The 57,511-nt window shown below is 34.8% G+C and carries 72 protein-coding genes (2 of these 72 cut by a window edge); 38 read left to right on the top strand and 34 right to left on the bottom strand.

Features of this window, described 5'->3' with window-relative positions; translation table 11 throughout:
- From CHB72_RS08075 to CHB72_RS26455, 34 genes are all read left to right on the top strand, one after another.
- Nucleotides 1–506, top strand: partial view of a hypothetical protein gene (locus CHB72_RS08075; RefSeq protein ID WP_089282376.1) — the 3' end only. Its footprint begins 523 nt before the window's first position; 506 of the gene's 1,029 nt are visible here — the last part of the coding sequence; its start codon lies beyond the left edge, outside the window; its stop codon occupies nt 504–506.
- Nucleotides 507–569: 63 nt separating this feature from the next.
- Nucleotides 570–1,034 carry a hypothetical protein gene (locus CHB72_RS08080; protein WP_141131366.1) on the top strand — a complete coding sequence of 155 codons (465 nt, stop codon included), beginning with the start codon at nt 570–572 and terminating at the stop codon, nt 1,032–1,034.
- The gene (locus CHB72_RS08085) at nt 1,027–1,311 is read left to right on the top strand and encodes a hypothetical protein (RefSeq protein ID WP_089282378.1); all 285 of its coding nucleotides are present in this window, start codon (nt 1,027–1,029) and stop codon (nt 1,309–1,311) included. The genes CHB72_RS08080 and CHB72_RS08085 overlap by 8 nt, the downstream gene beginning before the upstream one ends.
- 14 nt (nt 1,312–1,325) lie before the next feature.
- Complete coding sequence (locus CHB72_RS26435; RefSeq protein ID WP_176431271.1) at nt 1,326–1,475, top strand: hypothetical protein; 150 nt, start codon at nt 1,326–1,328, stop codon at nt 1,473–1,475.
- A complete protein-coding gene (locus tag CHB72_RS08090; protein WP_089282379.1) occupies nt 1,472–2,407 on the top strand; it encodes a hypothetical protein in 936 nt (311 codons plus the stop codon). Before CHB72_RS26435 ends, CHB72_RS08090 begins: the two co-directional genes overlap by 4 nt.
- A 33-nt stretch (nt 2,408–2,440) precedes the next feature.
- The gene (locus CHB72_RS26440) at nt 2,441–2,599 is read left to right on the top strand and encodes a hypothetical protein (protein WP_176431272.1); all 159 of its coding nucleotides are present in this window, start codon (nt 2,441–2,443) and stop codon (nt 2,597–2,599) included.
- Nucleotides 2,589–3,068, top strand: coding sequence for a hypothetical protein (locus tag CHB72_RS08095; RefSeq protein ID WP_089282380.1), 480 nt, complete (start codon nt 2,589–2,591; stop codon nt 3,066–3,068). The genes CHB72_RS26440 and CHB72_RS08095 overlap by 11 nt, the downstream gene beginning before the upstream one ends.
- The gene (locus CHB72_RS08100) at nt 3,061–3,351 is read left to right on the top strand and encodes a hypothetical protein (protein WP_089282381.1); all 291 of its coding nucleotides are present in this window, start codon (nt 3,061–3,063) and stop codon (nt 3,349–3,351) included. The genes CHB72_RS08095 and CHB72_RS08100 overlap by 8 nt, the downstream gene beginning before the upstream one ends.
- A 4-nt stretch (nt 3,352–3,355) precedes the next feature.
- A complete protein-coding gene (locus tag CHB72_RS08105) occupies nt 3,356–3,559 on the top strand; it encodes a hypothetical protein (protein ID WP_089282382.1) in 204 nt (67 codons plus the stop codon).
- A 29-nt stretch (nt 3,560–3,588) separates the two neighbouring features.
- On the top strand, nt 3,589–3,909 hold the full coding sequence (locus tag CHB72_RS08110; protein ID WP_089282383.1) for a hypothetical protein: 321 nt from the start codon (nt 3,589–3,591) through the stop codon (nt 3,907–3,909).
- Nucleotides 3,910–3,936: 27 nt separating this feature from the next.
- Nucleotides 3,937–4,161, top strand: coding sequence for a hypothetical protein (locus CHB72_RS08115; protein WP_089282384.1), 225 nt, complete (start codon nt 3,937–3,939; stop codon nt 4,159–4,161).
- Nucleotides 4,162–4,274: 113 nt separating this feature from the next.
- On the top strand, nt 4,275–4,499 hold the full coding sequence (locus CHB72_RS08120) for a hypothetical protein (RefSeq protein ID WP_089282385.1): 225 nt from the start codon (nt 4,275–4,277) through the stop codon (nt 4,497–4,499).
- Nucleotides 4,496–4,756, top strand: a complete 261-nt coding sequence (locus CHB72_RS28455) for an AbrB/MazE/SpoVT family DNA-binding domain-containing protein (protein ID WP_089282386.1) — start codon at nt 4,496–4,498, stop codon at nt 4,754–4,756. Before CHB72_RS08120 ends, CHB72_RS28455 begins: the two co-directional genes overlap by 4 nt.
- A gap of 1 nt (nt 4,757) precedes the next feature.
- Entirely contained in the window at nt 4,758–4,934 is a 177-nt protein-coding gene (locus tag CHB72_RS26445; protein ID WP_176431249.1) for a hypothetical protein, read from the top strand.
- Between the two features lie 446 nt (nt 4,935–5,380).
- Entirely contained in the window at nt 5,381–5,611 is a 231-nt protein-coding gene (locus CHB72_RS08130; RefSeq protein ID WP_089282387.1) for a hypothetical protein, read from the top strand.
- Nucleotides 5,608–5,835, top strand: coding sequence for a hypothetical protein (locus tag CHB72_RS08135; protein ID WP_089282388.1), 228 nt, complete (start codon nt 5,608–5,610; stop codon nt 5,833–5,835). Before CHB72_RS08130 ends, CHB72_RS08135 begins: the two co-directional genes overlap by 4 nt.
- A 2-nt stretch (nt 5,836–5,837) precedes the next feature.
- Nucleotides 5,838–6,050: a hypothetical protein gene (locus CHB72_RS08140; RefSeq protein WP_089282389.1), complete on the top strand. Its 213-nt coding sequence runs from the start codon at nt 5,838–5,840 to the stop codon at nt 6,048–6,050.
- Nucleotides 6,047–6,178, top strand: a complete 132-nt coding sequence (locus tag CHB72_RS27730) for a hypothetical protein (RefSeq protein ID WP_278277821.1) — start codon at nt 6,047–6,049, stop codon at nt 6,176–6,178. The genes CHB72_RS08140 and CHB72_RS27730 overlap by 4 nt, the downstream gene beginning before the upstream one ends.
- Nucleotide 6,179: 1 nt before the next feature.
- Nucleotides 6,180–6,476 carry a DUF2958 domain-containing protein gene (locus CHB72_RS08145; RefSeq protein WP_089282390.1) on the top strand — a complete coding sequence of 99 codons (297 nt, stop codon included), beginning with the start codon at nt 6,180–6,182 and terminating at the stop codon, nt 6,474–6,476.
- A gap of 14 nt (nt 6,477–6,490) precedes the next feature.
- Entirely contained in the window at nt 6,491–6,763 is a 273-nt protein-coding gene (locus tag CHB72_RS08150; protein WP_089282391.1) for a hypothetical protein, read from the top strand.
- A gap of 205 nt (nt 6,764–6,968) precedes the next feature.
- A complete protein-coding gene (locus tag CHB72_RS08155) occupies nt 6,969–7,316 on the top strand; it encodes a type II toxin-antitoxin system PemK/MazF family toxin (protein ID WP_089282392.1) in 348 nt (115 codons plus the stop codon).
- Nucleotides 7,313–8,623, top strand: a complete 1,311-nt coding sequence (locus CHB72_RS08160) for a hypothetical protein (protein ID WP_089282393.1) — start codon at nt 7,313–7,315, stop codon at nt 8,621–8,623. Before CHB72_RS08155 ends, CHB72_RS08160 begins: the two co-directional genes overlap by 4 nt.
- A gap of 91 nt (nt 8,624–8,714) precedes the next feature.
- Nucleotides 8,715–8,957 carry a hypothetical protein gene (locus tag CHB72_RS08165; RefSeq protein ID WP_089282394.1) on the top strand — a complete coding sequence of 81 codons (243 nt, stop codon included), beginning with the start codon at nt 8,715–8,717 and terminating at the stop codon, nt 8,955–8,957.
- 276 nt (nt 8,958–9,233) lie between these two features.
- Nucleotides 9,234–9,749, top strand: coding sequence for a hypothetical protein (locus tag CHB72_RS08170; RefSeq protein WP_089282395.1), 516 nt, complete (start codon nt 9,234–9,236; stop codon nt 9,747–9,749).
- Entirely contained in the window at nt 9,736–11,583 is a 1,848-nt protein-coding gene (locus CHB72_RS08175; protein WP_207652524.1) for a DEAD/DEAH box helicase, read from the top strand. Before CHB72_RS08170 ends, CHB72_RS08175 begins: the two co-directional genes overlap by 14 nt.
- A gap of 61 nt (nt 11,584–11,644) precedes the next feature.
- Nucleotides 11,645–12,046 (top strand): hypothetical protein, encoded by a 402-nt coding sequence (locus CHB72_RS08180; protein WP_089282397.1) that lies wholly within the window; start codon nt 11,645–11,647, stop codon nt 12,044–12,046.
- A complete protein-coding gene (locus tag CHB72_RS08185) occupies nt 12,039–12,221 on the top strand; it encodes a hypothetical protein (protein WP_089282398.1) in 183 nt (60 codons plus the stop codon). Before CHB72_RS08180 ends, CHB72_RS08185 begins: the two co-directional genes overlap by 8 nt.
- Complete coding sequence (locus tag CHB72_RS08190) at nt 12,208–12,432, top strand: hypothetical protein (protein ID WP_089282399.1); 225 nt, start codon at nt 12,208–12,210, stop codon at nt 12,430–12,432. The genes CHB72_RS08185 and CHB72_RS08190 overlap by 14 nt, the downstream gene beginning before the upstream one ends.
- 29 nt (nt 12,433–12,461) lie before the next feature.
- Nucleotides 12,462–12,632: a hypothetical protein gene (locus CHB72_RS26450; RefSeq protein WP_176431274.1), complete on the top strand. Its 171-nt coding sequence runs from the start codon at nt 12,462–12,464 to the stop codon at nt 12,630–12,632.
- A gap of 49 nt (nt 12,633–12,681) precedes the next feature.
- Nucleotides 12,682–13,905, top strand: coding sequence for an RtcB family protein (locus CHB72_RS08195; protein ID WP_089282400.1), 1,224 nt, complete (start codon nt 12,682–12,684; stop codon nt 13,903–13,905).
- Nucleotides 13,906–13,926: 21 nt separating this feature from the next.
- Complete coding sequence (locus CHB72_RS08200; RefSeq protein WP_330396999.1) at nt 13,927–14,955, top strand: nucleotidyltransferase domain-containing protein; 1,029 nt, start codon at nt 13,927–13,929, stop codon at nt 14,953–14,955.
- Between the two features lie 6 nt (nt 14,956–14,961).
- The gene (locus CHB72_RS08205) at nt 14,962–15,540 is read left to right on the top strand and encodes an HNH endonuclease (protein WP_089282401.1); all 579 of its coding nucleotides are present in this window, start codon (nt 14,962–14,964) and stop codon (nt 15,538–15,540) included.
- A 117-nt stretch (nt 15,541–15,657) separates the two neighbouring features.
- The gene (locus CHB72_RS08210) at nt 15,658–16,962 is read left to right on the top strand and encodes a CCA tRNA nucleotidyltransferase (protein WP_330397001.1); all 1,305 of its coding nucleotides are present in this window, start codon (nt 15,658–15,660) and stop codon (nt 16,960–16,962) included.
- A gap of 214 nt (nt 16,963–17,176) precedes the next feature.
- Nucleotides 17,177–17,323: a hypothetical protein gene (locus tag CHB72_RS26455; protein ID WP_176431275.1), complete on the top strand. Its 147-nt coding sequence runs from the start codon at nt 17,177–17,179 to the stop codon at nt 17,321–17,323.
- A 168-nt stretch (nt 17,324–17,491) separates the two neighbouring features.
- On the opposite strand, the gene spoIVA is transcribed toward CHB72_RS26455, so the two are convergent.
- The 11 genes from spoIVA to CHB72_RS08270 all read right to left on the bottom strand — a co-directional run bounded on the left by spoIVA (nt 17,492) and on the right by CHB72_RS08270 (nt 27,422).
- A complete protein-coding gene (spoIVA, locus tag CHB72_RS08220; RefSeq protein ID WP_089282404.1) occupies nt 17,492–18,811 on the bottom strand; it encodes a stage IV sporulation protein A in 1,320 nt (439 codons plus the stop codon).
- Between the two features lie 237 nt (nt 18,812–19,048).
- Complete coding sequence (locus CHB72_RS08225; protein ID WP_089282405.1) at nt 19,049–20,080, bottom strand: NAD(P)H-dependent glycerol-3-phosphate dehydrogenase; 1,032 nt, start codon at nt 20,078–20,080, stop codon at nt 19,049–19,051.
- Between the two features lie 14 nt (nt 20,081–20,094).
- Nucleotides 20,095–20,682, bottom strand: a complete 588-nt coding sequence (gene plsY, locus CHB72_RS08230) for a glycerol-3-phosphate 1-O-acyltransferase PlsY (protein WP_089282406.1) — start codon at nt 20,680–20,682, stop codon at nt 20,095–20,097.
- Complete coding sequence (gene der / locus CHB72_RS08235) at nt 20,683–22,008, bottom strand: ribosome biogenesis GTPase Der (protein ID WP_089282407.1); 1,326 nt, start codon at nt 22,006–22,008, stop codon at nt 20,683–20,685.
- A gap of 35 nt (nt 22,009–22,043) precedes the next feature.
- The gene (locus CHB72_RS08240; protein WP_330397003.1) at nt 22,044–23,384 is read right to left on the bottom strand and encodes a DUF512 domain-containing protein; all 1,341 of its coding nucleotides are present in this window, start codon (nt 23,382–23,384) and stop codon (nt 22,044–22,046) included.
- Nucleotides 23,385–23,482: 98 nt separating this feature from the next.
- Complete coding sequence (locus CHB72_RS08245) at nt 23,483–23,941, bottom strand: DUF3189 family protein (RefSeq protein WP_089282409.1); 459 nt, start codon at nt 23,939–23,941, stop codon at nt 23,483–23,485.
- 30 nt (nt 23,942–23,971) lie between these two features.
- On the bottom strand, nt 23,972–24,244 hold the full coding sequence (locus tag CHB72_RS08250) for a DUF3189 family protein (protein ID WP_089282410.1): 273 nt from the start codon (nt 24,242–24,244) through the stop codon (nt 23,972–23,974).
- A gap of 9 nt (nt 24,245–24,253) precedes the next feature.
- On the bottom strand, nt 24,254–24,448 hold the full coding sequence (locus CHB72_RS08255) for a capping complex subunit for YIEGIA (protein WP_089282411.1): 195 nt from the start codon (nt 24,446–24,448) through the stop codon (nt 24,254–24,256).
- A 154-nt stretch (nt 24,449–24,602) separates the two neighbouring features.
- On the bottom strand, nt 24,603–25,526 hold the full coding sequence (locus CHB72_RS08260) for a YIEGIA family protein (RefSeq protein ID WP_089282412.1): 924 nt from the start codon (nt 25,524–25,526) through the stop codon (nt 24,603–24,605).
- A gap of 14 nt (nt 25,527–25,540) precedes the next feature.
- The gene (gene spoIIP, locus CHB72_RS08265) at nt 25,541–26,710 is read right to left on the bottom strand and encodes a stage II sporulation protein P (protein ID WP_089282413.1); all 1,170 of its coding nucleotides are present in this window, start codon (nt 26,708–26,710) and stop codon (nt 25,541–25,543) included.
- On the bottom strand, nt 26,700–27,422 hold the full coding sequence (locus CHB72_RS08270) for a DUF1614 domain-containing protein (RefSeq protein ID WP_089282414.1): 723 nt from the start codon (nt 27,420–27,422) through the stop codon (nt 26,700–26,702). The genes spoIIP and CHB72_RS08270 overlap by 11 nt, the downstream gene beginning before the upstream one ends.
- Nucleotides 27,423–27,979: 557 nt before the next feature.
- Between CHB72_RS08270 and CHB72_RS08275 the strand changes: the two genes are divergently transcribed.
- From CHB72_RS08275 to CHB72_RS08290, 4 genes are all read left to right on the top strand, one after another.
- The gene (locus CHB72_RS08275; RefSeq protein ID WP_089282415.1) at nt 27,980–30,058 is read left to right on the top strand and encodes a methyl-accepting chemotaxis protein; all 2,079 of its coding nucleotides are present in this window, start codon (nt 27,980–27,982) and stop codon (nt 30,056–30,058) included.
- Nucleotides 30,059–30,253: 195 nt separating this feature from the next.
- Nucleotides 30,254–30,640 (top strand): GntR family transcriptional regulator, encoded by a 387-nt coding sequence (locus CHB72_RS08280; protein WP_089282416.1) that lies wholly within the window; start codon nt 30,254–30,256, stop codon nt 30,638–30,640.
- Nucleotides 30,633–31,532 (top strand): ABC transporter ATP-binding protein, encoded by a 900-nt coding sequence (locus CHB72_RS08285; protein WP_089282417.1) that lies wholly within the window; start codon nt 30,633–30,635, stop codon nt 31,530–31,532. Before CHB72_RS08280 ends, CHB72_RS08285 begins: the two co-directional genes overlap by 8 nt.
- Nucleotides 31,507–33,477 carry a DUF6449 domain-containing protein gene (locus CHB72_RS08290; protein ID WP_089282418.1) on the top strand — a complete coding sequence of 657 codons (1,971 nt, stop codon included), beginning with the start codon at nt 31,507–31,509 and terminating at the stop codon, nt 33,475–33,477. The genes CHB72_RS08285 and CHB72_RS08290 overlap by 26 nt, the downstream gene beginning before the upstream one ends.
- Before the next feature lie 76 nt (nt 33,478–33,553).
- Here CHB72_RS08290 and CHB72_RS26460 read toward each other — a convergent pair whose 3' ends face one another.
- The 23 genes from CHB72_RS26460 to CHB72_RS08400 form a co-directional block, all read right to left on the bottom strand.
- A complete protein-coding gene (locus tag CHB72_RS26460; RefSeq protein WP_176431277.1) occupies nt 33,554–33,697 on the bottom strand; it encodes a hypothetical protein in 144 nt (47 codons plus the stop codon).
- A gap of 77 nt (nt 33,698–33,774) precedes the next feature.
- Entirely contained in the window at nt 33,775–35,541 is a 1,767-nt protein-coding gene (pnpS, locus tag CHB72_RS08295; protein WP_089282419.1) for a two-component system histidine kinase PnpS, read from the bottom strand.
- An 8-nt stretch (nt 35,542–35,549) separates the two neighbouring features.
- Nucleotides 35,550–36,239: a response regulator gene (locus tag CHB72_RS08300; RefSeq protein ID WP_089282420.1), complete on the bottom strand. Its 690-nt coding sequence runs from the start codon at nt 36,237–36,239 to the stop codon at nt 35,550–35,552.
- Nucleotides 36,240–36,335: 96 nt separating this feature from the next.
- Nucleotides 36,336–37,148, bottom strand: a complete 813-nt coding sequence (pgeF, locus tag CHB72_RS08305) for a peptidoglycan editing factor PgeF (RefSeq protein WP_089282421.1) — start codon at nt 37,146–37,148, stop codon at nt 36,336–36,338.
- 117 nt (nt 37,149–37,265) lie between these two features.
- The gene (nrdR, locus tag CHB72_RS08310) at nt 37,266–37,727 is read right to left on the bottom strand and encodes a transcriptional regulator NrdR (protein ID WP_089282422.1); all 462 of its coding nucleotides are present in this window, start codon (nt 37,725–37,727) and stop codon (nt 37,266–37,268) included.
- Nucleotides 37,728–37,830: 103 nt separating this feature from the next.
- Entirely contained in the window at nt 37,831–38,160 is a 330-nt protein-coding gene (locus CHB72_RS08315; protein WP_089282423.1) for a YlmC/YmxH family sporulation protein, read from the bottom strand.
- Nucleotides 38,161–38,244: 84 nt separating this feature from the next.
- Nucleotides 38,245–39,018: an RNA polymerase sporulation sigma factor SigG gene (gene sigG, locus CHB72_RS08320; protein ID WP_089282424.1), complete on the bottom strand. Its 774-nt coding sequence runs from the start codon at nt 39,016–39,018 to the stop codon at nt 38,245–38,247.
- A 160-nt stretch (nt 39,019–39,178) separates the two neighbouring features.
- A complete protein-coding gene (sigE, locus tag CHB72_RS08325) occupies nt 39,179–39,913 on the bottom strand; it encodes an RNA polymerase sporulation sigma factor SigE (protein ID WP_089282425.1) in 735 nt (244 codons plus the stop codon).
- A 46-nt stretch (nt 39,914–39,959) separates the two neighbouring features.
- Nucleotides 39,960–40,850 carry a sigma-E processing peptidase SpoIIGA gene (gene spoIIGA, locus CHB72_RS08330; protein ID WP_089282426.1) on the bottom strand — a complete coding sequence of 297 codons (891 nt, stop codon included), beginning with the start codon at nt 40,848–40,850 and terminating at the stop codon, nt 39,960–39,962.
- A gap of 243 nt (nt 40,851–41,093) precedes the next feature.
- Nucleotides 41,094–42,191 (bottom strand): cell division protein FtsZ, encoded by a 1,098-nt coding sequence (gene ftsZ / locus CHB72_RS08335; protein WP_089282427.1) that lies wholly within the window; start codon nt 42,189–42,191, stop codon nt 41,094–41,096.
- Nucleotides 42,192–42,460: 269 nt separating this feature from the next.
- Nucleotides 42,461–42,802: a small basic family protein gene (locus CHB72_RS08340; RefSeq protein WP_089282428.1), complete on the bottom strand. Its 342-nt coding sequence runs from the start codon at nt 42,800–42,802 to the stop codon at nt 42,461–42,463.
- A 3-nt stretch (nt 42,803–42,805) separates the two neighbouring features.
- Nucleotides 42,806–43,528 carry a DUF881 domain-containing protein gene (locus CHB72_RS08345; protein WP_089282429.1) on the bottom strand — a complete coding sequence of 241 codons (723 nt, stop codon included), beginning with the start codon at nt 43,526–43,528 and terminating at the stop codon, nt 42,806–42,808.
- 22 nt (nt 43,529–43,550) lie between these two features.
- On the bottom strand, nt 43,551–44,279 hold the full coding sequence (locus tag CHB72_RS08350) for a DUF881 domain-containing protein (RefSeq protein WP_242975073.1): 729 nt from the start codon (nt 44,277–44,279) through the stop codon (nt 43,551–43,553).
- Nucleotides 44,279–45,064, bottom strand: coding sequence for a cell division protein FtsQ/DivIB (locus CHB72_RS08355; protein ID WP_089282431.1), 786 nt, complete (start codon nt 45,062–45,064; stop codon nt 44,279–44,281). Before CHB72_RS08355 ends, CHB72_RS08350 begins: the two co-directional genes overlap by 1 nt.
- 184 nt (nt 45,065–45,248) lie before the next feature.
- On the bottom strand, nt 45,249–46,499 hold the full coding sequence (murA, locus tag CHB72_RS08360) for a UDP-N-acetylglucosamine 1-carboxyvinyltransferase (protein WP_089282432.1): 1,251 nt from the start codon (nt 46,497–46,499) through the stop codon (nt 45,249–45,251).
- 136 nt (nt 46,500–46,635) lie between these two features.
- Entirely contained in the window at nt 46,636–47,739 is a 1,104-nt protein-coding gene (gene murG / locus CHB72_RS08365; protein WP_089282433.1) for an undecaprenyldiphospho-muramoylpentapeptide beta-N-acetylglucosaminyltransferase, read from the bottom strand.
- Nucleotides 47,740–47,744: 5 nt separating this feature from the next.
- Entirely contained in the window at nt 47,745–48,860 is a 1,116-nt protein-coding gene (ftsW, locus tag CHB72_RS08370; protein WP_089282434.1) for a putative lipid II flippase FtsW, read from the bottom strand.
- Nucleotide 48,861: 1 nt separating this feature from the next.
- Nucleotides 48,862–50,229, bottom strand: coding sequence for a UDP-N-acetylmuramoyl-L-alanine--D-glutamate ligase (gene murD, locus CHB72_RS08375; protein WP_089282435.1), 1,368 nt, complete (start codon nt 50,227–50,229; stop codon nt 48,862–48,864).
- Between the two features lie 16 nt (nt 50,230–50,245).
- A complete protein-coding gene (gene mraY, locus CHB72_RS08380) occupies nt 50,246–51,241 on the bottom strand; it encodes a phospho-N-acetylmuramoyl-pentapeptide-transferase (protein WP_089282436.1) in 996 nt (331 codons plus the stop codon).
- A gap of 4 nt (nt 51,242–51,245) precedes the next feature.
- Nucleotides 51,246–52,631: a UDP-N-acetylmuramoyl-tripeptide--D-alanyl-D-alanine ligase gene (locus CHB72_RS08385; protein ID WP_089282437.1), complete on the bottom strand. Its 1,386-nt coding sequence runs from the start codon at nt 52,629–52,631 to the stop codon at nt 51,246–51,248.
- Nucleotides 52,628–54,091, bottom strand: a complete 1,464-nt coding sequence (locus tag CHB72_RS08390; protein ID WP_089282438.1) for a UDP-N-acetylmuramoyl-L-alanyl-D-glutamate--2,6-diaminopimelate ligase — start codon at nt 54,089–54,091, stop codon at nt 52,628–52,630. The genes CHB72_RS08385 and CHB72_RS08390 overlap by 4 nt, the downstream gene beginning before the upstream one ends.
- A 183-nt stretch (nt 54,092–54,274) precedes the next feature.
- On the bottom strand, nt 54,275–56,446 hold the full coding sequence (locus CHB72_RS08395; RefSeq protein ID WP_089282439.1) for a stage V sporulation protein D: 2,172 nt from the start codon (nt 56,444–56,446) through the stop codon (nt 54,275–54,277).
- Between the two features lie 356 nt (nt 56,447–56,802).
- Nucleotides 56,803–57,511, bottom strand: partial view of a PASTA domain-containing penicillin-binding protein gene (locus CHB72_RS08400; RefSeq protein ID WP_089282440.1) — the 3' portion only. 1,442 nt of this gene lie beyond the right edge of the window; 709 of the gene's 2,151 nt are visible here — the last part of the coding sequence; its start codon lies beyond the right edge, outside the window; the stop codon is at nt 56,803–56,805.

Consider the following 57,511-nt stretch of genomic DNA (forward strand, 5'->3'; position numbering starts at 1 on the left):
TGGCTAGGCTTCTCCCCCGCCAACCCTTCAAAATCCTATTCACTGTGCAAGAGGAAGAGGGCTGCGTTGGTGTGAGACATGCGGTTAAAAATAAAAAGTGGTTTAAAGACATCCTGTATGCTCTCGTGATAGATCGTAAGGGTGGTGATAATCTTTTATGGTCACAGTTGGGCAGTAAAAGTTGTAGTAATAATTTTGCTTCACAACTTGCAATGAGAGGTGTTGATGCGGGTATAAGCGTTCAGGTAATGGATGGAAGTATATCAGATACCATGTACTTAAAAAATGTTGTTCCAGAAGCTGTAAATGTGTCTGCTGGTTACCATGATGCTCATACAGAAAAAGAGTATGTGGTGCTAAGCGAGGTAGCAGGTATTATAAATTGGCTTAGCCACTTTATAAGAAACTACCATGATATTAAAACTCTCTACAAACCAGTAGTACAATATAAAGCACCCAAAAAGAAAAAATCAAAGAAGTTATGTAAACGTAAGGGGGCGGTGTAGGTGATTATTGAAGTGAAGAATGTACTAAACAGCCATACAGGTATGTTGGGTGAACTTGTTCTAGTGTCTTACGTGTATAGAGACAAAGGAAGTGTTCCGTTAAACCAAGGTTTAGTAGTATTTCATAGAGGTGAGTTCATAAAGTCTTTCGTACTCACACCAGATGAGGTCACTAACATAATTGAGCATGGACAAACCGTAGTAAAAGACATTGGATATATACTCAGCTTTACCTCCACCAACCTCCAGTTATTCGAGCTATGCGGCTATGGCGGAGCAGGAGCAATACATGAAACAAACTTCAAAGTAAGACGGACGAAAGAATGGGTTTTTGAGATAATGCAACCTCTCGATTACTTCAAGCTTGATTTATCAGCAGAAACATATGGCTACAAAGGCATTCAGTTAGCTGTTATCACAGCACTACAGAATCCAATAGAGTCAGAGAACATGATACGTTGCGACCTACCTAATAGCGGTTATGCACTTATCTTTGACTACACCTTGGGTGGTGATAGCGTTGGGTAATGATCTTAAATCTTTAATAGAGATGCATCTACACCTTAGCGTGGATAGCATTCTAGATGAGTTATCTATGGTGGGTATCATACTCACCCCTCAGACGCTTAGAGTGTATATGAGGGAATTTGGTCTAGAAGATAAGCATAAGGAATTGCGGGCGAGGGCCAAGCCTAAAGACAATAGAGAGCCTAAAAAGCTTAAGCTATCCTGCCCCTACCCTACTTTTGTTCACCGCAGTGCAGCAAGAAGTAAGAAAGAAGCTGTAAAGAGAATTTATAAATAAGGAGGCAGGTTGGAATGAAGCTATATCTAAACAATGGTGCTGTAGTGCATACTACTTTACCTGAACTAGACACCTTAGCAGTAACCGATTATATACTAGACATTTTAAGGTTTTATCGTGATAAACTAACTAAAATTGAATGGTTGGGGAGCGATGCGGAATGAAAGCTGAGAATGAAAATTACATTTTGAGAATAGAACGTTATGACGATGCGGAAAGCCCCAGAGAGTGGGACAACTTGGGTACTATGTTTTGTTGGCACAGTAGACATGTTTTAGGTGATAAGCATAATTACTACGACCACAGAGCTTTTTTAGAAAGCTTTGTTAGAGAACTATTACAGGTTGAACAACTAGCAGAACCCACAAGTGTTAGTGGCTTATTTAAGGTAGAACAGAGAGGCAATAAATATGATGTAATTGACGTTAGCCTAAAGTATACTAGGTGCTCTACTAAGAACCTAACTTTAGCTAGAGAGCTTGCTTTGAATTATGCTGCTGAGGAGCTTACTGAGTACGCTACCGACGCTGAACTACTAAGCATTATTAGTGAATATGCCGTTATACTGCCGCTTTACTTATATGACCATAGCGGAATTACGATGTCCTCCTCCCCCTTCTCTTGTCAGTGGGATAGCGTACAGGTTGGGTGGATATTCTGTACTAAAGAACGCTTTAGAGAAGAAACTGGATACACTGAGGATGAGCTTTTTAATACTGATTCCTCCCGCCACCCAGCCATAGGTGAGCGAATTAAAACAGCAGATTCCGAGTGGTGGGGGCAAGTAGTTAGTGTGTATAAAGATAGCTACGCTGTAGACTTTGACTGGAATAAAATACCCTCAGCTAGAAGTTCCAAGAACATAAAAATAGTACGTAATGATGAAATTATAGAAGTAATGTCCTACCAAGCTGCTGAAATACTAGAGGAAGAAGTCGAGACATATGACAAGTACTTACGTGGTGATATTTATGGTTATGAGCTCAGCGAAAAGATTAAGTGTAATTGTTGTGGACACGTAGTACTAGAATATGTAGATAGCTGTCATGGCTACTACAGTATACAGGATATAAAAGAAAATTTAAGCAGTTCATGAACTGCTCGACAAAGCTGTGGGAGGGGTGGTGCGATGAAATACCAAATACTTACAAGATACAAGAACGGTGCATGGGAACACTGTGATTATGCAAAAGACGACTGTGAGTTAAATTACTTACTTGATGAGTACAAAATGGCATACGGAAAAGACTTTACATTCAGGGTGGAGGAGGATGATGATGAAGTATAAAACTATTGAAGAAGCTACAAAAGCATGTGTGGGTGAGTTCAATGCTATTCCCTATGCACTTATTGAAAAAGCTTATAAGAATGACATAGACAGCTTTTACGAGCTAACAAAGCCAGCTATAGGAGATTACGTTCATGTATTTAGCTTAAACAGTGAAGCTGAAATTACTGGTTATGACAGCGATACAGGTAAATACAAAGTTACTACATCTGATGGTTCAGTTAGTTTAGTAGATGAATATGCTATGGAGGTTTATTATGACGCATGGCTACCTATGTGGGGGTGGATGTGGAATCCACAAAGTTCTCTGGACGAAGAGTGGGTTGTAGATAATCTCCAGACTGTATCAGACTTAGGCGTTAGAATCTATGAGTGCGATGAAGTAGGAATTTTATTAGGGATTGACGGGGCGGGGTACAAGCATTGGATACCGCTATACAAAGCGAGGGGGCTGAGGTGGCATGAATAAGCTTGAGAGACTTAAGCATGATATTATGTCAGTTCACACATTTGAACAATTAAAAGAGTTACTAGTAGACTTAATTGAAGTTGTAGATGGAGAAAACACTACGTATGAATACTGTAGTTGCTGTGAGCGTGAGGTAGAGATACCTGCCGATACGCCCTCACGTTGTCCGAACTGTGATCAACCCATTCTCCCCTGCTCCACCTGTTGGGATGACATAGACGGCATAACGAGGTGTGATTGGTCAAAAGAAAAAAGATGTTGGAGATTTCCAAAGGAGGGATAATAGTATGTTAAATGAGAGAGTTAGATTGTTTGGGCGTACTAATTTAGTAGATTACCTACACATTGATGTAGCGGAAGTGCTTTATAGATATTTAACATACGGAAGAATAGAAAGATTATACCTTGAGGGTGGCGGAGATGCAAAAAGGGAGCAAATTGTTAAGGTCATAGAGGATCATTTTGATTGTGCTGGTGAAATGTACATTTAAATTGATATGGGGTGGTAGGAGGTATGCCGATGAAACCTGAAGATATCTTAAAGAAGTATCCAAGAATAGTATCCCATCTAATAGCAGAGAGCTTAGGGTATTTTACGCCTAAGTCAGCCACCATAGCTATTATAAAAGCAAAAGAAAATGAGCCTTACTTTTGTGAGTTGTACACCGATTGTGCTAGACGATATGGTGAAATGTACGACAGAGATAATGTTCGGCGAGTTACAAGGGAGATATTATCTCAGGCTATAAAATCTAGACACCATCATACCTTTATGATGGCTAGCTATAAGGACGCAAGACTAATAGTTGATGAAGCTACTAAAGGTAATATCCAACATTAGCGAGTTGGTTTTAGGAGGGTGATAATAGTGTTGTACAAGTGTAAGGGTATTATATTTGATGACGCAGTTTTAAAGAAAGAGAGCGGGGATGTCAATGACTATACATCAGTATGCATCCCCTGTGTACGTAAGCATAAAATTTCATGGTCTAAGTTAGACGGCATTGGTTCAGAATACTGTGGTGTGAAAGGCTGCACTAATCGGGCAAATTACTATCTTGACTTTGAAGATGGTGAACTGGAGGTGATATAAATGCTAGGAAATCCGTATTGGTGGTGGAACGGTGGAAAAAAACCAAGAGAGTAAGTAAACGACATACGTTGTGACTTAACAAGCTACAGTTTGAGTATTCAGGAGGTGGTTTAATGATATGCCCTAAGTGTGGTGGGGAGTTAAGGTATATAGAAGAAGTAATCGGCTCCTTTACAAACAGGATTTACGACGACGGTTTTGTTGATTTTGACAGCAGTAGCTTTTATGGCGATAAACATACTGATGTAATGTGCACAGCTTGCAATACTTCATTTGATTTTGAGTGGGTAGGTGACCTATTTAATTCAGTAATTAAACTAAAGGGGGCGGAGTGTTGACAATAACAGGAATAGTTAGAAGAGTTGATGATTTAGGTAGAGTGGTAATCCCAAAGGAAATACGTAGGGCAAATAAAATTAAGGAAGGTGACCCGCTGGAAATAATACACACAACTGAGGGTATTTTGCTTAAGAAGTACACAGAACATAATTATTGTGTATTCTGCAATACATCAACTGAGATTGAACTAGATGGGATCAGTGTATGTACACACTGTATTAGTAGACTTGGAAAATTGATGAAGGAGGAAAAATAACATGTTAAAAGTTAAATTTGAAATGGAGAAAGAAACTAAGAACACAGTAAGATTTGCAGAGGTAGAGGAAGAAGGTTATGCCAAAGTAGGTACTATTTATATACCTAAGTCCACCCTCGCTCAGAATGGTATTGATAAAGAAAAGGGTTTTACTATGGAGATTAAGGCAGTCAAATAGGCTGCCCCTCCCCCACCCTACTATTTAGTAATTCTCATATGTTTCAACAATATTAGGATCAACCATCATAAACCCTCCTAGATTATATTCTTATTGAGGGTATTCGACATAAAACTCAAAAATCCTTTTTGGAAATATTTTGCATTTAAATTCCATATTTTCCACTTTTAGTTAAGCGGAATATGAGACATACTACAGCTTATCCAATTATCTGAAAAAGAAGATGGCTCTGATACGGTATGTGTTGACGGTAGCATGGTACTTACAGAAGATTTAGATTGTTATTATACACTAGTTAGCGCATTTGACTTGCTTAGACTTGATTTCACAACAGGTGAATCAGAGAAAGATGGGGAATGCTACTATATTGATTTTGAATTCAGTAACAGGATGACTGATTAGCCTCTCCCCTACCCTTCTGTGGAGATAGAAAGAGGAGGATAAGTATGAAAAAGACTAGAGCACAATATGAGAGATACCTCAATGATTTCGGCGTGCCTGAGTCAGAAAAGTATAATAATGGCGGGCGAATTAGAGGTAAAAGATACGGAAGCTGGCTAAGAAGAATTGACTCTATATTATTCGACGTTATGTACAATGAGCACTTGAGGCAATTAAATAAACTGCCCCCTACCCTTCTATATGGGCGGGGGAGAAGTAAGGAGGGAGTTAGATGAGTTATGTAGGAATAATTAAACTAAAAAAGCAAGATGTTCCATATGAAGAAATTGAAGGTTTTAGGTATGACACAGGTTCATATTATATGGATACTGCTAGAGACATATTTGACGACCTGTGTTCTAATTTATCCGTAGCTAGTAGCTGTCAAGTGCGATGGGAGTTTGAAGGAATAGGACAAGGACATTACTGTGATGACTGGTATTTTGGAAGGAGGAGGTAAAGATGGATAAGAAAGAAATTACTACCTTTACTTGCCACAGTTGTAAACACGAATTTACATGGGACAGGGGTAATGACATAAGAGGAAACATTTATCAGTGTGAGAATTGTGACAAGTATATATGTTTTAGCTGCCTGTTTGAAAATGAGCATAATGTAGGAGAGATGGCTGAAGTATTGTGCCTAGATTGTTTGAGAGGGAGAAGAATAGCATGATAACAAAGATTGATATTAGAGACCATATACTATCATTTAATGTAGATGGCATATGGGTAGAAGTCAATTGTTGTGATACCGAGCAAGCCGAGAGATTAGTAATAAAACTGTTGAAGGAAGGTGTTTAAATTGAAATTACTTACAGAAGAAATTAGAAAACTTATCCTGCCCCTCTACTCCACTGAGGAAGTTGAGGAAAAGGTTGCAGTCGTTAAGTTCTTTGACCCCTACAGTTCGTGGACGTGGTATGTCATTGAGGGCGAAGAACAGGAAAATGGCGATTATCTATTCTTTGGATTGGTACATGGTTTTGAAAGAGAATATGGCTACTTTGCGTTAAATGAATTAGAAAGCATTGATTTCATGGGAGCACCACGAATCGAAAGAGACTTATACTTCTCCCCTACCCCAGTTTCAAAATTATAAGGAGGTGTTAAACAGTGATTGCAATGTCAAAAGCAGAAGCTGTGGAAAAAGGACTGCCTACTTATAACGAAGGAGCACATAAATTAATTGATGTAAGTGATAATAGCACGTTAATTTTATTAATGCCTAACGGTGTATATGTAACAGTAGCTTCCATAGGTAATGTTGGTGCTGACTGGGCATGTCTGGATATAAAAGTACAGAGTTCTACCACACAGCGAATAGTAGCTGAGAAAATGATAGATCTTCTTGACGGAACTTATTCGCTAGATATAAACGTTATATAGTTCACCTACCCCCACCCATAAAATTTGGGTGGGGTCTTAACTTTTTGCAATTGTTCAGGTAAGTAATAATAAGGGAGGTACTAGAAAGATGTTTGACAAACTGTCAGACAAATACAGCGAGATAGTATTCCGCATAACTACCCAAGGACGATTTAATACATACTGGGCGGCTTGGGCTAGGGACGAATATTAAAGGAGGGGGCATATGCGAAGGGGCGATATTTATTATGCAGATTTAAGTCCAGCAGTAGGGTCTGAGCAAGGAGGTACAAGACCTGTTCTAGTAGTGCAAAATAACGTAGGGAACAAGCATAGCCTAACGGTCATCATTACAGCCATTACATCCGTGATTGACAAAGCAAAGTTACCAACACACGTAGAGGTTAATGCTCTAGAATATGGTTTAACAAAGGATTCTGTCATATTACTGGAACAAGTTAGAACACTAGATAAAAAGAGGCTAAAGGAAAAAATTGGCCATATAGATGGTGAGACGATGTTGAAAGTAAATGAGGCTTTGTCTATAAGCCTCGGATTGGGGGAAAGAGTATGAAAATTTCTGATCTAGAGGGTAAAAAAATGGCTGTACATTGCAAAACAAAAGAACTATCTGATAAATTTTTAAACAAGCTTGAGTTATCTGGCTTTGACACCTTACTAAGTGACAGGTGGAATATATACGGTAAAAACACATGCTACAGTATCTACAAAGGCAAAGTATACTATGGTCGCTACAGTTACTACGAAAGTGAGGATTACGAGATACACGAATTTGAAGGGTGGGAGGAAGAGTTGAGAATAAAAACAATTGAGCAACTACAAAAGCTAGGGAAAAAGGATGTTATTAGGTGTAAAACACTAGACTTGGCTACAGAGTTTTTAGCCAAGCTGCACAGCAAAGGGTATAGATGGGCTTCACATGATTCGTTAGTTGGTGAGAGCAACTGGGATAAGTACGGTAGCCAAACATGCTACTTCGTGGAAGGTAAGCAATTGTGTTATTCTGACGACCTTTATTTTGAACGTAATGGTTTCAAGATATATGAATTTGAAGGGTGGGAGGATGAGCTGAATATTAAAAAAGGTATGATAATACACTGTGAGACAGAGCAACAAGCTATACGACTACTAGAAGATTTAGATAGAAGAGGTTATAAATGGTTGTCTGGTAGTAGCTTAACATTGCATGCTAGCTGGGGAATACACAAGGAAGAGACTTGTTATAGCATCGGTAGCGGTATGGTGCAGTATGCAAGTTTAGGCTTTTACAAAAGGAGTGGTAGTGAGGTGACTAAGTTTAGTGATTTGCTTATACCCCATTGTATTGAAGAAAGGAAACTATACAGCTCAGTTCTTAGTAACTTCAATGGACATCGTGTAGTAGAGTTCTATGAGGACAGCGAAGGTCAGCCTAACATTGTCTTTTCCAGTGGTTGTGTTTATGAAGGTTACAAGAGGCTTAAAGATTTTGAGGCTAACGTTGAAATCAAATATGGGAGTAATAAAAATTCACTTGTTTATAGGACATATATGTTAGAGGCTGATAAAATGAGACTTGCTCTCAATCTCCCCGCCCTAGGAACTTATGTAGCTATTTTTAGAGAGCTATTGGGCAAGTTCATACCTTCTGAGTTAGCAGAGAGTGGTTTAGCTGAAACTGCTCGCAACCATGTATGCTTGTGGGTGCGTGTAGCCTTGGATCATAGCAGCTCCTTCAGCTATGATTCAGATAATGTAATCATGTCTTACGAAGTAGCTGACCAAAATCTTAGTTTTAATATAGGGGTAGATCAACTATGTGTGGCACTAGGAGTAACTAAAGAAGAAATATATAATTCGATTAAGTACACGAGTAGCTAAAATATATCTGTCGAAGTTTATTTATTGACAACCCCTCCCCTCTTGCTATATTATGTGGTTAAACCGATATACAGAGGGGAGGTGGTTATTCTTGGAGACTTTGAAAAAGCATTTAAGAGACAAATTTATGGCGGGGGAAAGCGAGGGATACGAAATAGTAATTGCTCTGCTTACACTTGTTAAAGCAGAGAAGATTGGAGAAGAAGATATTCTAGACATTCTAATGTTCGTACATTTCGATAACTTAAAAGGTGTATTATCTTCCCTTGTAAAAGCTTCAGAACTAGTGGATGATGATATGATAGATGATATAATTAAATCGGCAGGTAGGTGAGCAGCATGTTGTTATTTCTTTTTGTTGTATTTATATGTCTGATGATGATACTAAACTCATTTTCTATAGTCTTAAACAACTTACTAAGTGTCTCTTTGTAAAAAAGAGACCTTAATCTATTTTTGACAAGTTTTGTGGACTTAATTCAGCTTATTTTTGCTGTAGCAATTCTATTTGGTGCCTTATACTTGTTAATGAAGTTATCCGACTGCTAAATTTTTCCTTAATTTTTAGTGGCTAGTCGGGTATGTATTAATAAGAAAGGAAGTGATGTAATTGCGGACAAGGCTAGAACCTTATATACAAAATAACGTATTATCGTTAAGGAAACTTAAAGAGGTCTCCCCCGCTCTCTACAAGTACATGCTTACTTGTGGTGACGAGTATAATGGTATAGAGATACTAGATGACTCAAAAGTAATAAAGGGCGGTGATATCAAAAAGTACCTAACCCACTACTATGGTGAGGTTGTAGATGTGTCACGCCTCAGGAGGGGTGCCCTCTATATTTACAACAAGATTGTCAGTATGGGTAACGTCCAGAAGGTTATAGAGGGGTGGGGGTTTACAGTTATTTATGAAGGAAAGGCAACTGAGTACTCTCTAAAAAAAGATCTGCAGAAGTATGTTATCAGGGGCAACATTCTGGGAAGGCTACCTAAGGATATACAGAATAAAGTGTGGTATTTAGCCAATAAAAATAAAATGTCTGTGGGTGAATACTTGAATAAACTAGGCTACATTAAAGGAACTAGAAAGCTATGGCGGAGGTATGCGGATGATAAAAGCTAAAAAAATCGATACTAAAATAGGTGCTAGGGTTAAGCTAGAGTTTAGAAAGAACGAATTGATCGAGAGGGTACTTGCTACAATGAAAGGGGCTTTCTATGACAGGGTTACAAAATCTTGGACTCTCCCCTACTCTGCCCGCCCCGATATAGAGAAAAAACTAGGTAACTTCCTACTCATATGGGAAGATGAAGATACCCCCTTCAATGGTGGTATTGATATGTCCACTATCCCTATACAGCCAGTTGTACCAGGGTACAGTGTAGAGTATAACAAAGCAGGGGAAGTGGTGGGAGCGACTGGGTTCAAGGTTCCACCGTATGGTGCTTTTCAAGTACAGGGTTTTAACATTATGGTAGAGAGAGACTTTGCTATTATTGGAGATCATATGGGTTTGGGGAAGACGTTTCAGTCAATAACCGCAATAGAGGCTAGGAAGAAACTTGGTCAATTGCAAAGGTGCCTTGTGCTTACTAAGGCTACCCTGCTCTATAACTGGCGGGACGAGGTAGAAAAATTCACAGATTGTAAAGCAGTAGTCTTAACAGGACCACCTAAGCAGAGACATAAAATGTTAATAGAGTTAGAAAAAGACACAAGCTGGACGTTCCTGATCATGTCCTATGAGACGTATAGGATAGCTAACATTAGCGTAACAAGCATAGATGACGCTTTACCTATAGACGCACTACTCCTTGACGAAGCTCATAAAATACGCAACCCCATGTCACGGATAGGACAGTGTGTTAACCATATCTACTTCAAGTATGTCTATCTACTCACCGCCACCCCTATTCTAAACACGCCACTGGAATCATTTAACTATCTAAAACTAGGTAAGAAATTACCTGTAAGTGGTAGTAGTATTGTGCAGGAATGGTGGAATTTCAAGGACAGATATGCTGTCTACGGGGGGAGTAATGGCATGGAGCTTGTAGGGTATGATAACATAGGTGAGCTTAGACAGGTCATACAAGACAACATGATCAGAAGGCTGAAAAAAGACGTGCTTAAAGACCTACCTGACGTAATGTTCAAAGATGTTAGGATAGAGCTTACTGCTGCGCAGAAGAAGATATACGATGCTGTACGAAAGGAAATTCTAGCAGACTTAGCGGAAACAGACTTAGAGAAAGTACCTTCCATGCTAGCTAAGATCACAAGACTACAGCAAGTAACGTCAGCTCTAGACAATGTTGGAATAGCGACCACAGCTTCTAACAATGCTAAGTTAAGTGCCCTTATGGATATTGTAGAAGATGCTGTTGAGGCGGGCGAGAAAGTGATCATATTCTCTAAGTTCCGCCCCACTATCGAACTGCTTACAGAAAAGTTTAAAAAGCTAAACCCTGCTGTAATTACAGGTGGTACTGACAGTCACGCACTTCCAGCAGACTTGGCAGTAGCAAAAGCAAAGAAGAAATACAAAGATTGGAATATGTGGGCGGAGGAAGATAGACAAAAAGTAATAAAAGATTTAACAACAAGTGATAGACAACTAGAAGTGTATAAGTTCCAAGGCGACGATACTTGTAAGGTGTTTATAGGTAGTATATTTGCTTGTGCAGAGGGTCTAACCCTTACTGCCGCCACCCACGTCATAAACTTTGACTATCCGTTCAATTGGGCAATATATGAACAGTCCTTTTCCAGATGCCATAGACTGGGACAAAAGAATGCTGTGACTGTCCATAATATCATGTGTTCAGGTACAGTAGATGAGAAGATTTTCCAGATTATTATGCTCAAGAAAGGCATCAGTGAATCGTTGCTCGACAGTAAGGTGGATAGCATAGAGCAACAAAAAGCTTTTGATTTTGTAAAATCTGTAATTTAATAAAATAGCACCTCAACTTTTCAGGGTCTTACCGGTAAGTATTAATAGGAGGTGGTTTACCGTGAAAGACCCTTTTTTAATAAAAGAAAACACGGAATTAGTAAAAGAGTATTTTAGGAGAAATCAGATTAAAAAAGAGCAGGAAGCTTGGTTAAAAAAGAGCAAGACAAAGGTGTTAGAGCTTATGGGAGACAGAGCTAAGGCTGATTTTGATGAGGTCAGGGTGTCTGTTGCTACTGTAGACAAGTCTAACTTTGATCTGGACTTAGTCTATGACTACATCAAGGAACTCTCCCCCGCCCTGCTCCCAAAATGCACTAAGAAAGTAATTGACGAAGAACTTTTAGTTGGACTAATTGAAGCTGAGGAGATAGACTTAGACGAACTTAAAAAGGCCGCATGGGTGGCAAAAACACCAGAAACTAGGTTGACTCTAAAAGAGTTAGATGTAGACAATGATTAAGGTGGGAGATTTAGTTATCATCTCCCCCGCCCACTCTGTCAAATTTGGTGGGTGGTGTGGACGAGTAGTGGCTATAGAACCTGAAGATGGTTTACCCGTTAAGGTAAAGTTTAATGAGCAAGTGTACGGATTTGACTTTGATGAATTGGGGGATGATGTATATGGCAAAAATTAAAGAGGTTAGCGTTGAGGTGGCTTACCTTAAGTCGTTACCAAATTATGAAAACGTAAGATTAACTGCTGGTGCTGTCGTAAATGTAGAGGAAGGTGACAAAACACAAGATGTGTATGGTAGAGCATGGGACATGGCGGGGCGAGAGATTGAAAATCAGTTAGAGTTGTTCAAGACAGAAGATAAGGGTAAAGCAAAAAAGGGACTTAAGTAGTCCCCTTTTGCTTATATGGAGGTGCTGATATGAATGATGCAAGTGTTATGTTAAAAAAATTTGGGACAGTTGACATAAATAAAATCGTAAAAGGGCACAAAGTGGGAAATCTGTGGCATGTTTACGTTTATGATGATTGGCACGTTGTACCTCAATGCGATGTTGAGGATATTCCAGGATATATTAAAAATAAATGTTGAAATTTCAACATAATTAGACTAAAATTAAATAAAAAATAGGAGGTACAAGATGTTAGAGTTAAAAGGGAGATATAATGTAGCTAAAGTTTTTACAGATAATATAGAAGAAACAGCAATTGGAGAAATTATAAATTTATGCAATCAAGAATTTACAAAGGATAGTAAGATAAGGATAATGCCTGATGTTCATGCTGGTATGGGATGTGTTATAGGAACTACAATGACAATTAAAGATAAGATAGTACCGAATTTAGTTGGCGTTGACATTGGTTGTGGTATGGTTACTATAAAATTAGATGATGTAGATTTGGATTTACCTAAATTAGACCAATTTATAAGAAGTAATATTCCTAGTGGATTCAATATAAATGAACATGCGCAGGTAGATTTTAAAGATGAAATAACTAATTTAAAATGTTTTAGAGATATACCAAAGTCATCTAAAGAATTTAATAGAGCGTTAGGTTCGTTGGGTGGAGGGAATCATTTTATAGAAGTAGATATTGATGATGAAAACAACAAATATCTTATAATTCATAGTGGTAGCAGAAATTTAGGAAATCAAGTTGCAAGATATTATCAAAATAAAGCATATGACTATCATAATGGTATAGATGAAAAATTTGAAGAAGCGAAATTGGAATTAATTAAAAATTATAAAGCAATGGGTAAAAGAAAAGAAATACAAAACGCATTAAAAAAATTACAATTAAAACATAAGAAAGAATGTAAAATACCAAAGGATTTATGTTACTTAGAAGGAATTTTAATGCAAAATTACTTACATGATATGAAAATTGTTCAACAGTATGCAAATTTAAATCGTAAAGTGATGGCAAAAAGAATTGTAGAAGAATGTTTGGGTTTGGAATATAATAAACTACATGTGTTCCAAACAATTCACAACTATATAGATTTAGAAAACATGATTTTGAGAAAAGGTTCTATATCTGCTCAATGTGATGAAATAGTGTTGATTCCTATTAACATGAGAGATGGTTGTATAATAGCAAAAGGCAAAGGCAACCCTGAATGGAATTATTCAGCACCACATGGTGCAGGAAGATTGATGAGTAGAGGCAAAGCAAAAGAATTAATTATATTAAATGATTTTAAGGAAACAATGAAAGATATTTATAGTTCTTCAGTTGGTGAACATACATTAGATGAAGCACCTATGGCATATAAACCTATAGAAGAAATTTTAAATAACATAGGTGATACAGTGGAGATTCTAAAAATAATTAAACCTATATATAACTTTAAGGCTTAATATTGATTAAAGGAGAGATAAATGTTGGAATTACAACAAATAAAAAATAAATTAAATTCAGAAGAATATAGTTTTTTAAGAGAAAGTGAACATTTGGGTAATAATATAATTTTACTTACTACAGGAGGTTCACATGCCTATGGTACAGATGTAGAAACTTCGGATTTAGACATTAGGGGTATTGCACTAGAAAGAGAAAAAGAAATCTTAGGTTTATCTAATTTTGAACAGTTTGAGAACAATGCTACAGACACAACTATTTATGGTCTTAAAAAAGTAGTAGGATTATTATTAAATTGTAATCCTAATGTTGTAGAAATGTTAGGAACAAAAGATGAACATTTATTTATATTATCGGAAGAAGGAAAATTATTAAGAGATAATGTAGATTTATTTTTGTCTAAAAAGGCAATGCATTCATTTGGAGGATATGCAACTGCTCAATTAAGAAGATTGCAAAATGCTTTAGCAAGAGATAATTATCCTCAAGTGGAAAAAGAAAAACATATATTTAATAGTATCATGACTCAAATTAAACATTTACAACAACACTATACCGAATTTACCAATGAAGAAATTAAGCTATACATTGACAAATCAAATAAAGAAGATTATGAGGAAGAAATTTTCATGGATATTCAATTAACACACTATCCATTGAGAGATTTTAAAAATATCTATTCTGAGATGGGAAATGTAGTTAAAGATTATGCTAAACTAAATCATAGGAATAAAAAGAAAGATGACTTGCATTTAAACAAACATGCAATGCATCTTATTAGGTTGTTAATTATGGGAACTGAGTTACTAGAAGGAAAAGGCATCAATACTTACAGAGAAAAAGATGGTGATTTTTTATTAGGAATTAGAAGTGGAAAATATCAAAAAGAAGATGGTTCATTTTACAGTGAATTCTTTGAAATGATAGATGAATATGAGAAGAAACTTAAATATGCAGCCGATAATTCACCATTGCCATCTAAACCAAATTTTAATAAAGTTGAAGAATTAGTTGTTGAAATTAATAGAAAGAATAGAATGGGTAGGTGATAGTGTTTGGCTAAAGAAGATATATGTGAAATTTGTGGCAGTGAGAACCGTGTGAGAAGATATAAAAAAACGAATCAATGTCTTTGCGAAAAACATTATAAACAAATGTACAATAAAGGTAGGATATCAGACAACTCCCCTAAAAGTATATATGAAAGAAACGAAATAATAATAAAAGATAATTATGCTGAAATCATTATTTTAGATAGTTATTACAACCTTAAAGGAAAATGCTTGATATCTATTGATAAAATAGATTTAGTTAAAAAACATAAATGGAGAATTAATGGTCATGGGTACGTCTGTGGTATTTTAAATGGAAAAGAAGTACAAATACAAAAATTAATAATGGGAGAAGTTGAAGATGGCAAAGAAATCGACCACGTAAGCAGAGATAAATTAGACAATAGAGATGAAAATTTAAGAGTTACAACACGAATTGAAAATAGTCAAAACAGAGGTATAGCTTCAAATAATACATCTGGGGGATTACAGGAGTGTGTTGGAAAAAGGATAGAAATAGATGGAGAGCTTATAAACAAGCACTTGAATTGGGGTTATATAAAAGATTTGAAGATGCGGTAAAAGTAAGAAAAGATGCTGAAATGAAATATTTTGGAGAATTTGCTCCTAAAGGAGTTGAAAATTAGAATGTATAAATTAAATATAAAAATAAACATTCCAAGTTCAGTGAGTTATATAATGAAAACACTCGAAATGTTTAATTATGAAGTTTATATTGTAGGAGGGAGTGTAAGGGATAGTTTGTTAAAACGAATACCAAAAGATTGGGATGTGACAACAAATGCTAGTCCAAGAGAGATAATTACAATTTTTAAAAGTTTGGATTGTAAAGTAGTAGAAACAGGACTAAAGCATGGTACAGTGACTGTAGTAATAAACAACAATCATTATGAAGTAACGACATTTAGAATTGATGGAAAGTATTCGGACTGTAGAAAACCTGATTGTGTAAGTTTTACTGAATCATTAAAAGAAGATTTATCAAGAAGAGATTTTACTATTAATGCTATGGCATACAATAACAAGGTTGGTCTAATTGATTATTTTGAAGGCATTAAACATCTCAACAATAAGATTATAACGTCTGTAGGTAAACCCGATGATAGATTTAATGAGGATGCATTGCGAATGTTAAGAGCGGTTAGGTTATCTACTACTTTGGGTTTTAGTTTAGATTCTAAAACATCCACATCAATCTTTAAAAACCGAAATTTAATCAAAAATATAAGTACGGAAAGAATAAGAGATGAGTTTATTAGGATTCTTATCCCGAGTAACCCACTATCGGGAATTGAATTGCTTAGGTCGTTGGGATTGCTGGAGATTATACTACCGGAGTTTCAAAAATGCTATGGATTTGAACAGCGCAATCCAAATCATGATAAGGATGTATATTATCATATATTGAATGTATTAGAAAATACATCTAATAAACTAGAGATAAGACTTGCAGCTTTACTACATGACATAGGGAAACCTAGTACATTCACACTAGACGAAAACGGAATAGGACATTTCTACAAGCATCATTTGGAAAGCGAAGATATTACTAGAAAAGTATTAGACAGATTGAGATTTGACAACAGGACGATTGATAATGTTTGTATATTGGTTAGAGAACATATGAGTAGATATGATTCTTTAAAAATAAAAAACGCTAAGAAGCTCATTAATCGAGTCGGTATTGATAATCTTAATAGTTTATTTGAACTACAGATTGCAGATATTAAAGGATCAACAAATAGGGACAGTATAGATAAAGTATTAGATATGAAAGCTGCATGTGAAAGAATCTTGAACGAAAAGCAGCCTCTATCTATTAAAGATTTAGATATTAATGGTAATGATCTGATTAAATTAGGATTTAAACAAGGTAAGCAAATAGGGAAAGTACTAAATGAATTATTAGACGTTGTGTTGGAAGAACCCGAATTCAATAAAAAGGATAAGTTAATAGATTATGTAAAGTCAAAAATGACTTAGATGCTATGTTCTAAACTTGATTCCACATACAGGTAAAGACTGTATAGAAAAATAGAATGTTTTTCTATTTATGTGTAAATGGTATAATATAGGAAGTGCACATTGTAGCATTGGGTCTGTAGGGATTCCCAATAGCATAGATATAGTATTTTTCGATACCCCCTCCCATAACATGAGAGAGCAGTTTGTGGGGATAAGGGAGGGAGGGTTGCTAATGAACATACTAAAGATACTACTAAGAGATACTGTCGAGAAAATCAAAAGATTATTTACTATATTATGTATTAAATTTTCTTTTGTTGTAAAACTCAACATAGAAGTAACTAATGAAACAGATACAAAAAGAGAAGATATATCCTAATTCCCCAATAAGAATATATCTTCGTTAACACGTTATATTAAATTCCTACGAACTGCTCTCTCACCTTCTATATCTATATTATAACCGAATTTTAAAATTTTAGCAACTAAACACAACTTTTTATAAGATAATAATAAGCTAAAGGGTGTTAAATAAATACTCCTGCTACTATGCTACTGGCAGGAGTATTTCTATATCTTTTACTTTTATATTAATTCGGGTGGGCGGCTTGATAATATTGTTTGTATCCCTTGGAAAGCCCAACATCATTTTGTCTCTGTCTATATGTAAAGATGGAGCATTTGCTCTAAGTTTAACACCAAATTGATTACCGTGTCTGAATATCTCAGGTTCTTCTAATGCCAGTTCTTCAAGAGCTGGAGGTACAAGTCCATAACCAATATCTTTTACGTCCTGTAAAGCCCTTTCAACCTTGACAAACTCTCGTTTAGCTCTTGCTAATTCTGTTACCAGTCCTAGCAATTGATGATCTCCTTCTATTTCATAGCCTGTTTTTTCTTGTAATACTTTATAAAATAAACCTTCATCCGTTGCCAAGTCAATAAGAGCCGAACCTTCACCCATCTTGATATTTTCTAAAGTGACTTTTTTAAGATTTTCGATTTCCTTTAATCCCGTCAACATGCCTTCAATGTTTTTAAGCCTTCTTGCTTCAGCAGCTATACCTTTAATCCCCTTCATAATAGAAGATTTTAACCAGTGTCCTGATTCAATACTCTCTAACCACCCTGGTAGATTAAAGTTAATTTCTGTAATAGGAAACTCAAACAATACATTTTCTAGTATTTCATGGATATCATTGATCCCCATTTTAGCACAATCTTTTATAACAACTGAAACTCCATACTTTTCTTCTAAGCTATCCTTTAATGTTAATGCTTCTTCTCCATCAGGATATATACTATTTAGTACAATAGCAAAGGGCTTATTGATTTCCTTTAATTCATTTATTACTCTTTCTTCAGCTTCTAAATAATTTTCTCTTTCGATTTCAGTAATGGAACCATCTGTTGTTACAACCAACCCTATGGTAGAATGCTCTTGAATTACTTTTTTTGTCCCAATTTCTGCTGCTTCTTCAAAAGGTATCTGTTTTTCAAACCAAGGCGTATTTACCATGCGTGGCTGTCCGTCCTCTTGATGTCCTAATGCGCCCTTTACTAAATAACCAACACAGTCAATCATTCTCAATCTAAAGGAAGCATTTTCTTTTAATACTAACTCTACAGCTTCATTTGGAACAAATTTAGGTTCTGTAGTAGTAATTGTTTTTCCTGAACCACTTTGTGGAAGTTCATCCTTTGCTCTTTCTTTTTTATAGGTGTTTTCTATATTAGGTAAAACCAATAAATCCATCATTCTCTTTATTAAAGTAGATTTACCTGTTCTAACAGGTCCTACAACACCTATGTAAATGTCTCCTTGTGTACGTTGTGCGATATCACTGTATATACTGTACTTTTCCATCCTATCCCTCCTTATTATATAAATGAATGCTAAATTTTCATACTTTATAACACTATAAATATATGACTTTTCCAAGAAAATATGACAACTCATCCTATTTACTGCTTTATAATTTTTATGTAGAAATTCAGTGCTTTATTCTTGTAAATTCCTTTCTAATGAAAAACAAAAGAGAACCCTCTTTAAATGAGAATTCTCTTTCGCAATCTATTCATATAAATAATAAAACTTTCTACGCTACCAATTTATACTGCTATCATCTACGATTTCTTCCATTTCATGTTTTTTACTTCTTGTCATTAGATTCGTAACAGCATCCCTTGGGTCTGTATCTTTATATAGTACATTATATATTTCTTTAGTAATGGGCATTTCAATATTGTATTCTTGAGCTAACTCATAGGCAACCTTTGTTGTTGTAATACCCTCTACTACCATGCCAATTTCCTTTAAGGTTTCTTCTAAACTTTTACCTTTTCCAATAAGTATGCCTGCTCTACGATTTCTACTGTGCATACTGGTACAGGTAACAATTAAATCTCCGATGCCAGAAAGCCCTGCAAAGGTGGCAAGGTCAGCTCCCATGGCTTTTCCTAACCTAGCGATCTCCCGAATACCTCTTGTCATTAAAGCTGCTCTAGCATTGTCACCAAAGCCTAAACCATCTGCGATGCCGGCTCCAAAGGCAATAACATTTTTCAAAGCACCACCCAGTTCAACACCCGCCACATCCGGGTTTGTATATACTCTAAAGGTAGAGCTAATAAACATATCTTGAACAAATTCAGCGATTTCTCTTTCCTTTGAAGCAATAACTACAGTGGTAGGCATGTTTCTAACCACCTCTTCAGCATGTGATGGACCTGAAATAACTGCATAGGGTTGTTGAGGTAGTTCTTCTTCTATGATCTGTGAAATCCTTAGATGACTGTTTTGTTCTATTCCCTTTGCAGCATTCACAATCACTTGTTGAGGTTTTATATAGGGTTTGATGGATTTTATTACTTCTCTTACCTTCTGGGTTGGCACTGTCAATAGGATCATATCTGTATCCTTAACAGCTTCAATAATATCAATGGTTAGATTGATATTCGTTGGTATATCAACCCCTGGCAAATACTTTTCGTTATTTTTTGTTTTAATAATTTCATCCAACTGTTCCTTTCGCCTCATCCATAGATTTATCCTATGTCCTTTACTATTTAATTCAAGGCTTAATGCTGTTCCCCAACTGCCAGCACCTAAAACAGCCACTGAAGAATAATTCATTTTTAACGCTCCTTTTATTTGACTTTATATTTTTCAGTAATTTTCCGCTCAGTACCATGTAATAATCTTTGAATATTTTCTTTATGCCTATATATTGCTAATAGACATAAAATCAACCCAAAAATAAAATAATTCCAACCTTGAGAAATCATGAGTATAGGTAAAAAAGTTATTGCAACAACCGACGATAAGGATACATATTTAAATTTTATAAGTAAAATAATTCCAATGAAAATACATATTAATGCTATAGAAGTATGAATACTAAGTCCCACTCCGATAGTTGTCGCAATCCCTTTGCCGCCCTTAAAGCCCAGCAGAACAGGCCAATTATGACCTATCACAACTACAACACCTGCCACTAGTGCTAGATTTTCCGATCCATATCTTCTAGCTATATAAACAGCTAAAACGCCCTTTAAGCAATCTATAATCAGCGTCATAATTGCTGCTTTATACCCCAAAGTCCTCATGACATTGGTGGTTCCAGCATTACCACTACCATGACTTCTGATATCAATATTAGCAGTTAGCTTTCCTATTACATAGGAGGCTGAAAAGTTTCCTAGGAAATAAGCCAGTAATACGATCAAAAAATACACCTATTTGTCACCTCCTGCTTTTTCTCTATTAATAAATCTTATAGGTGTGCCTTCAAAGCCAAAATTTTCTCGAATGCGATTTTCAATATATCTTTGATATGAAAAATGCATTAACTCTCTATCATTTATGAACAAAATGAAAGTCGGCGGCTTAACGGAAGCCTGTGTTGCATAAAATATCTTAAGTCTTTTACCCTTATCAGAGGGTGGTTGATTTAACAGCATAGCTTCTCCAACTACCTCATTCAACGTACCTGTAGGTATTCTCATAGCATTTTGATTTGCAACAAATTTAATTTTTTCGAGTATTTTATTCATTCTTTGTCCTGTTACAGCAGATACAAACAATATAGGTGCATATTCACAATAGGATAACTCATTCCTTATATCCTTTGTAAACTGATTCATCGTATTGGTTTCTTTTTCAATTAAGTCCCATTTATTGATGACAATAATCAATCCTTTGCCATTCTCGTGGCTAAAACCAGCAATTTTCTTATCTTGTTCCGTTACCCCTTCTTCTGCATCTATTACCAATAAGCATACATCTGCTCTTTCAACAGCTGCTATAGCTCTAACAACACTATATTTTTCAACATGCTCTTTAATTTTGCTTTTTCGTCTTATTCCAGCAGTATCAATAAAAACATACTGATCTTCTCCATCAGTAAAAGGAGTATCGATAGCATCTCTTGTGGTTCCAGCTATATTGCTTACAATAACTCTGTCTTCTCCTAAAATTTTATTGATGATCGAAGATTTACCCACATTAGGTTTTCCAATAATGGCAACTTTAATGACCTCTTCATCGTAATCCTCCATTCCTTCTTCAGGAAAGTGTTTCACAATCTCATCCAACATATCTCCGATTCCTAGTCCCAAAGCAGAAGAAATCTCTATTGGTTCTCCAATGCCTAGTTCGTAAAAATCAAAAAGGTGTGCCGACTGCTCTTTTGTATCTACTTTGTTCAATACCAATAAAACAGGTTTTTTTGATTTTCTTAGCATATCTGCAATCTCACGGTCTGAAGATATAAGTCCTTGTCGACCATCCACCATAAAAACAATAACATGAGCAGTTTCTATAGCTAGCTCCGCCTGTCTTCTCATTTGGGCAGGAATAATTTCCTCTGACTCTGGTTCGATTCCGCCTGTATCAATTAAAGTAAACTGGTGGGTCAGCCATTCCACTTCTGTATAGATTCTATCTCTTGTAACACCCGGTTCATCCTCTACAATTGCAATTCGTTTTCCAGCAATTTTGTTAAAAAGTGTTGACTTACCAACATTAGGCCTTCCAACAATTGCTACAATAGGTTTCGCCATTTCCTTCACCTCATACTTTCTTTATCCTTAGCAAGTTAATTTTCTTCTAATATTCTATTGATGAAGCTAGCACCATTTACTTCACAAACCTGTACCTTTACTCCAAGTTCTTTTTCTATATCTGTCACAGTTAAATCATCTAAAAACACTTCTTCTCCTGACTTCAACATAGATTCAGGTATGATGATTCTGTCTCCTAGATCCTTGTCTTTTAAAGTCTTTACTATATCAGTAGCTGTAATTAATCCTGTAACTGACACTTTTCCACCAAAATAATCATTATTGATGGATATTACTTGAAGGTTAAGGTTTTTTATCTTCTCTGCCAACAATCTCCCTAACCCCTCAATCGTTTCAAATATTAAAGTCCCTGTTAAAACAGTCACTGTTTTAGGCTGATCAAGAACCTTATCCTTTATGGTTTTTAAATGATCACCAAATTCTTGTTTGAATTTTACCACCATACCCACACCGTTTTCTAGTTGAGGAAATCCATCATAAGCATCATTATTAGGAAAATCCCTCTTAGCCAAAAGATAAAACTCGTCTGATAAATAAACAAAATCTCTGTCTAACACTTTCTTAAACTTCTTCTGCCACTTTTCCACCTGTATCACGGTGCTTAATGCAGTCTCTTCATCAAAAGGTTTTACTGGATACAACTTTTCTCTATATCTTGTTAAACCTACTGGCACAACCGCCACACTATTTACTGCATGACTTAATTCCTCTAAATCTTTTATTGTCTTATCTAATTCTTCCTTATCGTTAATAGATGGACATAAAACAATTTGACAGTTCATTTCAATATGATGCTCAGCCAACCTTTTCAAAATATATACTATGTTATCAGCCTTCGGGTTATTAAGCATTTTTTTTCTTAAATCACCATTGGTGGTATGTACAGAGATGTTAATAGGGCTAATTCTATACTGAATAATTTTGTTTATGTCTTCATCCTTCATATTTGTTAACGTAATATAATTGCCGTGTAAAAAAGATAATCTTGAATCATCATCTTTAAAGTAGAGACTTTTTCTCATATTTTTAGGTAGTTGATCAATAAAACAAAACATGCATTTGTTTTTACAGCTTTTGGCTTCAGCAATAATAGGATTTTCAAATTCGATGCCTAAGTCTTCATCATACTCTTTATCAATTTCAATAATCCATTGTTCTCCATCAGGCTTTTCAATCTCTACTTCAAGATACTCTTCTGATAAAAAGAATTTGTATTCTATAATATCTTCTATTGCTTCTCCGTTAATACTTAATAAAATATCCCCTTCTTCAATTCCCACTTCTTCAGCAATACTTTCTGGGTATACTCTACTTATAATATTTCTTATATTTGATTCCTTCAAAACAACACCCACTTTATCGTTTAGTACCTGATACTAATATTATATCACAAATATAAATATTTACCATTAAATAATATATCATTTTGTTTTTACAATGGTCAAGCACCTTTTTATTGGATGGTTTCCTTTACAGTTCTTACTAATTCAGTAAAATACCTATAATTTTTTTGAATACCATACACCGTTAGTGGTCTACCTATTCCTACTATATTTAGCCTTCTTGACATAAATCCCCCTAACCTAGTTCTATTATTTAGTAGGGAAGTCACATCAATGATTACAATATCTTTCTTTTTATTAGGGATTATTTCATTATAAAATTCATATAGCATTTTTGTATAATAACCACGGGAATGACCCATCCCCATAATATAAATCATATGGTTTCTTGCATCCACCCCCATATGGTGAGGCATGCCGATTTCATGATTTTGGGCTTTATCATAATTGGGTACAGCTAAAATTTCCTCCTTAGATGGTAACCTATTCATGGGTAAATACCCCATATGGATAGCTGCCGTTACCACTGAGGAATGGGCGCCCCCAAAACAGCTATAGACAATTTTCATAATAAAGTTTCTCCGTTTCTTCAATATTGGTTAATTTACTGGTATAACTTTAATTTCTGCTTCATAAAGCTTACCTAAACCCTCCATAGTGTTTTTAAATATCGTAGGATTTTTTCCATAATTGGCTATATATATTTCATTCAAGTCTTCATCAAGACCTAAATAATAGGGTTTAATCTCTTTATGTTTCTCTCCTAATTCATTCTGTATCTCATTAAGTAAAGCAGTATCTAATTTTAAACGAAGATATGCAGCGCTATAGGCTGCATAAATATTTCCTTTATATGCATATATTATTTTCATATAAATCACCTAATGTTTAACAATAATGTAAGTGCCTCTCTCTAGGTCATGGACCATCCCTCGGGTTGTTTTAGCAACTAATAATGCCAATCTCTCTAACTGTTCTTCATTGCTAGCATAAAAGGTTGGAGCAGTTCCACTGCTTACCATTTCTTTATTCATAGTAACTATGGCTATAATACACTCTTTAATACCAATTTCCATAAATCTTACCTCCCCATTATATCCTAGTGTAATCCTTACATCTATTTATTTTTCATTTGCACTCTGTGAAAGTGACTGACTCAAAAGTTATAAATCAAACTTGCACTCTGTATAAGTGATCAACACGAAAGTTACAAACCAAACTTTCGGTTGTCTACTTATGGTCATCTACTTTTTTCCCCACATAGGAATCCAATGGCTTCCGCTTAGAGGATTCTAGTATTGGGGTTCTTCTCACCGCTTCAATTAGACATTCTACATTTGGTTCCATTGTTACTATCGCCATAACGACATTCCCATTCTCTGAGTTTCGTCTCGCTATAGGAGTAAAATCTGGTTCATCTATATCTTTTCTAATCCCCAGTTGAATAGCTGCGTTGTGTTGTATTGCTTGTCGCTGACCAGCATTCGCTAAAATAGCAGTAGCATTTGGATCTCGTGGAATAATCTCTACTGCAATACCCTTTTGCATAAAAACTTTTTGGGAGCCTTTTAACCCTATATTCATTACAGCAATATTACCAATCGTTAAAATAGGCCCTTCAAAGCTAATCTTTGCTTCCTTCACATCTGCTATATCTTCTATCACTTTTGTTTCTAATAATTTATGTAGGAAAACAATGATCATAACTCCCCCAATGATACCAAGTATTGTTCTGATTGTAATAGAATACTCCAATAATTCTCCTATATACATTACAAAACCTGTTATTGTAGCAGTTATGATTGCCATATAGTTTCTAGCTTCAAAAGTTTTTGCTATATCTTCAATATATGCTGTTCCTTTTGGAACTAATTCTGTAGGTTCAATATTATCTAGACTTTGTCTTTCTAAGCTCCTCACATCTCTAAAATGTTGGGCTGCCATAGCTAGGAAGGTTACTGCTACATATTCTTTTTCAGCGATTGCTGGTATGACAACAGCACCTAATCCTGCAGCTATGATCCCTAAAGTAAAATGGGATAAATAAGCTTGAGGGTATGTAGGATATTGTCTATAATCTATTCGCATCATATAGGTCCTAGCTATGACCCCCATAATGATTGATATCCCAATTGTAATAAAATGCTTATCCAAATTTAAACACCCACCTATTTCTTCTTTCTTCTTCCTAGCAAGTTAGCAAACTCTTGTTTAAAGTTGGATACCTTTGATTTCCATTCTTTTCCACCGCTGCTCAGGAATAAGAAAGCCAATCCTCCAATGACAATCGCTGCAATCAAACCGATTGTACCTAAACCAGAGCCTCTATTTCCTGTTTGCACCCCCCCTGGTCCTCTTGGAGCAGCACCTTCCGGAGCAGCTTCTGCCTCCACTACACCTCCAAACAATGCAGTTGTAACTACTTCTGATAGATACCCTGCAGCTTTCTCTGCTCTTTGTCTTGTATGATCATAGGTACCCATTTCGACTAGCATAGCTCTTGGAGTTAAATCCTGATTATAATCGCCTTTTGCATAAAAAATATCCTTAACTAAGCCCGGTCTCATCTCATCAGCTACAGATTTAACCTGCATTGCTAGCTCTTCATTGGCTTTAAAGTTTTGATTACGTCTTCCGATAACTAATCTAACTTTAGAGGCTGGTTCTCCCTCTATTTCTGTTAAATACTGTTCAGCTGGCACAGCATCCCTATGAACATCTATTAAAGTATTAATTCCTTGATCTCTCATTAATTGCACCGCAGTTCTTCTTGATCTTTTATAAGCTCCAGCATCATGGGGTTCGTGGGAAGTATTATCGAATTGGGCTTCAACTCCATGACCTTCAAAGCTATTTTTTAGCTGTTCAGCTACCTTCAATATTCCACCCCCACCTTCCATGCTCTCTGCTCCATCAGTAGGTGTGTAGGATTCAGCGCTATGGGTAGCGTATATTCCAATCCGTCTATCTTCTTGATTTTCTCCCCCGTCTTCTTGTGCTAACAATAGAGTTGATAAGCCTCCTTCTGCTAAAGCTAATTGAATCTGCTGCAATGCTTGTCTATTCACTTTAGGTAGCTGTACCTCTTCAATAAATTCTGCATAGGCCATATTGTTTCTTGTATTTACTCTAACCACATGATACATTTTGTTATCACCGCTTAGATATTGATCTCCCTTTGATACTTCTCTAGCAGTTTCAAATAGAAGCTCATTATTTTCTACATCATAAACTTTATAATATGTTCCATATTCTTTATACCAGTCATCTGCATGAACTGTTGGAATTGAAACTATAAGTAATAGAAATATTAAAAATAAGCTCATCTTATTTTTCATCTTTATCACCTCTTTTTTCTTTCCCGCCTTCTTCAGACTTTTTATCGCCTTCTCCTAAAGTACTGACAAAATGCCCTTTTTCAAAATGCAAATCCTTCTTCGCTGTACCACCCTGTAATCGCTCCCTAATCTCTCCAACGATTTCAGCTAATAATACTGCTAAAACACCTGCTATAACTGTTGTATCTACTCCCCCAGCACCACCAAATCTTGTTGGAGCGGGGAGATTGTTCATAATGTTTAGTACCATCTGTATTAAATCACTAATAACGACCCCAATAACACCTGCAATAAATGCTCCTCTTCTGGAACGCCCTAGGACATAAGCAATAACCGCTGCTATAATAGCATAAACATAGTTTGGTTCAATATTCTGTGCTTCTGGTTCTGCTGGCAACACATATCTTTGGGTTACATAAATAGCAGCTCCTGCTACAACAGCAGCTATAATAGCTCTCCATCTTTCTTTTCCCGTATCTGCTTTAATAAATAAATATATAGCCAAAGCAACAGGAATAATGAATCCTCCTATATTAAAGGAGATATTCTGAGTAACATTAATGTCAGGAATAAAGATTGTAGATACAACAATTGCAATAATGATGGCTATAGCAGCTTTATCACTTAACCTCAATCGATCCAGCACCCTTTCCGCTAAGCCCGCAAAAATCAGTATCGCTACAATGATTAATAAGATCATTCCTATAGGCATACTTTTTTCCTCCTTATAAATAAAATAGTAGTTCCTTGACCTGTGTTTATCCTTCGGTGTATTGCTAAAGCTCCCGCTTTCACGTTGTATAGTTGTATAAGTGAGAGATTAAGTACTACATCCTCAAAGTAAATTCGACCACAATTCAGTGGGAATAAAAACTCCCTCTAAATTAAGTCTCATTTTATATTTCCCTTCACTAGATTAAACTATACAAAAAGCTATATTTACAACTAGCGTTGCTATTTACTTACAAATAAATATAGTATTCAATTTAAATATTTTTTTCTTTTTAGCAACGATAATAGGATTTTCTTTGTATAGCGATCTATGCTTGTAAATTTCAATACACTAAGGGATAAATTTCCATTGCCTTGCTATGTCTTTCAGTTATGGCAAAAATGTAGACCATGTGTGGAAAAATTAGAGTATAGAGTCGTATATTCATATAACTCAGTATTATATTTTTTATAATGAATATAGAAGGAAATCTGTCAAAGCATGTAGAATTTTGTGAAAGGCAAAAAATAGCAATATATATTTGAAAGGAGAAAAAAATGAAATCAATCAAAACTCAATTAATTATTGTCACTTTGCTTCTTGTAATAATTCCTTTTCTTATTTCTAATGGAATCAATTACTTTTTTGTTTCAAATGAATTAGAAGCGCATATCGAGAACCAAAGTGTACTGACAGCAAACTCGGTGTCAGAGTATGTAACAGGATTTTTAGTAAATTCTTACAGTATTACAGACATGTTGGCCAACAGTAATGATATTTACAATTTCGCACCAGAGGAACAAGAGAAATTATTAGTAGATACAATCAAGAGATATCCTTTCTTCGATCTGCTATTTATACAAGGTACGGATGGTATGCAAACTGCTAGGTCTAGTGGCGATCTAGGGGATCGTTCTAACAGATGGTGGTTTATAAGAGCTATGGACGAAAAACAACCCTTTATAACAAAAAGCTATTATTCAGTGGCAGGAAATATAGCCGTTACTTCCGTAATTATGCCTATCTATGACGAAACCAATAATTTAGTCGGTATCATGGGGTCTGATATCAAGCTAGATGCAATACAAAATCTCATTGATGAAAAAAATGAAGGTACAAATCAATATACATATGTTATTGATAGTGATGGTGTTGTTATAGCCCATCCTGACCAAACACAAGTGAAAAACCTATATAACTATCTAGAATCAAACAGCACTGTATTAGTTGAAGATAGTAATGGTAACGTAGTAACAGACACACAGGGTAATCAAGAAACTGAAATACAGGAAATACAAGTGCCTGTTGAGTTAAGGGATATGATAGAAAGAGCATTGGCTGGACAATCTGGCGTAGGTGAGTATATAGATAATGAGGGAAATCTAGTAATAAGCGCCTACGCCACCATCTCTTTACCAGGTGATTCGGGTAATTGGGCAGTTATTACTACAGAACATAAAGCAGATGCTTTTCTTGCTATAAGAGATTTGCAAAAAAGAACTTTAGGCATTATGCTGGCTTTAATACTGATTGTTATATTGGCAAGTTACTTTATATCAAACAGTCTTACAAATCCTCTAGTTAAATTAAATGAAGCTTTCTTCAAAGCTGCCAAAGGAGATTTGACTGTTAGAGCAGAAGTTAAATCTAATAACGAGATTGGTCAAGCCTCGAAGAATTTCAATACGATGATAGAAAATATAAGTGAACTTATTAAAGAAGTAAAGAATTCCTCCAAGGTAGTATTTGAATCTTCTAACAGCTTAACTGATATAACATCTCAGACAAATACTGCAACCACCGAAGTAGCCACTGCCATAGAAGAAATAGCCAAAAGTGCCGGAGAACAAGCCAAAGATGCTGAAATGAGTGCAATGAAAATCACTGAACTATCGAATAATATTGAAATGGTTATCCACTCTGTCGAGCATATAAATAATATATCTAAAGAGACAAATAACTTAAGTACAAAAGGTTTAAACATAGTAAACGCATTGATTGCAAGTGCTAAAGATACCAGTGATTCGTCGAAAGAGATTAATGGTGCTGTATTACGAGTAGACGAAAGTTCTGGAAAAATAGGAGTTATCACTGAAACTATTGGAGAAATAGCAGAGAAAACCAATTTACTTGCTTTAAATGCTGCTATAGAAGCAGCCAGAGCAGGAGAACATGGAAAGGGTTTTGCAGTAGTAGCTGAAGAAGTGAGAAAATTAGCAGAACAATCGGCTACAGCAGTCAGTGAGATAAAGGAATTAATTGATAACATACAAACTCAATCTAAAACTGCCGTTGAAGCTATGGATAAGTCAAAAGTTATCATGAAAGATCAAGACGATGCTGTCATAGGAACAGAAAATATTTTTAATGAAATTACTAGTTCTATAAAGCTTATCATGGAAAAACTAAGCGAAATTGAAAAATATAACAATGATATGGACCTTAAGAAGGATGAATTTGTTGATATGATTCATACCATTTCATCTATATCTCAACAAACATCGGCAGCTACTCAGCAGGTATCAGCTTCTACTGAAGAACAATTAGCTGCTATAGAAGAAGTAGCTAATTATTCTCTAAACTTGAATAGTCTTGCAGACAATCTTAAAAAGGCAGTTGAAAAATTCATAGTATAAATGCTTTATTAAAAAGAGTTCCCTGTTTATGGAACTCTTTTTCTATGAAATAGATAATTCTAAATTTATATGCATATATCTATAGCCATCATATTTATTTTACAATAAAATTTCCTATTGACATTTTAATTATTATTTAATAATATATAACTGTATTAAGTGTACTATGTGTATTAATACAGTTAGGAGGTATTTATGGTTCAATTAGATTTTAAAGATCGAAGGCCTTTATATGAGCAAGTAAAAGAAAAACTTAAGCTCTTAATCATAGAAGGTGTACTTAAGGGAGACGAAAAAATACCCTCTGTACGAGAGCTAGCCCAATCTCTTACTATCAATCCTAACACCATACAAAAAGCTTATAAGGACTTGGAAGTAGAAGGGTTTATTTATTCAGTTCGTGGTAAAGGAAATTTTGTGGCCCCCTTAGAACATGCTATCAATCCTGTTCGACAAGAGGAGCTAATGAAGGAGCTTAAAAAAATTATCGCTGAGCTCATGTACATGAATGTGCCTAAAAGCAAATTAATTGCTTACATTGATGACATTTATTATCAAAAGGAGGTTGAATCCCGTGATTGAAGTTATTAATTTAAATAAGTCCTTCGGTAAATTTAAAGCATTAGATGATTTAAGTATTCATGTAAATAAAGCATCAGTATACGGTCTACTAGGTCCTAACGGTGCTGGAAAAACTACGTTAATTAAACATCTTGTAGGCATATACAAGCAGGATACAGGAACTGTTACAGTAGGTGGAGAACCGGTATATGAAAATCCTGCAGTGAAATCCTCCATAGTATACATACCTGATGATTTATACTTTTTTTCTCAATACAGTATTGAGGAAACAGCTAAATTTTATGCTAATCTTTACCCTGCATGGAATAAAGAAAGATATGAAGCTTTAAAGCAAGTATTCCCTATTGATCCTAAAAGAAGAATTACTAAACTGTCTAAAGGTATGCAGAAACAGGTTAGTTTTTGGCTTGGTATTTGTCTCATGCCTGAAGTCATGATTCTAGATGAGCCTGTAGACGGTTTGGATCCAGTTATGCGAAAAAAGGTATGGAACCTCATGCTGCAAGATGTAGCAGAACGCCAAACAACAATATTGGTTTCATCCCATAATTTACGAGAGTTAGAGGATGTATGTGACCATGTAGGTATATTGCATAATGGTAAAATTGTGGTGGAAAGAGAATTGGATAATATGAAATCAGATATTCATAAGCTTCAGTTGGCTTTTACCGGAAAAATTCCTGAAGATTTTTTAGAAGAGTTAGATATTCTGCACCGTTCCCAAAGTGGAAGTGTGTTACTTTTGATTGTAAAAGGAAATAAAGAAAAATTGCTCTCAATGTTGCAAAAGATAAATCCTGTTATATTGGATGTTCTACCGCTGACATTGGAAGAAATTTTTATCTATGAATTAGGGGGAATGGGTTATGACATTCAAAACGTCCTTATTTAATAAAGGCTTGATTTTAAGTGATATAAAGCGTTTTTCATGGGTGAGCGGCCTATATGCTGGATTGTTGTTTTTTATATTACCTTTCAAGCATATGATGCGAAAAAATGCTCTTGATAGTGAGTGGATAAGACATCAAATACAAAATTCTCTTAGCTTTACATCCTCAAATCTGACTCAAGTCCTGCTAATTTTGGTGATACCTATAACACTTGCTGTGTTGATTTTTCGGTATCTACAAAAAACCAATGCAGCTGCTATGATTCACAGTTTACCCTATAGCAGAAAAACACTATATTGCAGTCATAGTGCAGCAGGATTGCTTTTGCTCTGTCTTCCAATTATTTTCATTGGCTTTGTACTTATGATATTGCAAGCTACCACTGTTTTGGGAGAATACTATTCCTTTCTTGATATACTAAGCTGGATGAACTATACATTACTTTTTAATATTTTATTTTTTAGTACTACAGTTTTTGTAGGAATGTTCACAGGCAACTCCGTGGCTCATGAGGTATTTACCTATATACTTCATATACTGCCTGCAGGAATTTATGTACTTTTTCGGTTTAATTTATCCCACTTGCTTTATGGTTATAGTAGGAATGAACTTTGGGAACCAGCACTAGAAAATCTTCCAATATTTAGATTGTTAAGAAGAGAAGCTCTAGCGGTTAGAGAATACGTAGGCTATATTGCTATTATCATACTATTTTTTACAATCGCTTATTATGTGTATAAAATAAGAAATATAGAAACAGCAGGTGATATCATTGCCTTTACAGGAGTTCGTCCTGTTTTTAAGTATGGTGTAACACTGTGTAGTATGTTACTAGGTGGGCTTTACTTTGCAACTATTTCAGGAGGCACTTTCTCTATTATCGCTTTTGGCTATCTATTCAGTTCTTTTTTAGGTTATTGGATTGCTGAAATAATTATGGAAAAATCCTTTAAGGTTTGGACAGCTTACAAGGGGTATGTCACCTACACAATCCTTCTTTTGATACTCCTTATAGGTATTCACACCGATGTTACAGGCTATGTAGGACGTATACCTAAGGCGGAAGATGTTGAAAATGTCTTTTTTGGCTCCAACATATATCGATGGGAACATTTTGAGGAAATGCAAGGTGCAAATGGTCCCTACTATAGGGATGGCATTTACTATAGCGATGATTACATTTTTATTGATCCAGAAAGTATTAAAAATATTATCACCCTACACCAAACACTGATAGATGAACCATCTACTCAAGGAGGTACTTATCGTTATATTGCCTATACTTTGAAGAATGGAAAGCAGCTAATACGCCAATATGTTGTAAGCGACCAACAGCATACTTCCTCGCTGAAGCCTATTTACGAGTCTATTGATTATAAGCGAATTAGATTTCCTATAATTGAACAAAGCCCCGAAGAAATTAAGTGGCTTGAAATCACAGATGATCGTTCTCCGAAAAAGTCATTTATGCTTACAGACGCTGAGGAAATAGAAGAATTTGTAGAGTTGTTTAGAATGGATATACATCGTAGTACCTATGAAGAACTTATGATAGCCTCAAAACACATCCCTATTGTTACTATCATGACCAACGATGACACTAGAATGAGTTATCCAATATACAAAAGCTATACCTCTGTCTATCAATGGTTAAAAGATAAAGGAATCTACGAGGATGTAATGCTCTTGCCTGAAGATATAGATTTTGTTCGTTTAGAAAGCTTCAGGGAATCCTCTTCAAAGAGCGTAGAAATAAGGGATCTTGAAGTGATAGAAGAGTTGATAAAGCTTGACACTGTGATGGATTACAGTTATAGGGAAGAGTCCATCTTCGTTAACTTCTTTATTAAAGATTTTCCGACCTATTCCTTTTATTTAAATGGTTTGCATCAAGATGTGCCTATTTCTGATGAACTGCAGTCTTATTTAAATCAATTGAAGAATTAATACTCAATCAAAAGACCAATCAAATTACTAACTGGTAGTTTGATCGGTCTTTTGATCTACCATATATTAGCCACTGTTAAAGTGTCGCCCAATCCACTATAAAACCCTTAGCCTTTCTAGGGAAGTTAGATTCAATCGTTCTATTATTATACCATGTTTTTGCCTTGGGTAGCATTCTATCAGTAATTTTACTTATCATTTCTCTTGGTGATACACTCATAAAAATACTCCTTTCTGGTTTAGAATCATTTTCTAATTTTCCCCAGAAAGGAGCTTCTTTTTTCACTTAAACACAGACTATTTTGCACTACTTATTGGTAATATGATAATAAATTCCGATCCCTTGTCCTGTTCACTATTTACTTTTATTTTGCCGTTGAAGGATAATACAATATGTTTTACGATTGCTAAACCTAGTCCAGTTCCCCCTACTTTTCTACTTCTGGCTTTATCTACTCGATAAAAACGTTCAAAGAGCCTTGGTATATCTTTTTTAGGGATGCCTATGCCTGTATCCTTTACAGATATAATAAGATTAGAATACCTTTTATAAGCCGTTAACTGTACTTTCCCCTCTCTAGGGGTATACTTTATTGCGTTATCAATTAGATTAATAAGCATCTGTTTAAACCAGTCTCTATTTCCATAAATCATTGGAAGGTTTAAATCTATTTCTGTTAATAACTCTATTGCTTTGTTGGTAGCGATAGGTTTCATCATTTCTTCAACCTCTTTTAATGTATCACTAGGTAATATTTCCTGATGTAGCACTTTATGTTGGGAGTTCTCTATATCTGACAGAGTTAGTATATCATCAATTAATCGAGCCAATCGTTCTGTCTCGATATCAATAATGTCTAAAAAGCGATTTTTTACTTCCTCATCCTCTATAGCACCAGACTTTAAGGTTTCTACGAAACCACTAATTGAGGTTAAAGGGGTTTTTAATTCATGGGATACATTAGCAACAAAATCAGAGCGCATTTTTTCTAGTTTTCTAATCTCTGTTATATCTTCAATTAAGGTTACCAAACCTATCGTTTTTGTTGGATCATTTTCTAGCTTTATTAAATTGGTATAGATCTTCAATGTTTTTTCACTAGGATCTTTCATATTGATTTCTATCTGGGTGTCAACGCTATCCTCAAAAACTCTCTCTATTTCCTCATCCAACTGATTATTTCTAATGATTTCTAAAATATGTTTTCCAATAGCATCCTCAGCTTTAATATTGAATAACTTCTCAGCAGCAGGATTTAATAATATAATATTTTTTTTATTATCCACTGCAATGATGGGATTGATAATACTAGTTAATAGTGCTTTAAACTTTGTATTACTATCGGATAGTTGCTCTATTGTTTCCTCCAGTCTATCTGCCATATGATTAAAATGATCTGCTAAATCTCCAATTTCATCTTTCGATTTTACACAGGCCCGGACTCCCAACCTACCCATCGCCATCTTTTTTGAGGCTTCAGTGATCTCTATAATGGGTTCCATAATCTTATCAATAAATCGGTATCCAATTAAAGCAGATATAACAAGTCCAAAAACAATAGAAAATGCAATATAATAAAATAAAGTTTGATTAATTCTTTTTATTTCCAGTAAATTAACAGCTAATCTAACCACAATAGTCTGCCCATTTGCTTCTATAGGTAAAGCAACATAGAGCATATCTAAATCAACTGTACTGCTATATCGAACTGCTTTACCTATTTCTCCTCCATAGGCGATTTGTATTTCAGGACGATCTTGATGATTTTCAATGTATCCTTCCCGTTTGAAGGTTTCTGCTAATACGTTGCCATGGTAATCAATAATGGTAATCCGAGCATCTATCTTACCCCCTAAATCTTCCATTCTTTTTTGAAATATTTTAGAAGCTAGATCGTTATCCTCTTCTTTAATAAACTCTTCAATTAGCTTTGCATTTGAAATAAGTTTTTGTTCCAGTTGATTTATATAGCTATTGCGAATAAGGCTTAGGGATAAAAATCCAGTTAGCAATATACCAATTAACAAGATAATAAAAAAGACTGTAAATATTTTTTTTTGCATTTTCTCACCTACTTCATCTTATAGCCAACGCCTCTTATCGTTTCAATATATTCACTTGTTTCATCATCACCTATCTTTTTCCTCAAGTGACGGATGTGTACATCTACCGTTCTAGTTTCACCAAAATAGTCGTAACCCCACACTTCATCTAGTAATACATTTCTTGTCATCACTTTTCCTCTGTTTTCCATTAATATTTTTAATAATTCAAATTCCTTTAGAGTAAGCTCTATCTGCTTTACACCAACCGTCACTTCATGTTTTTCTAAATCAATAACAATATCCTTGAATTTTAGTACTTTTGTATTATCTTTTTTCACATCTTCACTTCTTCTTAATACTGCCTTAACTCTTGCTATTAATTCCCTTACGCTGAAGGGTTTTGTTACGTAATCATCTGCCCCTAATTCTAAGCCCAGGATGCGATCTGTTTCTTCCCCTTTAGCCGTCAACATAATAATTGGAAGCTTATTATATCCTTCCATCCTTCTTATTTCTTTGCAAACTTCAAGACCATCTATCCCAGGAAGCATTAAATCTAGCACAACTAAATCAATTGGATTCCTAGCAAGTAATTCTAAAGCCTTTTCTCCATTATCACTAGTAATAACTTGAAACCCATTTTTTTCTAGATTGAACTTTATCAATTCTAAAATATGCTCTTCATCATCAACTGCTAGAATTGTCTTTTTAGTCATTCCTACCCCTCCTAATTTATCCTTCGGTGTAATGCTTGAGGTAAATTTGACTACAATTCAGTGGGAGTAAAAACTCCCACTGAATTAAGTCTCATTTTATACCAGTTCTATTACAGAAGCCATTCTTCCAGTTAATCCCTTCTTTTTTCGATGAGAATAAAAGAGATCTGTATCGCAGGCAGTACATAATCTACTAGTAATTATATTTCTATCTAATACTCCTATTTCCTTTAATGCTATTCTGTTAACTTCCCATAAATCTAGCATGTATTTGTCTTCAGCAGTTGGAAATACAAATTCTGAAGTTTCTGTAAAATTCATGTTAAATTTTTCAATAACATCTCCTGAAACTTCATAACAACATTTTCCTATGGAGGGTCCTATTCCTACTAAGATATCCTTTGGTTGTGAATTAAATTCCTCCATCATTTTTATAATGGTTTTCTGCCCTATTTTTAGCATCGTTCCTTGCCATCCTGCATGGGAAGCGGCTATCCCTTTATTTACAGGATCTAAAAACAATAATGGTACGCAGTCAGCATGGAATGTCATAAGTGGAACCCCAATGTCCTGAGTAATTAGTCCATCAATATCACGATAATCCTTTTCATATAGAATACCCTTTCCTTTGTCTTCCTTGTTTGCAATTTTAATCCCATCACTATGTACTTGATCACCTAATACTAAATTCTCATGCTTTACACCAATTGCCTTGCAAAAATTTTGTATATTTTTTAATACCTTTTCTCTATCATCCTTTGTCTTTAGTCCTAAATTTAAAGTGTTAAATATTCCTTCGCTAACGCCTCCGATCCTTGTGCTGAAACCATGTTTTACTAAATCGGTTTCTTGAAATTCTTCAATAACTACTATTTTCATACCATCTACTTCTTTAATCTTATAAGGCATTTACTCACTCCCTTTTTAATTGGCTATTTAAATAGTTTTCCCAGGACAATAAAATTCTTGTATTGAAGCTTTTTTACTATAACAAAAAGGAAGTTAAATTAACTTCCTCTCATTTGTTTAATCTGTCTTTTCTTTTAATAGTTTTCTTAACTCTCCCATAAAGGTATTGATGTCCTTAAACTCCCTGTAAACAGATGCAAATCGAACATAGGCAACTTCATCTAGCTTCTTGATATGATCCATTACTAGTTCACCAATGAGCTCTGTTTTAATCTCCTTCTCCATAGAATTATATAGCTGTTTTTCGATTTCGTTGACAATATTCTCTATATCCTTTAAAGCCACAGGTCTTTTTTCACAGGATTTGATGACTCCCTTCAAAATTTTATTACCATTAAAGGGTTCTCTATTTCCACTTTTTTTAATTACAATCAATGGTATTTCCTCAATCTTTTCATAAGTAGTGAACCTTCTACCACAGGCAATACATTCTCTTCTTCTACGAATGGATTGGCCTTCATCAGTTGGTCTCGAATCTACAACCTTTGATTCATAATGACTGCAAAAGGGACAATTCATCTTGTTTTCACCCCCAAAATCATTTTCCATAGTTTTTCTTTCATTATAATATACCCTTTGCAGTATGTCTAATGATTTTATTAGATCTCAATATATTCTTATATTAATACTTATCTTTTTTTTCTGCATTATATTTTGATAAAAGTTGATTCATTTCTTCCTCATCTTCTATGTAGGAAGCTTTATGAGGTTCTATGTTGCCCTTCACTTCTACTAGAATCACATCTATTCCTATTTTTTTAATTTCTGCCCATTTTATTTCACTTTCATAATCTTTACCGAACAATCCAAAAACCTTTTCACTATTAGGTACGATAATAGCATTTATTTTTCCTTTTTCTAAGTTTACATCAATATCTGAAATAAGTCCAAGTCTTCTACCATCGGTAATATTAATTACTTCTTTTTCAGTTAGATCAGATGCTCTTATCATGTCTTCACCTCCAATTATTAAATATACAGCTAGTACTATAATATTTATGCTTTTTCAAAAAGAAAAATCACCCTATGGGTGATTTTATATATATTTTTTCATATGTTTTACTGCAGTTTTTTCTAACCTTGATACTTGGGCTTGAGAAATTCCTATTTCCTCTGCTACCTCCATCTGTGTCCTCCCTTCAAAGAACCTTAAGGTAAGAATTAATTTTTCTCTATCGTTTAACTTTCTCATAGCTTCTCTTATAGCAATACTGTCAATCCATGTCTCATCTTCACTTTTTTCATCACTTACTTGATCCATGACAAATATAGCATCACCGCTGTCATGATATATTGGTTCAAATAAGGATACGGGGTCTTGAATAGCATCTAGTGCGAATACTACTTCTTCTCTTGGTAAGTTCAATTGCTCGGCAATTTCTGAAATCACTGGTTCTTTGGAGTTTTTATTTATCAGTTGATCTCTGATTTGTAATGCCTTGTATGCAGTATCTCTTAAAGATCTACTGACTCGAATAGAGTTGTTATCCCTTAGATACCTTCTTATTTCCCCTATAATCATCGGTACTGCATAGGTAGAGAATTTTACATTATGACTAAGATCAAAGTTGTCTATAGCTTTTATTAAACCGATACACCCTACTTGAAATAAGTCATCTACGTGTTCACCTCTGTTGTTAAATCTTTGAATCACACTTAATACTAATCTTAAGTTGCCTCTAATAAAAGCTTCTCTAGCACTATTATCTCCCTGTTGAATTCTACCAAAAAGCTGTTGCATTTCTTGGTTTGTCAACACTGGTAATTCTGATGTGTTTACTCCGCAAATTTCTACTTTATTAATATGCATTGTAAAATATCAGTCCTTTCACTTTGAATTACCCCTTTAATATTAAGATTATTGACCTAATGATTATTTTTATGCAGTTCATTGATATATAAAATTTGTTATTTTTTTATACTCGCTATTTGAAAGAAAAAACAGCTTTAGTCGTAATGACTGAAGCCCTTTAAATCATGCGATTGATTTCTTTTTTCAGTCTTGAAACAATTCTCTTTTCTAGTCTAGAAATATAGGATTGAGAAATCCCTAATATATCAGCTACTTCTTTTTGCGTTTTCTCTTTTCCACTATTTAGTCCAAAACGTAGCTCCATAATTTTCTTTTCTCGTTTAGATAATTTATCTAATGCAACTTTTAGTAATTCTTTATCCACTTCTTCCTCTAAGAATCTATGAATAATATCATTATCTGTTCCCAAAATGTCTGACAGTAGCAGTTCATTACCATCCCAATCAATATTTAATGGTTCATCAAAGGAAACCTCCATCCTTACTTTGCTATTTCTTCTTAGATACATCAGTATTTCATTTTCGATACACCGAGAAGCATAAGTAGCTAATTTAATATTTTTTTCAGGGTTAAAGGTATTCACTGCTTTAATTAAACCTATGGTTCCTATAGAAATTAAATCTTCTACTCCCACACCAGTATTTTCAAACTTTCTTGCTATGTATACAACTAATCTCAAATTTCTTTCTATAAGAATGGTTCTAACAGTGCTTTGATCATCCTTTAATTTCTCAATCAAGAAGCTTTCCTCATCGTTAGTTAAGGGTGGAGGTAAAGTTTCGCTACCACCAATATAATAAATACTATCTTCATTATATATTTTGAATAACCTTAAAATCTTAATAATATAATAACGATATAAAAGCTTTATTCTAACAATAGACTGTTTCATTTAGTTTACCCCCTAGGTTTAGTTAATAATCTTGATGACCTTCCTACTATATTAGATCAGGGTGCAAGAGCGCCCTATATTCCCCTGCTTTAGATAATTTTCTATCATAGATTGCAACAATAATTTCCTTAATATTTTTCACATCAGTTTCTTTTTGGATGTATACTTGATCAGGTTTAAAGCCAAGTAACATGCCATTTTCAGTGCCCAATGCATTATAGGGTATCATTCGAAAACGGGTTATCCAATTGCTTCCGTTCAATACCAATGCCATTTGTGTAAAATTGGGCTTTCCAGAGCAGTTAAATACCCTCTGCACCTCAGAAGGTAGCAAAGGAGCAATGGCATCATATTCCACTATGATTACAGGATAGTGACTAATTGGATCTACTAAGGAGTTCCCTGTATCCACTATACCCCTCACCTCAGTTGTAATTCCATCAATTTCTATTTTAATTTTCATGATTATTTTTTCTCTTGAAAACTGTTTTTGAAAATAACCCCAGCAAAAATTGATAAGAATATATCCTACTCCACAAGCAATAAAAATGTTTTTTATCGAAATGTTACTTATGTAAAATATACCATTGCTTATAATCCCATTGAAACTGCTGAAATAGAATATGGCAAAGCCAGCACCTCCAAAAACTAAAGTGATTAAATAAAATACGCCTAACAGCCTGAAAAAGTCTTTAAACTTATATGGAGTGAAGGCTAATACAATGATGATCATAGAGCAAGCAATCTTCATTATGATAGAAAACAAAAAGTGTAAAGATGGAAAAAAAATAATAAAAGCATATAATGCACTGATGGAAGAAGCAATAAGTAATTTTGTTTTTTTTGTAGGATGTTTACCAAACTTGGCTGTCAAAGATAAAATAATAAAATTCATAATAAAATTCTCTAAAAAAACATACTCAGCATAAACTACCATATGACTTCCTCCTAAGGGACAAAACTCTCTTATTATACAAGTATTCAATTAAAAGTTGATTTATGTATATTATATATAATTCTAGAAGGCTTTTTTGTCATTTTGTGAAGTCGAAATCCTTGTTTCTTATTCTGTTTATAAAGAAACATGTTACCTCAATGATCAAAAAAAGATAAAAGACTTGCCATTAGCAAGTCTTTTATTAAATATTATAGGAAAATATTTTTACTAATATTTATTAATTTACTTTTTTCTTCTTAAAAAGATAGGAATATCTAGTTCATCCATTTGTTTCACCTGTCCATCACTAGCAGCTGCAACTTCTTTTTTAGCAATATTCATGCCTGTCTTATTCTGCTTATCTTGCTTATCCTGCAGTTTTGATAGGTCTTGTTCAAAGCCTGTTGCGATAACAGTAATTCTTATTTCATCCTTTAGCTCTTCATTGATGACAGCACCAAATATAATATTTGCATCTTGATCAGCTGCCTGGGTAACTAATTCTGCAGCTTCGTTTACCTCAAATAACCCCAAGCTAGATCCTCCAGTAATGTTTAATAATACCCCTTTAGCACCTTCTATAGAAGTCTCTAACAATGGACTATGTATTGCTTGCTTAGCTGCTTCCGCAGCACGATTTTCACCACTTGCCCTGCCTATACCCATATGAGCTAGGCCTTGTTCAAGCATAATTGTCTTCACGTCAGCAAAGTCAAGATTTACCAAACCTGGAACAGCAATTAAATCTGAAATCCCCTGTACCCCTTGCTTTAGAATATCGTCTGCAATCCTAAAGGCTTCCAACATCGTAGTTTTCTTTTCAATTACTTGCAATAATCGATCATTAGGAATTGTTACTAATGTATCTACTCTACCTTTTAATTCTTGAATACCTTGTTCAGCATGAAGCATCCTTCTCTTACCCTCGAAGGTAAAGGGTTTTGTAACCACTCCGACGGTTAATATACCTAGCTCCTTAGCTACCTCTGCTACAATCGGTGCTGCGCCTGTTCCTGTTCCTCCACCCATACCAGCAGTAATAAAAACCATGTCGGCTCCTTGCAACAATTGATGAATATCTTCTTTGCTTTCTTCTGCAGCTTTTTTCCCAATTTCTGGGTTCGCTCCAGCTCCTAAACCTCTCGTGAGTTTTTCTCCAATTTGTATTTTGTGTTCGGCCTTGGAAGTAAATAAAGCTTGTTTATCTGTATTAATTGCAATAAATTCAACACCCTTAAGATCTGATTCTATCATACGATTAACGGCGTTATTTCCTCCCCCTCCAACACCTATTACTTTAATTTGAGCAAATTGATCCATATCTACATCAAATTCTAACACAATATTACCCCCTTGTTATGTAAATACCCTGTTTTCATTTGAATCTCTTCATAACAGTAGTTAAGTATAATTTTTTCAACATTATCACACTTCTGCTATTTTATCTATAGGTCGTAAGACTAATATTCATTTTAGCAATTCATATGTTGACCTTCATACTTATTAACTTCTAAGAAAATCTATTAATTATACATTCAACAAAAATTTAATTATTCCTTTTTTTCATTTTCAAATTATGACATGAATTTTCTGGAAAAATATAGTATGCCTTATCTTGCACGTAATTTTTCCAATAAATGTCTACGAATAATAGCAAAATTCTGGAACAACCTAGCGCCAAAAGCAAAAATAGCTGCATAATATAAAGGTACCCCTAGACGATCCCCTATATATGCTAAAAGTCCAGCTAAAATAGCATTGCCAAAGAAACCAGAAACAAAAATGTCTGTATTGAATTTATTTTCAATACCAGATCTTAAAGCTCCAAAAACGGAGTCTAAAGCTGCTAGTATAGCTACCGAAATATATAAAGAATAAGTGGCGGGATAAGTAATCGGTAGATATAGTCCTAAAAATATCCCTAGCATTAAACCAATAATAGCAAACAACATTTTTTAATCCCCTTCCATCGGCTTTATATGTTTTAAAGCAGTATCCCCTTGATATTTTGATATTCTTACTCTATCACTTGTGTATGATTCTACAACTAAGTCGTAAACCTCTTTTAATTTCCAACCATAGGACCCTGGAGCTTTTATAGCTGCATCTAAGGTTTCAGGATTACCTATAGCCTTAAAAATAAAGGGTTGTCCATAGGTATAATTATTAATAGTAATTGTTGGACCAGTACACTTTATTTCTGAGGTGTTTAAAAGTCTTTGCCCATTAATAGATATGACTTCAGCCCCTGCTATTTTTAAATCATTTAATATCGTCAAAACATCTCCATCATGAACAATAAGATCGTTGGGATCTTCACCTTCATAAAGCTCTCTTTCGCTATCACTTAATTTAATAATAATTCCAGGCCCTTCTACGTCTACAAAACCACTTACAAGCTTCATTGTATCAATTTCATTTATTAATACTTCTTTAATACTACCCTCTTCTTCTAATGCTCGTTGATACTCTTGCAATTTTTCTTCTTTTGAAATAATTAATTGCTTAATATTACTTATTTCTTCTTTTTCCTTACTTATTGATCCCTGCGTATCATTTAATGTTTTCACACTAACAAAGCTATAACCCTCCAAATCATTTCTAAACTGTAAAACAATTGTAAAACCTAATATAAAGAACATAAGTGTGACAATTGCTTTTTGATATATAGATTTCATAACTTCCCCCTCATCTCAATTCCTACTGAATCGGTTCAATGGGTTTTGCATATTCATAATGAATGACTTTATTATATCTTGGTATCGTAATGTTGTTTTCTTTTTTTACATTTACTTGTAGATTGTAATACTGTCGCATCCCCCAAACGATGCCATATTTCATATTTAAAGCCGCCTCTAATGTTTCAGGATTACCCACCGCCTTAACAGTAAAAGGAGGTCGAGTAGGTACAGAGTTAATCAACATTGTATTGGAAGTATAATAAATTTCAGTAGTTGAAATATATCTTTGATCATTAATAGCTATTGCCTCTGCCCCCGCAGCATTCAGTTTATTAACCAACTCTAGGATTAAATCATAGTTGTACATAATAAAGCTGCCTTCTCCCCCCATAAAAAAATCATTTGGAGGATCATCAATAGTAATAACCACGCCTGGACCTTCTCCTTCTTTATATCCCCCCAATAGCTGGTATTGCTCTAAATCTCTTTTGAGATTTTTTATAATTAAGTTTTCATCCGCTTCAGAAATCTCATATTCCTTTAGACGTATCTCTAAATTAGTAAGCTCTTCATTTAATTTTTCTTTTTCGGTTCTTAGATTTCTAAGTTCCATTGCCAACTGCTGAGCTCTTTGAGTAGATAAAAAACCTCCTCCAGTTGCATTTTTCACAGTATTAAACTGCAAGGATATAGTAAGTCCCAGTATACCACAAAGTACTGCAATGGCAACCTTTCCTTTTAAATTCATCAATCTTCCTCCCATTGTTCTCTATCTCTAATAGAGATTTGTCCCTTATACCTCATATCTACGATAACATTTTTTATCTCTCTCGTATATAGGCTTGTTAGTACCTCTTTTAATGCTACCATGGAATATGCCGGATCTATGGTATCTGCCAATAGCACCTCAATACCATCAAAAGTAATTAATTGGATATAATCTTCTTTTTCTATATTAATCTCAGAAATCATCTCCACAATAGATGTCGCTCTTGATGCTTCAATAAGTTCCATGGCAGTATTTAACATTTCAGGATTGTTTATATCTGCTTTGTCTCCTAATTTAAAACTCTGAAACTCCACACCTGTAATCAAAATCAAATCTTCTGATAAATAATCATCATTAACCTGCAAAACTACTTTATCTTGATCAATATAAATAAAGGATCCCATATATGGTATTATAGCATACTTTTCTCTTTCTCTCACTGTAATTATCATTGTTTTCGGCAATTTTCTTTTTATAATTGCTTCCTTTACAAAAGGTTGCATTTCTACATTTTCTTTGATCTCCAACAAATTATATTGGAGAATATTTCTTTTTGTATATAATTTTGCCCCATCAATAATTTCTTCTTCTGTTAATTCTATATTTCCATGAACTTCAATCATTTGTAAATTCAATAAGTCCGACTGTAATAAATAATAAATTCCCCATAATAAAAAAACAATGCTTAAAAAAAATGCTGTTAGTATTCTTTTTAACCTCCTGCGTCTTATTTTTTTTTCTTTTCTAATGTCTTTATATTCCATAATTTATTCCTACCTTTAAATAATAAGCTTGTACAACTTATTCTTTTTTTAAGGGCAGCTTTGCAGCTGCAACTTAAAAAACAATGAGTCAATTTAATAAAATATATGTTATATATGAATATCTAATATATAGTATAAATTAAATATAAAGTCAAACTAAATATTAGGAAGGTTTTGAAGAAAGTTACATTTTTTTAATCGCTGCTCCTGCAAACTTTAAATTATCTTCTATATGATCATAACCTCTTTCAATATGCTTAGCATTTTCTATGATTGTTGTACCCTCCGCCACTAATCCTGCTAATATTAACGCTGCTCCACCTCTTAAATCATTAGCAGTTACTGTGGCTCCTGTAAGCTTTGGTACCCCTTTTATAATAGCTACTCTTCCATCTATCTTTATATTGGCGCCCATTCTTATTAACTCATAGGCATGTTTGTATCTATTTTCAAATATATTTTCTGTTATAATACTAATACCATCGCTTATGGTCATTAAAGCCATGATCTGTGACTGCATATCTGTTGGAAAGCCTGGATAGGGTAGGGTTTTAATAGATTCGATAGCATGTAATTTATTAGGAGCAACAAGTTTAATCGTATCATGGGTATACAGTATTTTGCAACCCGACTCCTTCAACTTATAAATAGTCGATTGGAGGTGTTCTGGTATAACGTTTTTAAGCACAATTTCTCCTCTAGTCATGGCTGCTGCTGTTAAATAGGTTCCTGCAACAATACGATCTGGAATAATCGTATGCTCTACCTCCCGCAATTCCTTTACCCCATCGATCCGTATAGTATTACTGCCTGCTCCTGAAATGTTTCCTCCCATAGCATTGATAAACTGCTGTAAATCTCTAATTTCTGGTTCTCTGGCTGCATTTCTAATGGTGGTGGTTCCTTCCGCATATACTGCTGCCAGCATAATATTCTCTGTGGCCCCTACACTAGGGAAATCTAATTGTATATCGCAACCTTTTAACCCTTTTGTTGTACATATTAAAAAACCATGTTTTTCTTCGATATCTGCACCCATTTCTCTTAAGGACTTCAGATGCAAATCAATAGGTCTTGGTCCTATTTCACAACCACCAGGATAACTAACAATCGTTTCCCCGCACCTAGCCAACATAGCTCCTAAAAACACAATGGAGGATCTCATTTCTCGCACCAATTCCTCAGGAATTCTGTGATTATCGAGTTTACTGGAATCTATAATCATGGTTCCATTTTCCCTTTTAACATCACAACCTACAGCCCTTAAAATTTTTGACATAACCTCTACATCAGAGAGCTTAGGAATATCATGAACAATATTTATTTTCCCATTTAGAACAGTTGCAGCCATTATGGGTAAAACAGAGTTTTTAGCGCCGCCTACCCTTAATTCTCCTTGAATTTTGCGTCCTCCTTCAATGATGATCTTACTCATCTTAGGTCACCTCCAGAACATAATGATATATTATATGAAAATTACATTTATAGTAATTAATTTGTCAATATGTAATATAAAACAAATATATAACCATATTATGCAAAAGTTCTAAAGGTGTTCCCTAATAATCAATCTATTTATCTACTGTAAGTTTTAAAATTTCCAAATATATAGAATCTGTTGCATGCTTCTTTGAAGCATCTACGCTGGCTTTTTCCATAGCCTTAAGGGTTTCTTTATTCTGTAAAACTTCTTGAATACTAGAATATAAGTGGTCAGCATTTAAGTCATTTTCTTTAATAACTAAGGCAGCTCCTCTTTTTTCTAATGCTCTAGCATTATATTCTTGATGATTTTCAGCTGTATAAGCCTTTGGTATTAAAATTGAAGGTTTTCCTACCGCATTAATTTCTGTTATCGTGATAGCCCCTGCACTGCAAATAATCAAATCACAGGCTTTCAATGCATACGGCATATCATCGATATATGCTAAGATTTTATAATACTTTAATATATGCTTGTGTTGCGAAATGTTGTTAATTACTTCACTATAGTGCTTCTTTCCTGTGACTAACAATATTTCAAAGTCAATGGAGGGATGTTTAATCATCATATCCGTAACTGTCTTATTAAGACCAATAGAACCTCCACTTCCACCTACAATTAGAACCAAAGGGTTTTCTTTTTCAGACTTGTATTTTTCTTTAGCTACCTCAGTAGAGATGCTGAAAAATTCCTGTCTTATTGGATTACCGGTAACAATTAACTTGTTTCTTTCCTTGAAATATTTAGATGCTTCTTCAAAGCTTATAGCTATTCGATCTACATATCTACCTAATATTTTATTGGTTATACCAGGAAAAACATTTTGTTCGTGAATCATGGTCTTAATTCCCATTTGAGCCGCCATAAAAACCACAGGGCCACATACAAATCCGCCTGTACCAATAACAATATCAGGCTTAAAATTTTTAATGATTTTTCTTGCTTGCCATAATCCCTTCAATAACATACCGCCACTTTTTACATTATGAAAAGATAGTTTACGCCTCAAGTGGCTTACAGTTATGGTTTTAATATCATATCCAGCCTTTGGCACAATGTCACTTTCTAAGCCTTTCTCTGTACCAATAAATAGTATTTGCGAATTGGGATTTTTTTCTTTAATTTTATTTGCAATAGCGATAGCAGGGTAAATGTGACCTCCTGTTCCTCCGCCGCTAATGATTACTTTCACGTTTTTCAGCTCCTATTCATGTTTGTGTGTTTTGAGATGTTTAATAAGATACCCATCGATGCCATCAATATAGCAAGAGCATTTCCCCCAAAACTTATAAAAGGCAGTGGCATTCCAGTAACTGGCATAGATGAAGTAGCAACCGCAATGTTTATAATCACTTGGACAATGATCATTGTAACGATTCCTGTAGCCATTAAACAGCTTAAAAGGTCTGGAGCATTAATCGCTATGCGTATTCCTCTCCAAATCAACACCATAAAAAGTAGTATAATTGCAACGGCTCCAATATACCCCAATTCTTCTCCTATGATTGCAAATATAAAGTCATTCTGAGGTTCTGGTAAATAAAAATGTTTTTGTACACTTCTACCTAACCCTCTGCCAAAAAGTCCTCCTGAACCTAAAGCAAGTAGAGATTGTACTGCTTGGAACCCACTGTCGGTTGGATCTGCCCATGGATCTAAAAATGCTGTAATTCTTTTAGCCTTATATCCTTTCCCAGATATAAAAATATAAGCAATCATGGAAGCTAAACCTGCAACTCCAGCAGCGGTAAGTCCAATAAAGTGAGATAGCTTCATTCCTCCCACAAAAACCATTGCTACAATAATCACTACGACTACAAAAGCAGTACTAAAATCTGGTTGTTGATAAATAAGACCAAAAAACATGCCCGCCAACAGTAAATAAGGCGCTACGCCATATGCAAAGGTCTGAATTCTTTCTCTCTTATTGTTTAAGGTTGTGGCTACAAAAATAATAGCAGCAAATTTTGCAATCTCTGAAGGCATGATACTAATACCCACATAAATCCATCTTTGAGCACCATTTATTTCCTTGCCAACAGGTGTTAATACTAAAACCAGCAATATAATACTGCCTAATAAAAGAGTAGGAGCATATTTAGCCCATTTCCAATATTCTATTTTAGCACAAAAAATCATAGCAGAAAGTCCAACTCCTGTCCACATTAGAACCCGCTTCAAGAAATAATATCCATCTCCCAACACTACCATAGCATGGGAAAAGCTGGAGCTAAAAACCATAATGATACCAGTAGTTACTAAAATCGCAACAGTTATAATAATTGTGAAGTCATAGGGATTTTTCTTTCCCATACTAGGACCTCCTTAAGTCTTCCACTATTTTCTTAAAATGATTACCTCTTTCTTCGAAATTTTTATACATATCCCAGCTGGCACAAGCTGGTGAAAGTAATATCGTATCTCCATCCTTTGCTATATTATATGCATCAAGTACTGCTTCTTGTAAGTTTTTTACAATGATTACTTCTTGATAGCCTAAATCTTTCGCAGTAGCAAATATTTTTTCAGCTGTTTCTCCATAAACAAACATTTTTTTCACTTTTCCATTAAATGCTTTAATAAAGTCTTCAAATTCGCTGGCTTTATCTAATCCTCCAGCTAACAGAATGATAGGTTCTCTAACAGCTTCAATAGCTTTTATAGCAGCATCCGTATTAGTAGCTTTAGAATCATTAATAAAATGCACCCCTTTGAAAGTAGCCACCTGTTCAATACGATGTTCTACACCTTTAAAGCTCTTCAAAGTTTTTTTAATCACTTCAATATCTACTCCCATTACAAAAGCCATCGCGGTAGCCGCCAAAGCATTTTCTAAATTATGTTGACCAGGAATCATAATATCATCAACATGGATAACTACATGCTTTTCACCTTTAAAAAGAATAGTAATATGATGATCTTCTACAAATACACCTTCCTTAAGCTGCACCTTACGACTAAAGAAGATTCGTTTGCTACGAATTCTATCACTGGCATTTCTACATAGCTCATCGTCATAGTTTACTACAGCATATTCTTCTTCTCCTTGATTCTTAAATATAGTAAATTTAGCATCTAGATAGTTTTCCATCGTTTTATGTCGATTTAAGTGATCAGGCGTTAGATTTAAGATAGCTGCCACCTTTGGACGAAAATCAATGGTGCTTTCTAGTTGGAAACTGCTGATCTCCATTACCATTACATCTTCCTCAGTAGTTTCTAATGCTTTGGAAATAGCCGCCACTCCGATATTACCTACTACATATGTATTTTCACCTGCATTTTGAAAGATTTCACCTGTCAAAGCTGTCGTCGTTGTTTTCCCATTTGTTCCTGTTATCGCCACAATAGGAGCCTTGTTTAATCGGTAAGCTAATTCGATTTCACCAATAATTTCAACTTTTATTTCTCTAAGTTTTTTAATAAAAGGAATATCTAATGGTACCCCTGGAGAGACCACAACTAAATCTAATTTCTTTAGTTCATCAAGGTTATCTGGATGTTTTCCCAAAATCGCCTCAAATTCAAACCCCTCTAACGTCTTAATGCTATTTCTTAGTTCTTCTTCCGACTTTAGATCATTCACCATAACAACAGCCCCTAATTTGCATAAGGTCTTTACTAATGGTACGCCAGTTACAGCTAATCCTATTACTAATACTGATTTATTTTTTAAATTCATATTGGCACCTTCCTTCTTAATGTAGTGCTAAGATTCCCACTAAGCATAAAATGACGGTCACGATCCAGAATACAATTACAACCTTTGTTTCTGCCCAACCGCTAAGCTCATAATGATGGTGCAATGGACTCATTTTGAAGATTCTCTTGCCAGTAGTTTTGAATGATATCACCTGTAGGATGACTGATAAGGATTCAGCAAAATATATTCCTCCTACGATAGGTATGATCAATGGCACATTCATTAGTATTGCCATTGTTGCTACAGCACCACCTAAAGCCAAGGAACCTGTGTCTCCCATAAAAACTTGGGCAGGATGGGTGTTGTATCTTAAAAAGCCTAGGCATGCCCCAGTTACGGCACTAGCGAATATTGCTAAGCTGGTATATCCCCAGCTCATAGCTAACAAACTAAAAAATCCAGTAATAATTAAAGTTACCCCTGCTGCTAAACCATCCAATCCATCTGTCAAATTGGCGCTATTGACGGTTGCCACTACTACGAATACGATAAATGGAATATAGAAAATGCCTAAATCTAAATATTGAGGTATAACAATATTCCCGATCTGTAGACTACCATCAATAAAGGGAATAATTATCTTTGTTTCTACAACAGAGGTGTTCGATTGATAGATTGCCAGTAGCACAGCTACAGAAATTTGTAATAACAATTTTTGGTAAGCCCTTAAACCAAGATTTCTTTTTAACACTACTTTAATAAAATCGTCAATAAATCCTATTAATCCAAATGCTATAGTAGCCCCTATGGCAACCAACAAATCCGTATTAATAATACCTGCAGTAAAGGATGTAATAATTATAGAAACAATAATTATGATCCCTCCTATTGTTGGTGTTCCACTTTTAGTCAAATGACTTTGTGGTCCTTCTTCTCTAATCGTTTGGCCTACTTTTAGTCTTCTAAGAAAAGGAATAATTAATGGTCCCAATAGTAACGTGATAAAAAAGCCAATGATTATTGTATAGATTAGTTGGTTTTGCTGTAACATTTAATTAACTCCTCTCTAGTAGATGATGAACAATCTCTTCCATGATCATTCCTCTTGAACCTTTTATCAATATAATGTCCTTCTCATTCATAATATTCTCTAGTATTTCAATTGCTTCCTTATTGGACGTCGTTGTGTATATTTGACGCTTCATACCTAAAGCAATAGCTTCGTCAGCAATCCACTGTGCCATGTTTCCTACTGTAATCAGTATGTCTACTTTATTTACTGCATAAGCTCCTACCATCCGATGTCCCTCTTCTGAAAAATCTCCTAACTCAAACATATTTCCTAATACAGCTATTTTTCTTTTTCCCTTCATATCTCTTAGTACCTTCAACGCAGCCTTCATAGAATCTGGGCTAGCATTATAAGCATCATTAATAACTTTTACATCATTTATGCTATGGACCTCCATTCTCATTTTAGAAGGCACATAGTTTTCTAAACCTGCTTTAACAGCATCAATCTCCATATTATTATAAAGTCCTATCCAAATAGCAGCTAAAGCATTATACACATTATGAATACCCGGCTGCTTTATCATAAAAAAATGATCCTCTCCCTTTACCTCAATGCTAAAGGTGAATCCTTTTTCTCCTAGATCCACTAAATTTTTAGGGAAAATATCATTTTCTTCAGTCAATCCAAAGAAGATTTTATGATAAACACTACGCTCATTTTTAAGTGTACTTAAAAGATCATTATCTCCATTTAATAATAAATAGTCATGTTCACCTAAAAAAGAGGCGACTTCCATCTTAGCCTTCATAATATTTTCTCTGCTACCTAAATTCTCTATATGAGAAACACCAATATTTGTAATAACCCCTATACTGGGTTTAACTATTTCTGTTAAAGTGAATATTTCTCCAGCACCTGACATCCCCATCTCTAAAACTCCTATCTCATGATGCTCATCTAAATTAAAAAGAGTTAAGGGTAGTCCAATATGATTATTAAAATTACCAATGTTTTTTAAAACATCGTATTTGTAGGATAAGACGCTACTAATCATGTCTTTTGTAGATGTTTTTCCAGTACTGCCTGTAATGGCAACAAATGGCATAGAGAAAAGTTCTCTATAGTATTTGCTAATGTCCTGTAGCGCTTTTAATGTATCCTCAACTTCTATTACACAAATATTCTCTAATGCATCTAATGGGATTTCTTTATCTTTTTCCCAAAGAATAGCGGATGCTCCTTTTTTCTTAGCGGAAGCAATGAAATCATGTCCATCAAAATTTTCTCCCACTAGCGGAACAAATAAATAGTTGGATTCTATCGTTCTAGAATCTGTAGAAATGCCTGCGATGTCTTCTTCTAAGCCTCTTTGTAATATATTCCCTCTACATGCCTCTACTATCTTATCTATAGGTTGTTTAATCATAATAATCCTTCCTCTCTTGCAACCTCTAAAGCAACCTTTTTATCATCAAATTCAAACACATTGTTATTAATAACTTGGTAGGTTTCATGACCTTTACCAGCTATAAGAATGATATCACCCTTTTGGGCACTTTTCAATGCAAAACTAATGGCTTCTTTGCGATCTTTTATTACATGATATTTTCCAGCAGTCCTACTTATACCATCTTCAATCATCGTAAGTATTTGCATTGGTTCTTCACTTCTAGGATTGTCAGAAGTTATAATTGTTAAGTCGCTATACTTACCAGCTATTTCCCCCATAACTGCTCTCTTACTTCTGTCCCTGTCTCCTCCACACCCAAATACTGTTATCAGTTTGTTTTCCACAAATCCTCTTACGGACTTCAATACATTTTCTAATGCATCAGGAGTGTGAGCATAATCAATAATAACTGCAAAATCTTTAAATTCTTCAACAGCTTCTAATCTTCCCGCGATTCCCTTCATGCATTCTAGTCCTTCTTTTATATATTTAAACTCAATACCCATAGCATAGGTCACCGCGATTGCAGCAAGTGCATTATACACTGTAAATAAGCCAGGAATATTCAGTTCAATTTTTCCCTTATATTTTGGTGTAATCATATCAAAGGAAACAGTTTTCATCGTCATAACTATATTTTTAGCTGATATATCTGCCTTGTTATTTACTCCAAATGTTAATATGGGAGTTTTTAGACTATTAATTTCATCAATGATGATTCTACCGTGTTCATCGTCAACATTAATAATATTATATAATTCTGTTTTATGAAATAATTTTTTCTTTGCATTTCTATAATCTATAATAGTAGGATGAAAGTCTAAATGATCAGGTGTAAGGTTGGTAAAAACCCCCACCTGAAAGTTACATTTTTCTACTCTTTGTAGTTCTAAGGAATGGGAAGAAACCTCCATCACACAACTGTCTATTTCATTTTCTAACATTTTGCGAAATAATTTTTGTAAATCCAAAGATTCAGGAGTAGTACGATCGGCATCTATTTTTTCATCTCCGATCCAATTGGAAATCGTGCCGATTAATCCTGGCTTTCTTCCACTAGCCTCAAGTATTTTCTTTATCATGTAGGTTGTAGATGTTTTTCCGTTCGTTCCTGTTACACCTATCAATGCCAATGTCCCACTTGGTCGATGATAAAAATCATTTGCTATGATCGCCATAGCTTTTCTTGTATTTTTAACTTTTACTACAGTTACACCCTCTATATCGATATCCTTTTGTACAATTACAGCTACTGCTCCATTTTTAATAGCATCCTTTATATATAAATGTCCATCAGTTTTGAATCCCTCAATACATATAAACAGACTGTTATTTACAACTTTTCTGGAATCATATGTTGTTGCTTCAATTGATAGTTCATCACTACCTTTTAATCCTTCTATCTCAAGGTCTCTTAATAATTCTTTCAACAACATGGATATCCTCCTGTCTTATACAGTTTTATTTAAAAAATTTATGCTTATCTATGATGTATTACCATTTCTTAAACTTTTTAAAAGGCAACCTAAAATTAAAGCATAATTCTTTAATTTCAGTTGCCCTTTTTATTATAGAATCATTATGAAAAAAATATCCAGATAAATAAAACGAACTATGTGTTAATCGGGCTTAAACTCTACGCTTACGATTGTTCCTGGTTCTACTTCAGTTCCTGCCTCAGGAACTTGACTATTGACTAGGCCACTACCAGTGATTTTAAGTTTCAATCCCATTGCATTTAATACAGTATTTGCTTCCCTTATAGTTTTTCCTTTTAAATCTGGTACTACAACTGCAGAAGGAAGATTTTCATTCATTTTTGTATACAACATAATGATCGATTTTTCAGGAACCTTTGCACTTGGTTTAGGAAACATATCTACAATAATCGAATCTCCATCTTCAGAAATCTCTGGCCAGGTGGCATGATCAAGCTTATTCTGGGATAGTATCTGTGAACCTTCTTTCACTGTTAAGCCTCTTACATCTGGTATAACAACCTCATTTTGTATCAAGGTTTTTGCTTCTTCCTCTGAATATTTAGGTTTGATATCCAAGTATCTTAGGCTCTCTTCTAATATTGATTTCGCAATAGGTGTTGCTACTACACTACCAAAGTGACTGTACCCACCAGGCTCATCTACTATTGCTAAAACTGCTAATCTTGGATCGTCGGCTGGAGCAACTCCAATAAAGGAGGATACATATATCCCCTGGGCATATCTTCCATTAACAACCTTTTGGGCGGTTCCAGTTTTTCCTCCAACTTTGTAGCCAGGAATATAAGCGTTCTTACCTGACCCTTCAGATACAACAGATTCCATGATATCTAGTAATTCTTCTGAAGTTTTTTGTGAAATAACCTGCCTCACTATTGTTTCTTCAAAACGATGAATTATCTTCCCTTCAGCATCAACTAATTCCTTTACAATCCGAGGCTTCATTAGTTTACCATCGTTTGCGATTGCAGAAACAGCACTAATCAGTTGAATAGGTGTAACAGAAATACTCTGTCCAAAGGATATTGTTGCTAGTTCAACAGGCCCTACATTATTTATATTGTACATTATAGACTTTCTTTCTCCCGGCAAATCAACTCCAGTAGTATCAGAAAATCCAAAACCATTTAGGTATTTGTAAAAGGTTTGTGCACCCATTCTTTGGCTTAATTCAACCATCACGGGGTTGCAAGAGTTTTGTACAGCTTCAATTAAGGTTTGTTGCCCGTGCGGATTATAGTATCTCCAGCATTTTATTATCTGACCAGCTACATTGACGGTTCCACCAGAATAAAACTGACTTTGGGGAGTAGCTACCCCCTCCTCTAAAGCCGAAGCTACTGTAATCAATTTGAAGGTAGAACCCGGTTCATAGGTATCATTAGTTGCTGGATTTCTCCACATACTAAACCATGCTTCTAACTTTTTTTCATTGTCCATTTCTTCAATCTGTAGTCTCAAGGCATCATCTAGAGGTGTTCTTGGCTCATTAGGATCATAATCCGGCTTCACTGCCATGGCTAAAATATCTCCAGTTTTTATATCCATAACGATGGCAGTCACTCTTTTTGCTTGGTTAATCTCTAAAGCATTTTCAACTGCCTTTTCCGCAAAGTGCTGTATAACTTCATCAATTGTCAATACAAGATTCAATCCATCCTCTGGTGGATAATACCTTTCTACACTAAAAGCTAATTGCCTGCCGGCACCGTCTGTATTTTTTATCCATCTCCCTGGCAATCCACTTAAGTATTTTTCATACTCAAGCTCAACTCCCGCCATACCTTTATTATCATCAGTTGTATGACCTAGGACATATGCTGCAAAATTTCCATAAGGATAATATCTTTTATTATCCTCGGCGATCCAAACACCAGCAACCTTCTTGGTACGAATGCTATCTGCTACATCATCATCTATCCATCGAGCTATTCTTACTAGGCCATACCTTGTATCTTTCAACTTTTCAAAAGTTTCTTCCTCATCCAATTCTAGAATCTCTGATAGCACGCTAGCCGCTTCTTCAGCATCATCTATTTCCCTTGGTTTTGCCCAAACTGTATTACTGCTGGCACTTATGGCCAATTCTTTACCGTTTCTATCGTAAATCGTTCCTCTTTTAGAAGGAATTGGGATATCCCTTGTCTGTTGTGCATTTGCTAATTCTTTGTATCTTTCTCCTTGTACAATTTGTATCCATCCTAGTCGTATGATTAAACCAAATATTACTACACATACACTGACAAAGATGAATATAAGTCGTTTCTTCGTAGAAACACTAGGTTGTGACACTAGGATTTTCCCCCTTTAAATTTTAAGCAAATCAACAAACTTATTAAACATTATATCAATTATATTCTAAGAATTAACTTCAAATATATAGATATCCAAGTTAAAATATACAATTATGCTATGAAATTTCTGGATAAATCTATCGTTTCATATTTTAATTTTGATACACTAAAGGGCTACATTTGCAGTCCCTAGCTGTGGTTTTCGGCTAGGGGCGAAACCGTAGACCTGTGTGTATCAAAATTATGCTTTACCACTAACTATCAATATAACGATAAATAAAAAAATGTATATTTTAAGTTCTTAGGTTGGTTATCTATAGAATATTGACTTAGATAAACAAATTCAGCGATGCATCAATTAGACTTAAATTCTACGCTTACAATTGTTCCCGGTTCCACTTGGGTTCCTGCTTCAGGAACCTGATTATTGGCTAAACCATTTCCAGCAATCTTAAGTTTCAACCCTATTGCATTCGATATAGTATTTGCTTCCCTTATGGTTTTTCCCCTTAAATCTGGTACTAAAACTGTAGAAAGAAGGTTATCATCGATTTTTGTATATAGCATAATAATAGATTTTTCTGGAATCTTTGCGTTTGGTTTGGGAAACATATCTACAACAATTGCATTCCCATCACCCGTGAATTCTGCTCCAACACGATACTCCAATTTGTTTTGCAGCAAAATCTGTGATGCTTCTTTAATCGTTAATCCTCTTACTTCTGGTATACTTACTTCATTCTGAATCAATTTTTTTGTTTCTTCCTCTGTATATTTAGGTTTGATACCCAAATACCTCAAGCTTCCTTCTAATACTTCCTTAGCAACAGGTGCTGCTATCACGCCACCAAAATGGCTATGTCCCCTAGGCTCATCTATGATTGTCAGTACTATTAATTTCGGATCATCAATTGGTGCAACCCCTATAAAAGAGGATATAAAACCATCAGATTCATATTTTTCTGCAGTTCCTGATTTTCCTCCAATACGATACCCCGGTATATAAGCACTAGAACCTTCTGCCACTGCAAATTCCATTATTTCTTTAATTTCTTTTGACGTG

This window comes from Anaerovirgula multivorans, assembly GCF_900188145.1.
In the GTDB taxonomy this organism is placed as follows: domain Bacteria; phylum Bacillota; class Clostridia; order Peptostreptococcales; family Natronincolaceae; genus Anaerovirgula; species Anaerovirgula multivorans.

What these genes read in the sequence shown, in the direction of transcription:
- CHB72_RS26435 (WP_176431271.1), top strand. Translation starts at nt 1,326, where the DNA reads ATGAAGCTATATCTAAACAATGGTGCTGTAGTGCATACTACTTTACCT.
- CHB72_RS08090 (WP_089282379.1), top strand. Translation starts at nt 1,472, where the DNA reads ATGAAAGCTGAGAATGAAAATTACATTTTGAGAATAGAACGTTATGAC.
- CHB72_RS26440 (WP_176431272.1), top strand. Translation starts at nt 2,441, where the DNA reads ATGAAATACCAAATACTTACAAGATACAAGAACGGTGCATGGGAACAC.
- CHB72_RS08095 (WP_089282380.1), top strand. Translation starts at nt 2,589, where the DNA reads ATGAAGTATAAAACTATTGAAGAAGCTACAAAAGCATGTGTGGGTGAG.
- CHB72_RS08100 (WP_089282381.1), top strand. Translation starts at nt 3,061, where the DNA reads ATGAATAAGCTTGAGAGACTTAAGCATGATATTATGTCAGTTCACACA.
- CHB72_RS08105 (WP_089282382.1), top strand. Translation starts at nt 3,356, where the DNA reads ATGTTAAATGAGAGAGTTAGATTGTTTGGGCGTACTAATTTAGTAGAT.
- CHB72_RS08110 (WP_089282383.1), top strand. Translation starts at nt 3,589, where the DNA reads ATGAAACCTGAAGATATCTTAAAGAAGTATCCAAGAATAGTATCCCAT.
- CHB72_RS08120 (WP_089282385.1), top strand. Translation starts at nt 4,275, where the DNA reads ATGATATGCCCTAAGTGTGGTGGGGAGTTAAGGTATATAGAAGAAGTA.
- CHB72_RS26445 (WP_176431249.1), top strand. Translation starts at nt 4,758, where the DNA reads ATGTTAAAAGTTAAATTTGAAATGGAGAAAGAAACTAAGAACACAGTA.
- CHB72_RS08130 (WP_089282387.1), top strand. Translation starts at nt 5,381, where the DNA reads ATGAAAAAGACTAGAGCACAATATGAGAGATACCTCAATGATTTCGGC.
- CHB72_RS08135 (WP_089282388.1), top strand. Translation starts at nt 5,608, where the DNA reads ATGAGTTATGTAGGAATAATTAAACTAAAAAAGCAAGATGTTCCATAT.
- CHB72_RS08140 (WP_089282389.1), top strand. Translation starts at nt 5,838, where the DNA reads ATGGATAAGAAAGAAATTACTACCTTTACTTGCCACAGTTGTAAACAC.
- CHB72_RS27730 (WP_278277821.1), top strand. Translation starts at nt 6,047, where the DNA reads ATGATAACAAAGATTGATATTAGAGACCATATACTATCATTTAATGTA.
- CHB72_RS08155 (WP_089282392.1), top strand. Translation starts at nt 6,969, where the DNA reads ATGCGAAGGGGCGATATTTATTATGCAGATTTAAGTCCAGCAGTAGGG.
- CHB72_RS08160 (WP_089282393.1), top strand. Translation starts at nt 7,313, where the DNA reads ATGAAAATTTCTGATCTAGAGGGTAAAAAAATGGCTGTACATTGCAAA.
- CHB72_RS08175 (WP_207652524.1), top strand. Translation starts at nt 9,736, where the DNA reads ATGATAAAAGCTAAAAAAATCGATACTAAAATAGGTGCTAGGGTTAAG.
- CHB72_RS08185 (WP_089282398.1), top strand. Translation starts at nt 12,039, where the DNA reads ATGATTAAGGTGGGAGATTTAGTTATCATCTCCCCCGCCCACTCTGTC.
- CHB72_RS08190 (WP_089282399.1), top strand. Translation starts at nt 12,208, where the DNA reads ATGGCAAAAATTAAAGAGGTTAGCGTTGAGGTGGCTTACCTTAAGTCG.
- CHB72_RS26450 (WP_176431274.1), top strand. Translation starts at nt 12,462, where the DNA reads ATGAATGATGCAAGTGTTATGTTAAAAAAATTTGGGACAGTTGACATA.
- CHB72_RS08195 (WP_089282400.1), top strand. Translation starts at nt 12,682, where the DNA reads ATGTTAGAGTTAAAAGGGAGATATAATGTAGCTAAAGTTTTTACAGAT.
- CHB72_RS08200 (WP_330396999.1), top strand. Translation starts at nt 13,927, where the DNA reads ATGTTGGAATTACAACAAATAAAAAATAAATTAAATTCAGAAGAATAT.
- CHB72_RS08210 (WP_330397001.1), top strand. Translation starts at nt 15,658, where the DNA reads ATGAAAACACTCGAAATGTTTAATTATGAAGTTTATATTGTAGGAGGG.
- CHB72_RS26455 (WP_176431275.1), top strand. Translation starts at nt 17,177, where the DNA reads ATGAACATACTAAAGATACTACTAAGAGATACTGTCGAGAAAATCAAA.
- spoIVA (WP_089282404.1), bottom strand. Translation starts at nt 18,811, where the DNA reads ATGGAAAAGTACAGTATATACAGTGATATCGCACAACGTACACAAGGA.
- CHB72_RS08225 (WP_089282405.1), bottom strand. Translation starts at nt 20,080, where the DNA reads ATGAATTATTCTTCAGTGGCTGTTTTAGGTGCTGGCAGTTGGGGAACA.
- der (WP_089282407.1), bottom strand. Translation starts at nt 22,008, where the DNA reads ATGGCGAAACCTATTGTAGCAATTGTTGGAAGGCCTAATGTTGGTAAG.
- CHB72_RS08245 (WP_089282409.1), bottom strand. Translation starts at nt 23,941, where the DNA reads ATGAAAATTGTCTATAGCTGTTTTGGGGGCGCCCATTCCTCAGTGGTA.
- CHB72_RS08250 (WP_089282410.1), bottom strand. Translation starts at nt 24,244, where the DNA reads ATGAAAATAATATATGCATATAAAGGAAATATTTATGCAGCCTATAGC.
- CHB72_RS08255 (WP_089282411.1), bottom strand. Translation starts at nt 24,448, where the DNA reads ATGGAAATTGGTATTAAAGAGTGTATTATAGCCATAGTTACTATGAAT.
- spoIIP (WP_089282413.1), bottom strand. Translation starts at nt 26,710, where the DNA reads ATGAAAAATAAGATGAGCTTATTTTTAATATTTCTATTACTTATAGTT.
- CHB72_RS08270 (WP_089282414.1), bottom strand. Translation starts at nt 27,422, where the DNA reads ATGCCTATAGGAATGATCTTATTAATCATTGTAGCGATACTGATTTTT.
- CHB72_RS08275 (WP_089282415.1), top strand. Translation starts at nt 27,980, where the DNA reads ATGAAATCAATCAAAACTCAATTAATTATTGTCACTTTGCTTCTTGTA.
- CHB72_RS08280 (WP_089282416.1), top strand. Translation starts at nt 30,254, where the DNA reads ATGGTTCAATTAGATTTTAAAGATCGAAGGCCTTTATATGAGCAAGTA.
- CHB72_RS08290 (WP_089282418.1), top strand. Translation starts at nt 31,507, where the DNA reads ATGACATTCAAAACGTCCTTATTTAATAAAGGCTTGATTTTAAGTGAT.
- CHB72_RS26460 (WP_176431277.1), bottom strand. Translation starts at nt 33,697, where the DNA reads ATGAGTGTATCACCAAGAGAAATGATAAGTAAAATTACTGATAGAATG.
- pnpS (WP_089282419.1), bottom strand. Translation starts at nt 35,541, where the DNA reads ATGCAAAAAAAAATATTTACAGTCTTTTTTATTATCTTGTTAATTGGT.
- CHB72_RS08300 (WP_089282420.1), bottom strand. Translation starts at nt 36,239, where the DNA reads ATGACTAAAAAGACAATTCTAGCAGTTGATGATGAAGAGCATATTTTA.
- pgeF (WP_089282421.1), bottom strand. Translation starts at nt 37,148, where the DNA reads ATGCCTTATAAGATTAAAGAAGTAGATGGTATGAAAATAGTAGTTATT.
- nrdR (WP_089282422.1), bottom strand. Translation starts at nt 37,727, where the DNA reads ATGAATTGTCCCTTTTGCAGTCATTATGAATCAAAGGTTGTAGATTCG.
- CHB72_RS08315 (WP_089282423.1), bottom strand. Translation starts at nt 38,160, where the DNA reads ATGATAAGAGCATCTGATCTAACTGAAAAAGAAGTAATTAATATTACC.
- sigG (WP_089282424.1), bottom strand. Translation starts at nt 39,018, where the DNA reads ATGCATATTAATAAAGTAGAAATTTGCGGAGTAAACACATCAGAATTA.
- sigE (WP_089282425.1), bottom strand. Translation starts at nt 39,913, where the DNA reads ATGAAACAGTCTATTGTTAGAATAAAGCTTTTATATCGTTATTATATT.
- spoIIGA (WP_089282426.1), bottom strand. Translation starts at nt 40,850, where the DNA reads ATGGTAGTTTATGCTGAGTATGTTTTTTTAGAGAATTTTATTATGAAT.
- CHB72_RS08340 (WP_089282428.1), bottom strand. Translation starts at nt 42,802, where the DNA reads ATGTTGTTTGCTATTATTGGTTTAATGCTAGGGATATTTTTAGGACTA.
- CHB72_RS08345 (WP_089282429.1), bottom strand. Translation starts at nt 43,528, where the DNA reads ATGAAATCTATATATCAAAAAGCAATTGTCACACTTATGTTCTTTATA.
- CHB72_RS08350 (WP_242975073.1), bottom strand. Translation starts at nt 44,279, where the DNA reads ATGAATTTAAAAGGAAAGGTTGCCATTGCAGTACTTTGTGGTATACTG.
- CHB72_RS08355 (WP_089282431.1), bottom strand. Translation starts at nt 45,064, where the DNA reads ATGGAATATAAAGACATTAGAAAAGAAAAAAAAATAAGACGCAGGAGG.
- murA (WP_089282432.1), bottom strand. Translation starts at nt 46,499, where the DNA reads ATGAGTAAGATCATCATTGAAGGAGGACGCAAAATTCAAGGAGAATTA.
- ftsW (WP_089282434.1), bottom strand. Translation starts at nt 48,860, where the DNA reads ATGGGAAAGAAAAATCCCTATGACTTCACAATTATTATAACTGTTGCG.
- murD (WP_089282435.1), bottom strand. Translation starts at nt 50,229, where the DNA reads ATGAATTTAAAAAATAAATCAGTATTAGTAATAGGATTAGCTGTAACT.
- mraY (WP_089282436.1), bottom strand. Translation starts at nt 51,241, where the DNA reads ATGTTACAGCAAAACCAACTAATCTATACAATAATCATTGGCTTTTTT.
- CHB72_RS08385 (WP_089282437.1), bottom strand. Translation starts at nt 52,631, where the DNA reads ATGATTAAACAACCTATAGATAAGATAGTAGAGGCATGTAGAGGGAAT.
- CHB72_RS08390 (WP_089282438.1), bottom strand. Translation starts at nt 54,091, where the DNA reads ATGTTGTTGAAAGAATTATTAAGAGACCTTGAGATAGAAGGATTAAAA.